Source organism: Pseudomonas sp. ITEM 17296, assembly GCF_028895205.1.
In the GTDB taxonomy this organism is placed as follows: Bacteria; Pseudomonadota; Gammaproteobacteria; order Pseudomonadales; family Pseudomonadaceae; genus Aquipseudomonas; species Aquipseudomonas kermanshahensis.
Genome location: NZ_WJRS01000034.1, coordinates 1 through 56,222, shown reverse-complemented (window position 1 = coordinate 56,222; position 56,222 = coordinate 1). Strand labels below are relative to the sequence as shown.

The following is a 56,222-nucleotide window of genomic DNA, read 5'->3' as shown; positions in this document are numbered from 1 at the left end:
CGATGTGCAGGGGTACTACTACAGTGCCGAGCAGTCGAAGGCGGATCATCTGGTGTTTTTGCGGGATCAGCCGGACGTCTAGAGACACATTTGATGCAAGGAGCAGAACCCCTAGCTGCTCCTTTTGTCACAATCTCGGACATTTCTGTCAATACGCTCACTCTGTTCCATTACCACAAAACCTACGCACACTCACCCCAACCTCTAATAACTACGTACCGCTGTAGCTATTCGCTGAAGCTCTGCAGCACCGATATTCCAGCCTCTCTTATTTAGCAGCTTCTTATGCAGTGCTTCTTCAGCATGACCCGCGTATCGGGCCTTCGCCTTTTTATATCTATAGTGTTTTTCTTGCTCTTGATAGTAGTCCAGCTCTCCCTGAGCCTTGTCACGCTTATCTTCTGTTTTCGTTAACCTTCTGTGGTTTTCCGTAGTCGACTCTTTGTCGAAACGCTCCAATCGCTTGGCATACTTTTTATTTTCATCCTCCAGCCTCCGCTTTACCATTTTCAGATGACTACGTATACTCGCCAGCTTCTTCCTGTAAAGCAAAAATGCGACCCAACCTCTCATGCGCCCGCTAGGGTCACTATAATTAACAGGGTCGCCTGTACAGTAACCATAGGCATTCAGCCCGCCTGCGCCAAAAGGGCTTATTCGGTCAGGCGAAAGAAATCGCATTAACCGTGAATCGTATTTCCGATAGCCCTGGCCTAACCAATAGCGATCGGTGCTCTGCTCCAACTGCTCGCCATTGAACCCCAGGGCCAGGTGCGTTCTGGGCAGCGGGGCGTACCCATATACTGAATAGGCACAATTTTCCCCGTCGCTTCTCTGCATGTGTTGAATTACAGACCCTGCCCTATCAACCGCCAGCAAACCTACAAAGCTATCGCTGGAGCGACACTCTGCTAACGGCTGTTTCGCGACGCGGACAATTGTACAATCCTGTGTAGCCTTTTTTACGCTAGCCAACTTATTTCCTTGATAGAAATACCGTGCCGTGCGTTTATCACACTCCATCGTTAACTCCTTCTTTTACAGTGCACACCCCCGAATTGCCTGCCAGTGTTTATAAGTTTTACCCGTGAAACTACTAACAGATCTGATAGCTTGTAAGAGCCTTTAGCAAACGACCTCAAGCATTTGGCGCTTTAGCGAGCAAGTATCGCGATGGCGTAAAAGACAGGATTACTCTGTACGGAGAAATAACTTACAGCGCTCAGCGAAACCTGACTGTACTAACAGTATTATTTTGATACGGGGGTACATATCTGAAATTGGGGCAGAGGCAGCCAGTTGCCCGACATGACATCTGCGGCTTCAAGACCGAGCGCCGCCCCGCGGCGCTTCGCAGCACAAGGCTGCTCCTACAGTTGTTTCGGGCCAATTAACCTTGTGGGAGGCGGTCGCGCGCCGCCTTCACAGGTGTGACTGGCCCGAAACAAACGTAGCGAGCGTTGCTCGCGATGCGCCGCGCGGGCGGCGCTCGATCTCGAAACCCCAGAAAATCCCCCGCCAGGCACCAACCCCCACACAATCCATCACGGCAAATAGCCACCAACCGCCCCCCACACAGGCCCGAATCAATCCGCCACCACGCCACAATCCCGACGCCAAAAAACCACCAGCCCACCCTTTATCGCCAAACGCCATAAGACCGTTCGTACCTTTTTTGACGTTTTCTGAAAAATATTTTTCGATACTGGCATTAAAACATCCCCCCTCAATCTCGCCCTTTATATACCGGGACGAAACGCCCCAGTGCTATCAGATTGAAACTATTTATCACTGAAGAATTATTTAGAAATCTTTCATCCGGGCAAAACCCAGCCAGGAACTTCTGTCATACCGGATCGCTCATAGTGCCGTAACGATTTTCCTGCCCCTGGGCTGTGAGAGATGACTTACAGATGACAACGGCAGGTATCCACTGCCTGCCACAGCAACTTCGACAGGTATAACGGGCACCCCCCAAGAGCCCTGTCCACGCAGGAGAGACGCGCCCTTACAAATCGTCCTAGTGGTTGATTTCAAAGGATTTATCCACTTGAAAAAACAAGCACAGCAGCGCGCCACGTAGCGCATTGCAATAAAGACGGCTGCACGCCAAGGCACGTTTTTTAATAATGGCTTTTTACTGCCAAGTTTGAGCGCACAACTTTTCGCGCTCCGGAATAATTTTGCCTGCGCTCGGCGAAGTGTGCATTCGCCATGGACCCGTGCGCCCAAAAACTGTTGTTAATCAACCTGGCCCGGCTCTTTCCGAAGGAGCCGGCGTGATAAACACACATGAGGTGATAGCGATGCGTATCAGCATCTTTGGTTTGGGTTATGTAGGGGCGGTCTGTGCAGGCTGCCTGACGGCGCGAGGCCATGAAGTGATTGGTGTGGACGTGTCCAGCACCAAGATCGACCTGATCAACCAGGGCAAGTCGCCCATCGTCGAACCTGGCCTGGAAGCACTGCTGCAACAGGGCATCGCCAATGGCCGCCTGCGCGGCACCACCGACTTCGCCGAGGCCATCCGCGCCAGCGATGTGTCGATGATCTGCGTCGGTACGCCCAGCAAGAAGAACGGCGACCTGGGCCTTGAGTACATCGAGTCGGTGTGCCGCGAAATCGGCTACGTGCTGCGTGACACCACCCGTCGTCACACCATCGTGGTCCGCAGCACCGTGCTGCCGGGCACCGTGAAGAACGTGGTGATCCCGATCCTCGAAGACTGCTCGGGCAAAAAGGCCGGGGTCGACTTCGGTGTTGCGGTCAACCCTGAGTTCCTGCGCGAAAGCACCGCGATCAAGGACTACGACCAGCCACCGATGACGGTCATCGGTGAACTGGACAGTGCCAGCGGCGACGTGCTGCAAAGCCTGTACGAAGAACTCGACGCACCGATCATCCGCAAGCCGATCGAAGTGGCCGAGATGATCAAGTACACCTGCAACGTGTGGCACGCCACCAAGGTCACCTTCGCCAACGAAATCGGCAACATCGCCAAGGCAGTCGGTGTCGATGGTCGCGACGTAATGGACGTGGTCTGCCAGGACAAGGTACTGAACCTGTCGCAGTACTACATGCGCCCAGGCTTCGCCTTCGGCGGCTCGTGCCTGCCGAAGGACGTGCGCGCCCTCACCTACCGCGCCGCCAGCCTCGACGTGCGAGCGCCACTGCTCGATTCGCTGATGGCCAGCAACGAGTCGCAGGTGCAGAACGCCTTCGAGCTGATCGAAGCCCACGACAAGCGCAAGGTCGCCCTGCTCGGCCTGAGCTTCAAGGCCGGCACCGACGACCTGCGTGAAAGCCCGCTGGTGGAACTGGCCGAGCGCCTGATCGGCAAGGGCTACCAGCTGGGCATCTACGACGAGAACGTCCAGTACGCCCGTGTTCACGGCGCCAACAAGGACTACATCGAATCGAAGATCCCGCACGTTTCCTCGCTGCTCAACGCCGACTTCCAGCAGGTCATCGACAACGCCGACATCATCGTCCTGGGCAACCGTGACGAGCAGTTCCGCGCCCTTGCCCAGCAAGCGCCGGAAGGCAAACAGGTGATCGACCTGGTGGGCTTCATGAGCAAAGCCACCTGCGGCACCAGCCGTACCGAAGGCATCTGCTGGTAACTCCCTTGGCCGGGCAGCGCAGGTGCTCCCCAGGGAACACGCGCTGCCCTTCCTTCCCTGATTTCGCGACGGATGCTGAACATGCAAAGGCTCCAGACAGTGCTGTTGCAGTGCGCCGGGTGGCTGCTCTACATGAGCCTGCTCATGTTGATCGCCCTGGCCCTGCCGGCCGATATCTTCGACTCGCAGTCGAAGCACTTCATCTTCCTGGTCGGCGCAGTCGGCATCTGGCGCTACTCGATGGGCGCCACCCATTTCATCCGCGGCATGATCTTCCTGTACGCCGTCTACCCGTACCTGCGCCGCAAGGTGCAGAAGCTGGGCAAGGCTGCGGACCCGTCCCACGTGTACCTGATGGTCACCAGCTTTCGTATCGATGCGCTGACCACCGCGCAGGTGTACAGCTCGGTGATCCGCGAAGCCATCAACTGCGGCTTCCCCACCACCGTGGTCTGCTCGCTGGTGGAGATGTCGGACGAACTGCTGGTGAAAAGCCTGTGGGCCAAATACAACCCGCCGGCACACGTCAAGCTGGACATCGTGCGCATCGCCGGCACTGGCAAGCGTGACGGCCTGGCCTATGGTTTTCGCGCCATCTCGCGGATGCTGCCAGACGAAAACGCCGTGGTGGCCGTGATCGACGGCGACACCGTGCTGGCCGATGGCGTGGTCTGCAAGACCGTGCCGTGGTTCAAGCTCTACCCCAATGTCGGTGGCCTGACCACCAACGAATTCTGCGAAGTGCGCGGCGGCTACATCATGAGCGAGTGGCACAAGCTGCGCTTCGCCCAGCGCCACATCAACATGTGTTCGATGGCCCTGTCCAAGCGCGTGCTGACCATGACCGGGCGCATGTCGATGTTCCGCGCCAGTGTGGTGACCAACCCCGAGTTCATCGCCGACGTCGAAAGCGACTCGCTGATGCACTGGCGCCTGGGCCGCTTCAAGTTCCTCACCGGTGACGACAAGTCCAGCTGGTTCAGCCTGATGCGCCTGGGCTACGACACCTTCTACGTGCCGGATGCCGCCATCAACACCGTCGAGCACCCGCCTGAAAAAAGCTTCCTCAAGGCCAGCCGCAAACTGATGTACCGCTGGTACGGCAACAACCTGCGGCAGAACTCCCGCGCGCTGGGCCTGGGCCTGCGGCGCCTGGGGCTGTTCACCAGCATCGTCCTGTTCGACCAGCGCGTGTCGATGTGGACCAGCCTGCTGGGCCTGACCGTGGCGGTGATCGCCAGCCTCAAGTTTGGCCTGGGTTTCCTGCTGGTGTACCTGCTGTGGATCGGCATCACTCGCCTGATCCTGACCGTGATGCTGCTGTGCTCCGGGCACAAGGTCGGGCCGGCCTATCCGCTGATCCTTTATTACAACCAGATCGTCGGCGCGATGATGAAGATCTACGTGTTCTTCCGCCTCGACAAGCAGTCCTGGACCCGCCAGCCCACTGCCCTCAAACGTGACCTCGCCAGCTTTCAACAATGGTTCAACACCTGGTCCTCGCGGACCATGACCTTCTCGGCGGCCAGCATCTTCGTTGCTGTGCTGTTCATGGTCGTGTGAGCCCAACCGGATCGGATCTAACAGGAACAAACCACCATGAATACCGCCGTGAACGTCAACGTCGTGCATGAGTCCGAAGCCCAGCGCCAACACGCCCGGGTGCGCATTCCAGCCAAGCTGCGCTTCCTGGATAACCAGCGCCAAACCCACGAAGTGAAGGTCGATGACCTGTCCGCCGGTGGCCTGAGCTTCCACACCAAACAGCAACTGTCGGTGGGCGATGTGCTGCGCGGGCGGCTGCAGTTCGTGGTCGACAACCTGGGCCTGTCGATCGACATCGAGTTCCAGGTGCGCTCCTTCAACCCCAGCAATGGCCGTACCGGCGCGCAGTTCCAGAACCTGGAGCCGCGCGACATCGCCACCCTGCGGCACATCATCACCAGCCACCTGTCGGGTGAGCTGATCAGCATCGGTGATGTGCTCAGCACGCTGCAGCGCGACAACTTCACCAAGGCGCGCAAGCAGAAGGATGGCGGTGCCGGCCTGACCGCCTTCGGCCGCCTCAAGGCGGTCAGCGTGACCCTCGGCGTGTTCGTAATCGGCGTGGCCGCCTTCGGTTTCGTTGCCAAGTCGCTGTACGGCATGTACTTCGTCAGCCACGCCGAAGCTGGCGTGGTCGCAGTGCCCACCACCAGCGTCACCATGCCCCGCGACGGCACCGTGAACAGCCTGGTCGAAAGCGGCGGCCAAGTGGTCAAGGGCGCGCCCCTGGCGAGTTTCAGCACCAGCATGCTGGACATGCTCAAAGGCCACCTGGACGACTCGCAACTGGAGCCGGCCAAGGTTGAGGAACTGTTCGGCAAGCAGCTTTCCGGCACCCTCACCAGCCCCTGCGATTGCGTGGTCGCCCGCCAGCTGGTGGATGACGGCCAGTACGCCGCCAAGGGCCAACCGATCTTCCAGCTGATCCCACGCACCACCAACCCGATGGTCGAAGCGCGCTTCAGCTACCGCCAGTTCGACGAGGTCACGCCCGGCACCCGGGTCAACTTTCAGGTGGCCGGCGAAGACGAAGTGCGCACCGGCCAGATCGTCAGCAGCGCCAGCCTCAACAGCGAAGACCTGGCCTCTGACATCCGTGTGCAGATCAAGCCTGACAGCGGCCTGCCAGCAGAACTTGCCGGGCGCCCTGCTTCGGTCAGCAGCGACCGCGGGCCGTCGTTCAACTGGCTGATCGACAAAGCCGTGGCCCGTGGGCTGTAAGAGGACAAGCCGATGACTGAGCCCGATCGCGTCATGCCTATTGCATTAATGTTGCCTGTTTTGCGAGCGCTGCGCGCTCGTTCGCGGCACAAGGCCGCTCCTACAGGGCCCGAGTCGCTCCCCCATCTGTCGCCTGGCGCAAAACCTGTAGGAGCGGCCTTGTGCCGCGAACGGGCGCGCAGCGCTCGCCCATTCACATGGGGCACGCTTGCCTTGGCCATCACGCTCGCCGGCTGTGCCGGCCTGCCTGACCAGCGCCTGGCCAACGAAGCCCTCAAGCGCGGCGACACCGCTTTGGCCGAGCGCAACTACAAGGCCCTGGCCGACCTCGGCTACAGCGATGCGCAAGTCGGCCTGGCCGACATCAAGGTCGCCACCCGCGACCCCGCGCAGATCAAGCAAGCCGAAGCCACCTACCGCGCCGCCGCCTCCACGTCGCCACGGGCCCAGGCTCGGCTCGGGCGCCTGCTGGTGGCCAAGCCCGACAGCACCCAGGCTGAACGTGAAGAGGCCGAAACGCTGCTCAAACGCGCCGCCCAGCAAGGCGAAAGCAATACCTTGATCCCGCTGGCGATGCTCTACCTGCAATACCCGCAGAGCTTCCCCAACGTCAACGCGCAGCAAGCGATCGACCAGTGGCGCGCCGCCGGCAACCCGGAAGCGGGCCTGGCCCAGGTGCTGCTGTATCGCACCCAGGGCACCTACGATCAGCACCTGGGCGAGGTCGAGAGCATCTGCAAGGCCGCGCTCAATACCACCGACATCTGCTACGTCGAACTGGCCACCGTGTACCAGAAGCGCGGCCAGCCCGACCAGCAAGCCGCCCTGCTCGGCCAGCTCAAGGCAGCCTATGCCCGCGGCGCCGTACCGGCCACCCGGGTCGACAGCGTCGCCCGTGTGCTGGCTGACCGCAGCCTCGGCCAGACCGACGATAAAACCGCCAAGGACCTGCTCGAACAGGTGGCGCCGGCCAACCCGGCGTCGTGGGTCAGCCTTGCGCAACTGGTCTACGACTTCCCCGAGCTGGGCGACACCGACCAGCTACTGGCCTACATCGACAAAGGCCGCGCCGCCGAACAGCCACGCGCCGAACTGCTGCTGGGCCGCCTCTACTACGAAGGCAAGACGCTGCCCGCCGATGCGGCAAAAGCCGAACAGCACCTGCAGGCCGCCGCCGACGCTGGCGAGGTCAGCGCCCATTACTACCTGGGCCAGCTGTACCGCCGCGGTTACCTGGGCAATGTCGAGCCACAGAAGGCCGTCGACCACCTGCTCGCTGCCGCCCGTGGCGGCCAGAACAGCGCCGACTATGCCTTGGCCCAGCTGTTCAGCGAAGGCCATGGCATCCGCCCGCAACCTGGCAACGCCTGGGTGTTCGCGCAACTGTCGCAGGCCAACCCGACGCCACAGTCGGCCGAACTGCTGCAGCAACTCGATCAGCAACTCACGCCAGACCAGCGCAGCCAGGCGCAAACCCTGCTGACGCAGGAAAAACAGGCGCGCGGCAGCATGGCCCAAGGCGCCAACAGCACCCTGGCCCTCGAGGCCCTGCAAGACGACGAACAAGAAGTAGACGGTGAGGACTCGCTATGACGCTCAATCCCTTCGTGAAAGCCGGCATCGGCCTGAGCTTCGCCCTGCTGTGGTCCTGCCCGACCCTGGCCGACATGACCGCGCAGAAAAACGTCGGCCTGGACGTGAAAATCACCGGCCAGTCGGAAGACGATCGCGACCTCGGCACCCGGCCCGGCGGTGACGTCAACGGCCTCGGTCTCGACCTGCGCCCCTGGGTGTACGGCGAGCGCGGCAACTGGAGCGCCTACGCCATGGGCCAGGCCGTCGCGGCCACCGACACCATCGAAACCGACACCCTGCGCCAGAACGACGACGGCACCACCACCGACACCGGTGACGACAGCCGCAAGCCGGACAAAAGCTACCTGGCGATGCGCGAGTTCTGGGTCGGCTACAGCGGCCTCACCCAGTACCCTGGCGAGCAACTACGCTTAGGCCGCCAGCGCCTGCGCAGCGACGACGGCATGTGGCGCGACACCAACATCGAAGCCCTCAACTGGACCTTCGACACCACCCTGCTCAAGGCCGACCTGGGCGTGGCCCAGCGCTTCAGCGAGTACCGCACCGACCTCACCGAACTGGCCCCGGAAGACAAAGACCGCACGCACCTCTACGGTAACGTCGCCACGCAATGGACCCCCGGCCACTGGGTCGGCCTGCGTGCCCACCACACCCATGACAGCGGCAGCCTGAAAAGCCCCGGCGAGACGATCGACGCGCTTGACAAGACCCGCACCGGCGACCTCACCTGGCTGGGCCTGGAAGCCAACAGTGACGCCTACAACTGGCGCAACGACCACACCGTCAACTACTGGGGCAGCCTGACCTGGCTGACCGGTGACCGCGACAAGCTCAGCAGCCAGCAGGTGGGCGACGATCAAGTGGCCACCGGCAAGCAGAGCGGCGACGTCAACGCCTGGGCCACCGACCTCGGCATCCGCCTGCGCCTTGACCCCAACTGGCAAGTCGGTGCGGCCTACGCCCGTGGCAGCGGCGGCGGTGGCGATGACGGCTCGAACAACTTCGAGCAGACCGGCCTTGAGAGCAACCGCTCCAACTTCACCGGTACCCGCTCGCGCGTGCACCGCTTCGGCGAAGCCTTCCGTGGCGAGTTGGGCAACCTGCAGGCGGCCACCCTGTTTGCCTCGTGGCAACTGCGCGACGACTACGACGCCAGCCTGATCTACCACAAGTTCTGGCGCGTCGATGGCGAGCAGAACATTGGCTCCAGCGGCATCAACGCTGCGGTCAACGACAACGGCGTGAACCGCCCGCTGATCAATGGCGAAAAAGACCTCGGCCAGGAGATGGACGTGGTCGTCACCAAGTACTTCAAGCAGGGCCTGTTGCCCGCTTCGATGAGCCAGGCAATCGACGAACCGTCCGCGCTGGTGCGCCTGCGCGCCGGTGTGTTCAAGCCAGGTGACGCCTATGGCAAGGAAGCGGACTCGTACATGCACCGTGCCTTTGTCGACGTGATCTGGCGCTTCTGAGGCCGGTAGAGGATTTCTTGTCATGCCCCTTCACCCGCACCTACGTCACAGCCTCCTGGCCAGCGCCTTGCTGCTGGCCTCAGGCCTTGCCGTCGCCGCAGAACCCACGGTGATCGCCAAGGAACTGCAGCAGGCCAAGACCTACACCGTGTCCAGCGCGCCCACCGAGCCGCTGCACATGGACCCACCGAAACTGCCCGACCTCAGCGGCTTCACTGCCGAGGCGGTGCAGAACAAGATCGACCGCCGCCACAAAGGCAAAGTCAGCGTGCGCCGCATGCTGCAGGAAGAGTCGCTGAAGGAGTTCATCGGTGGCGACAACAAGGCCGCCGAATGGGTGCAGCGCCAGCACGGCATCCCCCAGGCGATCTTCGTCGATGACGGCCATGTCGACTTGGTCGAGCTGAGCAAAAAGGTACCCAAGCAGTACCTCAGCGAAGTCGAGCCGGGGGTGTACCTGGCGCGCCTGCCAATCGTGGTCGGGCAGAAGGGCATCCTCGAAATCAACGGCAAGGTCAAGCAACTGCGCCTGTCCCAGGAGGGCGGCGCGTTTCTGGTCAACGACGGCAAGCTGTTCGTCAGCGACACCCAGGTCACCGGCTGGCGCGAAAAGGACAACGGCCCGGCGACCTTCCGCTCGCCCAAGGAATTCCGCCCGTTCCTGCTGTCGTGGGGCGGCACCGAGACCTACATCGTCAACACCAAGATGGCCAGCTTCGGCTACGCCAAGTCCAAGTCGTACGGTGTGAGCATCTCGCAGTACACGCCGAACATGGCCAAGCGCATGGGCCGCCCGGAGCCGACCGGCTGGATCATCGGCTCGGAGTTCAGCGACATGTGGTACGGCTTCTACTGCTACGAGACGCAGGACTTCGTGGTCAAGGACAACACCTACCGCGACAACATCGTCTACGGCATTGACCCGCACGACCGTTCGCACCGCCTGATCATCGCCGGCAACACGGTGTACGGCACCAAGAAAAAGCACGGGATCATCGTCTCGCGTGAGGTCAACGACAGCTGGATCATCAACAACAAGAGCTACGACAACAAGCTCTCGGGCGTGGTGATCGACCGTAACAGCGTCAACAACCTGATCGCCTACAACGAGATCTACCGCAACCACACCGACGGCATCACCTTGTATGAAAGCGGCGACAACCTGATCTGGGGCAACAAGCTGATCAACAACCGCCGCCACGGCATCCGCGTGCGCAATAGCGTGAACATCCGCCTGTACGAAAACGTCGCCATGGCCAATGGCCTGGTGGGTGTCTACGGGCACATCAAAGACTTGTCCGACACCGACCGCGACATCGCCCTCGACCCGTTCGACACCAAAGTCTCGCTGATCGTGGTGGGCGGTGAGCTGGCGGCCAACGGCTCCGGGCCGCTGTCGATCGACTCGCCGCTGTCGGTCGAGTTGTACAAGGTGTCGATGCTCGCACCGCGCAAGGCCAACGGCATCAGCCTCAACGGCATCCTCGGCGAGCGCCAGGACGAAATCCTCGACCTGCTGGTGCGCCAGCAAAAGGCTGTGCTGATCGACCCGGTCGAACGCCAGACCGAAATGATCGACTAAGGAAGCCCAGACCATGACTCCACACCTGATGAAACTGCTGGGCCTGTCCGCCGCCCTTCTGGCGATCAGCCAGGGCGTGCGCGCCGACGAGGTGAAAGCCCCGACGTTCAGCGCCGAACCCTGCTGCCAACTGTGCCCCGAGGCGCACGACGCCAGCCGCTACACCACCCGCTACCAGCAGAACTTCACCACGCTGGTACAGGCCCAGGGCGACTGGCTGTTCCGTACCCGCGAGGACCTGCGCACCGAGTTCAACACCACCCCCGCCGGCTACAAACGCCTGCAGCAGGTGCACGACGCGTTCAAGAAACGCGGCGTGGAACTGGTCGTGGTCTACCAGCCGACCCGTGGCCTGGTGAACCGCAACATGCTCAAGCCGGAAGAAAAAGCCGCCTTCGACTACCAGAAGGCCCTGGGCAACTACCAGGCCATGCTCCAGCGCTTCAGCAAGATGGGCTACAACGTGCCCGACCTGTCGCCGCTGACCAACGAGCAACTGGCCGCCGCCGACCAGGGCAAAGACTTCTACTTCCGCGGTGACCAGCACTGGACGCCGTATGGCGCCGAGCGCGCCGCCAAGATCGTGGCCGACACCGTGCACCACATGCCGGCCTTCGAAGGCATCCCACGCAAGGAATTCGAAACCAAGAAGTCCGGGCGCATGGGCAAGACCGGCACCCTGCACAACGTCGCCGGCCAGCTCTGCGGCACCAGTTACGCCGTGCAGTACATGGACCAGTTCGCCACCGAGCCAAAAGGCGCGAGCGGCGGCGACGACCTGTTCGGCGATGGCGGCAACGCGCAGATCACCTTGGTCGGTACCAGCCACAGCGGCAAGAACTACAACTTCTCGGGCTTCCTCGAACAGTACATCGGCGCCGACGTGCTCAACGTCGCCTTCCCTGGCGGTGGCCTGGAAGGCTCGATGATCCAGTACCTGGGCAGCGAAGAGTTCCAGAAAAACCCGCCGAAGATTCTGATCTGGGAGTTCTCCCCGCTGTATCGCCTGGACCAGGAAACCATCTGGCGGCAGATCCTCGGCCTGCTCGACGATGGCTGTGACGCACGCCCGGCGCTGATGAGCGCCAGCACCACGCTCAAGCCCGGCAAGAACGAGCTGATGGTCAACGGCAAGGGCGGTGTGATCAAAGACCTGATCAACCGCAACCTGCAGATGGACGTCAAGTTCGAAGACCCTTCGGTGAAGGTGCTGCAGGCCACCCTCTGGTACCTCAACGGCCGCCACGAGGACATCAAGCTGGAGAAACCGGAAACCTCCGACACCGACGGCCGCTTCGTCTTCCAGATGCGCGAAGACGAAGACTGGGCCAGCCAGAACCTGTTGGCCTTCGAGGTCCAGGGGCCGGAGAACGGCACCCAGAAGGTCGAGGCCAAACTCTGCAAACGCAACAACTTCGCCGTGCCTGCGCAAACCGCGCAAGCCGGCCAGTGAGGCGACCATGACCCCATTCAAGCGACTCATCAGCCCCGCCCTGCTCAGCCTGGCCCTGTTCGGCGGCGCCGCGCACGCCGCGCTGGTACCGCCCCTGGGTTACTACGAGGGGATCGAAAAGCTCAAGACCAGCGATGGCAAGTTCCGCTGCGAACCTGCCCCCAAGCCGTACACCGGCGCGCTGCAGTTTCGCAGCAAGTACGAAGGCTCCGACAAGGCCCGGGCGACCCTCAATGTGGCCTCGGAAAAAGCCTTCCGCGACTCCACGGCCGACATCACCACGCTGGAGAAAGGCGTCAGCAAGATGGTCGGCCAGTACATGCGTGACGGCCGCCCGGCGCAGCTCGACTGCACGCTTGCCTGGCTCGAAACCTGGGCGCGGGCCGACGCCCTGCTGTCCACCGACTACAACCACACCGGCAAGTCGATGCGCAAATGGGCATTGGGCAGCATGAGCGGATCGTGGCTACGCCTGAAGTTCTCCAACGCGCAGCCCCTGGCCGCGCACCAGGCCGAGGCCGAGCAGATCGAGCGTTGGTTTGCCCGCCTGGCCGAGCAGACCGTGCGCGACTGGAGCGACCTGCCGCTGGAGAAGATCAATAACCACAGCTACTGGGCGGCCTGGTCGGTGATGGCCACCGCCGTGGCCACCGACCGTCGCGACCTGTTCGACTGGGCCGTGAAGGAATACAAGGTCGGCGCCAACCAGATCGACGACCAAGGCTTCCTGCCCAACGAAATCAAACGCAAGCAGCGCGCCCTGGCTTACCACAACTATGCCCTGCCACCGCTGGCGATGATCGCCAGCTTCGCCAAGGTCAATGGCGTGGACCTGCGCAGCGAGAACAACTTCGCCCTGCAGCGCCTGGGTGAAGGCGTATTGGCCGGCGCCCGTGACCCGCGCCATTTCGCTGAACGCGCCGGTGCAAAACAGGACATGAAAGACCTCAAGGTCGACAGCAAGTACGCCTGGCTCGAGCCCTGGTGCGCGCTGTACCAGTGCGTCGGCGACACCCTTGATCGCAAGCACGGTATGCAGCCGTTCGACAGCTTCAGGCTCGGCGGCAACCTGACCCGGGTCTATGACCCGAGCGCACAGAGCAAGAAATAACAGCCCACTGTGGGCTGATCTCTGTGGGAGCGGGCTTGTCCCGCGAATGGCCCGAAAGGGAAAAAGCGTCGCCTGTGCTGACGCCTTCGCGGGGCAAGCCCGCTCCCACAGGAAATGAATTGCTCTTCAGTCATGGACTGGGGGGTTCGGGGGGCGTTTTGCCCTGGATGCTGTGAACAAATTAGGAGAACCGGGATGGTCTTCTCGTCCAACGTGTTCCTGTTCCTGTTCTTGCCGATCTTTCTCGGCCTGTACTACCTGAGCGGGCAACGCTATCGCAACCTGCTGCTGCTGATCGCCAGCTACATCTTCTATGCCTGGTGGCGGGTGGACTTCCTCGCCCTGTTTGCCGGCGTGACCCTGTGGAACTACTGGATCGGCCTGAAAGTCGGCGCCGCCGGCGTGCGTACCAAACCGGCCCAGCGCTGGCTGCTGCTGGGCGTGGGCGTCGACCTGGCCATCCTCGGCTACTTCAAATACGCCAACTTCGGCGTCGACAGCCTCAATGCGATCATCACCTCGTTCGGCCTGGAGCCGTTCATCCTCACCCACGTGCTGTTGCCGATCGGTATCTCGTTCTACATCTTCGAGTCGATCAGTTACATCATCGACGTGTACCGCGGCGACACCCCGGCCACCCGCAACCTGATCGACTTCGCGGCGTTCGTGGCGATCTTCCCGCACCTGATCGCCGGCCCCGTGCTGCGCTTCAAAGACCTGGTCGACCAGTTCAACAACCGCACCCACACCCTGGACAAGTTCTCCGAAGGCTGCACCCGCTTCATGCAGGGCTTCATCAAGAAAGTGTTCATCGCCGACACCTTGGCGGTGGTGGCCGACCACTGTTTCGCCCTGCAGAACCCGACCACCGGCGACGCCTGGCTGGGCGCCCTGGCCTACACCGCGCAGCTGTACTTCGACTTCAGCGGCTACAGCGACATGGCCATCGGCCTGGGCCTGATGATGGGCTTCCGCTTCATGGAGAACTTCAAGCAGCCCTACATCAGCCAGTCGATCACCGAGTTCTGGCGCCGCTGGCACATCAGCCTGTCGACCTGGCTGCGTGACTACCTGTACATCACCCTGGGCGGCAACCGCAAAGGCACCTTCAACACCTACCGCAACCTGTTCCTCACCATGCTGCTGGGCGGGCTGTGGCACGGCGCCAACTTCACCTACATCCTCTGGGGCGCCTGGCACGGCATGTGGCTGGCGATCGAGCGGGCGCTGGGTATCGACACCAACCCGCAGCGTTTCAACCCGGTCAAGTGGGCCTTCACCTTCCTGCTGGTCGTGGTCGGCTGGGTGATCTTCCGCGCCGAGAACCTGCACGTGGCCGGGCGCATGTACGCCGCCATGTTCAGCTTTGGTGAATGGCAGCTGTCGGAGCTCAACCGCGCCCAGCTGACCGGCTTGCAGGTGGCCACCCTGGTGATCGCCTACCTCACCCTGGCGTTCTTCGGCCTGCGCGACTTCTACCGCAATGCCAAGCCGACTCCCAAGGCAACCCCGGTGCAGGTCAACGCCGACGGCTCGATCGGCCTGGACTGGACTCGGGTGATGACCCGCGCCCTGGTCCTGCTGCTGTTCGTGGCCTCGATCCTCAAGCTTTCGGCGCAGAGCTATTCGCCGTTCCTTTACTTCCAGTTCTGAGGTTGATGACCATGACCCGGACATTACGCATTACCTATTCGCTGTCGTTCCTCGGCCTGCTGGTCGGCATGGGCGCCTGGTCCACCGGCGGCCTGGAAAGCTTCCAGCGCACCGCGCAGATGACCCTGCTCAACGGCAAGCTGGCCAAGGCTGCCGAGACCCACTACGACGAACAGTTCCCGATCAAGCGCCTGGGCACCAACCTCTGGGCGGCGCTGGACTTCAAGCTGTTCAACGAAGGCCGCCCGGGCGTGGTGCTGGGCCGCGACCAGTGGCTGTTCAGCGATGAAGAGTTCAAACCCACCGCCGGTGCCGAGCAACTGATGCAGGAAAACCTGGCGCTGATCCGTGGCGTGCGCGACACCCTGCAACAACACGGCAGCCAGCTGGTGCTGGCAATCGTGCCGGCCAAGGCGCGGGTCTATTCCGAGTACGTCGGCAAGGAGCTGCCCGCCAGCCTGCACGACGACCTGTACAACCGCTTCCATGCCCAAGCCCGCCAGGCCAACGTGTTCGCCCCAGACCTGATGGCGCCCATGGAACAGGCCAAGGCCCGCGGCCAGGTGTTCCTGCGCACCGACACACACTGGACGCCGATGGGCGCCGAAGTCGCCGCACAAGCCCTGGCCGAAGCGGTCAGCCGCCAGAGCCTGCTCAATGGCGACCCGCAAACCTTCATCACCGAAGCCGGCAACACGGCGCCCTACAAAGGCGACCTGACCAACTTCCTGCCACTGGACCCGCTGTTCAGCAACCTGCTGCCGAGCCCTGACAACCTGCAGCAACGCACCACGCGCCCAGCCCAAGCCGCTGGCGATGCGGGCGACGCGCTGTTCGCCGACAGCCAGATCCCGGTCGCACTGGTCGGCACCAGCTACAGCGCCAACCCGCACTGGAACTTCCTCGGCGCCTTGCAGCAAGCCTTGCGCAGCGACGTCGCCAACTACGCCGAAGACGGCCACGGCCCGCTGCTGCCGATGCTCAAGTACCTGCAAAGCGATGCCTTCAAAAATGCCGCCCCACAAGTCGTGGTGTGGGAATTCCCCGAACGTTATCTGCCCATGAAAAACGACCTCAGCAGCTTCGATCCGCAGTGGATCGCCCAGCTGAAGAACTCCCGTAAATCCGAAGAAAACCTGGCCCTGTCGTCCACCCGGACGAACCACTGATCGAAAGAGAGGAAATGCACATGACTACCAAGACTTCCATTGCCAAAGCCCTCACCCTCGCAGCAGGCCTGTCCCTTGCCTCGATGCAGGCCTTCGCCGGTGCCGACGCCGCGTTGTACGGCCCCACCGCACCGAAAGGTTCGACCTTCGTGCGCCTGTACAACGCCGCCAGCGCGCCTGCCGCCGCCTCGGTCGGCAACACCCAGATCAAGCAGGTCGGCGCCCAGGCCAGCAGCGATTTCAGCTTCCTCCCAGGCGGTGACTACACCGCCCAGGTGGGCGGCAAGAGCGTGCCGGTCAAGCTGGCCTCGGACAAGTACTACACCCTGGTCAACAGCGGCAGCGGCAACCCGCAACTGATCGAAGAGCCGCCGTTCAAGAACAAGCAGAAAGCCCTGGTACGCGTACAGAACCTCAGCGACCAGTCGCTGACCCTGAAGACCGCCGATGGCAAGACCGAAGTGGTCACGCCAGTCGCCGCCAAAGGCCGTGGCGAGCGTGAGATCAACCCGGTCAAGGTCAACCTCGCCTTGTATGCCGGCGACAAGAAAGTCAGCGACGTCAAACCCGTCGCCCTGGAGCGCGGCGAAGCCGCCGTGCTGTACGTCACCGGTTCCGGCAGCAGCCTGTCGCCGGTCTGGGTTACCCGCCCAGTGTCCACTAACTGATCCCCTGCCTCATTAACGACCTTATTGGAGAAACATCATGATCCCGGTAATTCTTTCTGGTGGTAGCGGTTCGCGTCTGTGGCCTCTGTCGCGCAAGCAGTTCCCCAAGCAGTTCCTGGCCCTGACCGGTGAGCACACGCTGTTCCAACAAACTATCCAACGCCTGGTGTTCGAAGGCATGGACGCGCCGATCGTGGTCTGCAACAAGGACCACACGTTCATCGTTCAGGAACAGCTCTCGGCACTGAAGCTGAAAACCCAAGGCATCCTGATGGAACCGTTCGGCCGCAACACCGCCCCAGCCGTGGCGATGACCGCGATGAAGCTGGTCAGCGAAGGCCGCGACGACCTGATGCTGGTGCTGCCCGCCGACCACGTGATCGACGATCAGAAAGCCCTGCAGCGCGCCCTGGCCTTGGCTACCGTGGCCGCCGAGCGTGGCGAGATGGTGCTGTTCGGCGTGCCGGCGACCAAACCCGAGACCGGCTATGGCTACATCCGCTCCAGCCAGGACGCACTGCTGCCTGAAGGTGTGGCGCGGGTGGCGCAGTTCGTTGAAAAGCCCGACGAGAAACGCGCCGCCGAGTTCGTCAAGGCCGGGGGCTACTTCTGGAACAGCGGCATGTTCCTGTTCCGCGCCAGCCGCTTCCTCGAAGAGCTGAAAAAGCACGACGCCGACATCTACGACACCTGCGTGCTGGCCCTGGAGCGCAGCCAGGCAGACGGCGATGTGCTGAACATCGACGAAGCCACCTTCGCCTGCTGCCCGGACAATTCCATCGACTACGCAGTGATGGAAAAGACCCAGCGCGCCTGCGTGGTGCCGATGTCGGCCGGCTGGAGCGACGTGGGCTGCTGGTCATCGCTGTGGGATGTGCACGAGAAGGACGACAACGGCAACGTCACCAAGGGTGATGTGGTAGTGCAGGACAGCCGCAACTGCATGATCCACGGCAACGGCAAGCTGGTGTCGGTGATCGGCCTTGAAAACATCGTCGTGGTCGAGACCAAGGACGCCATGATGATTGCCCACAAGGACAAGGTCCAAGGCGTCAAGCAGATGGTCAAGACCCTCGACGAGCAAGGCCGCAGCGAGACCCAGAACCACCTGGAAGTGTACCGCCCATGGGGCTCGTACGATTCGGTGGACATGGGCGGCCGCTTCCAGGTCAAGCACATCACCGTCAAGCCAGGCGCCAGCCTGTCGCTGCAGATGCACCACCACCGCGCCGAGCACTGGATCGTGGTGTCCGGCACCGCCGAGGTGACCTGCGACGAGAACGTGTTCCTGCTCACCGAGAACCAGTCGACCTACATCCCGATCGCTTCGGTGCACCGCCTGCGCAACCCGGGCAAGATCCCGCTGGAGATCATCGAAGTGCAGTCCGGCAGCTACCTGGGCGAGGATGACATCGAGCGTTTCGAAGATGTGTATGGGCGCACCTCGACGCCGGTCGAGCGTGGGGTTTCGGTGAAGACCATCGCGCAATAAGTACAGTGCTCAGAAAAACCGCTCCCCTTTTAAAAGGGAGCGGTTTTTTTGCGCATGGTGAAATTACACCTTAAGTTCGATGCGCCCATTGGCCGTTCAGCTTCTTCAGCTAGCAGATCAATTACTGTGTTCATCGTGAGTACCTTGTCGTTTTCGATTCATTGAGTGAACGCGTCGACGACAGACTAATTTGCTACTCGCCATGCCGGTACTCGCAGGACTACGAGGTAGTTGGCCTTCAAGGCCGTCCTTCAAGCGAGGTCGGTTTACCGCTACGATGGTCTGAATTGCGTACCTGAGGTCACCGACTCATGCTTATCGGCGCCGTTCTCATCCTCACCTGGCTGGTACTGCTGCTGCGTTACCCAGCGAAGGCGTTGCCGATATCCCTGGCCGCCGTGTGCGGCATCGGCCTGGTCGCCCTGTTCGTGGCCTGGCAAGACAACCGCGAAGCCACACAACTGGCGCGCCTGGACTTGCGCCTGAGCTATGCCCCGGACCAATGCCCCGCCGACCGTGCGCTGCAGGTTCACATGAAGAACGGCAACAAGGCCCCGCTGACCGAACTGCGTTGGCGGGTGGGGGCGTATGCGCCGGGCGATACCGTCAACCTGGCCGAGAACACCTACAGCGCGCCGCGTTACCGGGGGCCGGGTGAGCTGCAGCCGGGTGCCGAGTGGAAGGATTGCCTGCCTTTGCCGCCACTGCGCTCTGGCTATCGGCCGCAGACGCTGGAGTTTCGGGCTGAGCATCTGCAGGGTACATTTGCCAATTGATCTGTCGCCTGGTCGGGCCCTTTCGCGGGCAAGCCCGCTCCCACAGGTTACCGCACAGATTTTGAGCGCTGTGCAGTACCTGTGGGAGCGGTCTTGCCCGCGAAGAGGCCACTACAGGCAACACAAACTTACCCGACTCAAGGCCATCTCCCATGCCCACCGTCCTGATCACCGGTTGTTCCAGCGGCATCGGCCGCGCCCTGGCCGACGCCTTCCGCGATGCTGGCCATGAAGTCTGGGCCACCGCCCGCAAACCTGAAGATGTCGCGCATTTAGCCGCCGCCGGTTTCACCGCCCGGCAACTGGACGTCAATGATGGCCAAGCCCTGATCCAACTGGCCGATGAGCTGGAAGCAAGCCACGGCCGCCTCGACATGCTGATCAACAACGCTGGCTACGGTGCCATGGGCCCATTGCTCGACGGGGGTGTGGACGCCATGCGCCAGCAATTCGAAACCAACGTTTTCGCCGTGGTCGGCGTGACCCGCGCGTTGTTCCCGCTGCTGCGCCGCGCGCGTGGGCTGGTGGTGAATATCGGCAGCGTTTCTGGGGTGCTGGTCACGCCGTTCGCTGGGGCCTACTGCGCCTCGAAGGCTGCCGTCAACGCCCTGAGCGATGCACTACGCCTGGAGCTGGCGCCGTTTGGCATTCGGCTGATGGAAGTGCAGCCGGGGGCGATCGCTTCGCAGTTCGCCAGCAATGCCCAGCGCCAGGCCGATCAGGTGTTGGCTGCGGATTCGCCGTGGTGGCCACTGCGCGAATATGTGCAGGCACGGGCGCGGGCATCGCAGGACCGGCCGACGCCTGCGGCGGTGTTTGCCCAAGGGGTGTTGGCGGCTACGCGCAAAACGGCGGTGCCTGCGGTGGTCAGGCTGGGTAATGGCAGCACGGCGTTGCCGCTGATTGCCAGGCTGTTGCCGCGGCGGTTGCTGGACTGGGTGTTGCGCAAGCGGTTTGGGTTGCTGCGGCCGCTTTGATTGATGCTTGGCAGTACTGGCCTCTTCGCGGGTAAACCCGCTCCTACAGGTACTGCACAGTGCTCAAAATCTGTACGGTACCTGTGGGAGCGGGTTTACCCGCGAAGAGGCCGGTACAGCCACAACACCTATCAAACTTTGTTCGCAGGCTGTGTATCAAACGCCTGCCAACCCCCACCCAGCGCCTTGTACAGCCCCACCAGCGCCTGGGAAACCGCCGCCGAGCTGTCGATCCACTGCTCTTCGCTAGCCAGCAACGCCCCTTGCACGGTCAGCACATTGAGAAAGTCCACCGCCCCTTCCACATACTGGCGCTGGGCAGTCTCCAAGGCGATGCGGTTCTGCCGCACCGCCTCGGCCAAATGGTCGCGACGCAATTGGCTGGCGTTATACAGGCGCAGCACATCGTCGATTTCATGCCAGGCACCGAGCACCACCTTGCGGTAGTTGAGCGCGGCTTCCTGCTGCTGCGCCTCACGCAGTTCCAGCGTGCCTTTGAGCCGCCCACCTTCAAAAATCGGCAGTGACAGTTGCGGGCCAAAAGCGAAGCGGCGCGAGTCCCAGCCGCCGAAGTCAGACAGCTGCATGGCCTGGAAGCCCAGGCTGCCCGACAGCCGAATGCTCGGGTAGAAGTCGGCCTTGGCCACGCCGATACTGGCGGTGGCCGCATGCAGGCGCGCCTCGGCCTGGCGAATGTCCGGCCGGCGCTCGGCCAACTCCGACGGCAGGCCAATGGCGAACTGCTGCTGGGGCGCGGGCAGTTCACCCCCTTCGAGCAACTGTGCCTGAAGGCTGCGGGGCGGCTCGGCCGCGAGCAGGCTGAGGGCGTTGATCAAGTCGTCGCGCTTGGCCTCAAGGCTGGGCAGGCGGGCTTCGATGGAGGCGACCTGGGCACTGGCCTGGGCCACGTCGAGGCGGGTGGCGACCCCTTCGGCCTGGCGATTCTCGGACAACTTCAGGCTGTGCTGCGCCACCTTCAGGTTGTCACGGGTGACGTCCAGGGTGTGCTGCACCGCACGCAGCTGAATGTAGTTGCCGGCGGTTTCCGACAACAGCGCCAGCAACACGCCACGGCGGTCATTCTCGGCCACTTCGACCGTCGCATCGGCAGCCTCCACTTGCCGGCGTACTCGGCCCCAGAGGTCCAGCTCCCACCCCGCGACCAGGTCACCCTGCCACAGGTTGAATGCCGATTTGCCCGCGTGGCCCGAGGGGTCACTCAGCCCTTCGGCGCTGTTGCGAGCACGGCTGTAGCCCGCGTTCACATCGACCGACGGCGCTTGATCCGCTGCTACCGTACTGCGCAAGGCACGGCTTTGCAGCAGCCGCGCACTGGCCATCTGCAAGTCCAGGTTGCGTTCGGCGACCCGCTGGATCAGCGCGCTGAGCCGGGCATCGTGGAAGCTCTCCCACCAGCGCAGTTCCAGGGGTTCGGCCTGCGGCTGACTGGCCGCAGCCTCGCCTTGCAAGCCTGCCCACTGTTGTGGGGCCTGGCTGTCCGGGCGTTTGAAATCTGGCCCGAGGGTACAGCCGGCCATCAGCAACGCCAGCAACACCGGGCTCAAGCGAAAGGCCGGTTTCATCGTGCGCTCACCTCTTTGCCTTCGAGTTTGTCGCCGCGGGTATCGATGGTGGCTTCCACCGACATGCCCACACGCAGCCGCGCAAGCAGCGGCTGGCCATCATCGAACACGATCTTCACGGGGATGCGCTGCACCACCTTGGTGAAGTTGCCGGTGGCATTGTCCGGCTTGACCGCCGCGAACGTCACACCGGTGGCCGGTGCGATGCTCTCGACATGGCCATGCAGTTGCTCGCCCGAGAAGGTATCGACACTGATGCTGACCGGTTGGCCGGGCTGCACATGGGTCAGCTGGGTTTCCTGGAAGTTGCCGACCACATAGGCCAGCTGCAACGGCACCACCGACAACAGCCGAGCCCCCGGATTGACATAGGCGCCGACACGCAAGGCGCGCTCGCCGACCATGCCGTCCACCGGTGCGATGATGCGCGTGTAGGACAGGTCGAGCTGGGCTTTCTCCAGCCCCGCTTCGGCCCGTTTGAGCTGGCCATCGGCGCTGGCCACCTGGGCGCTGAGGATGTCCACTTGCTTGCGTGCAGCCACCAACGCCGCCTGAGTATTGGCCAGGCGCGCACGGGCCTGATCGACTCCGCTGCGCGCCTGCTGGGCGTTCTGCACGGTGCCGGCACCTTGCTCGGCCAGGCGGCTGTAGCGGTTGACTTCATGATCGGCAAACGCCGCTTCGGCCTGGGCGGCTTTCACGGCGGCTTCGGCCTGGGCGATCAAGGCGGCCTGGCGCTCCAGCGTGGCGCGGGCATCGGCGCTCTGCGCCTTGGCCACCAGCAATTGCGCCTGGGCTGCGTCGAGCGCGGCCTGGTAGTCGCGGGCATCGAGGGTCGCGAGCAACTGGCCTGCCGTGACTTGCTGGTTGTCCTCGACCAGCACCTCTTTGATAAAGCCTGCGACTTTGGGCGCGACCACGGTGTAATCGGCGATCACATAGGCGTCGTTGGTGCGCTGGCGGTGATCGCTGCCCAGCATCCAAGGCCCGACGATGCCGGCCAGCACGGCAACGGCGAGCACCGAGCCGATGAAAAGTGTTTTACGGTTGTTGGTCATTTCTAAGTCTCGAATTCAGTCACGGGCTCAAGCCACCGCACGCGGCGGGAAGATCCGGGTAGGCACAAAGGGAATCAGGCAGATCAACGCGACGGCAATGCACGCCATCACCAGGTACTGGTCGGCCGAGGTCAGTACCTGGGCCTGTTCATGAATGCGCCGGGCAAGGCCGGCGGCGCTGTCATCGATCAGCGGCGCATTGCCCAGGCTGTCGACCAAGTGGTTGGAATGGAAATGCCGGCGCACGGTGCCCAAGACATCCAGCAAGCCGCCGGCAATCACCGCCGACAGCCCCTTGACCGTGTTGAACCAGGCCGAGGCGAACGGGCCCTCCTGCGGGGTCATGCCGTTGGTGGAGAGCATCAGCAGCGGCAGCACGGCCATCGGCTGGCCAAACACCTGCAACAGATAAAACGGGTAGAAGTCGCCGCGTATCCACTCGGAGGTCAACAGGCTGCTGCCCACGCACGACAGCGCCAGCATGGCGAGCCCCATTGCCAGTACCCAGCGGCAGTCCACCGCGCGGATGTTGCACAGCGCTGCGGTCAGCGGCAGGGCGATGAGTTGCGGCATGGCCACCAGCATCATCAGCGGGCTGGTCTGCGCCGGCCGGTAGCCCTGGATCTGCGCCAGGTACGCCGACGGAATGCTGCTCACCCCGGAGAGCACGATCAGCACACCGGCCAAGGTCACCAGGGCGAAGCTCAGGTTGCGCCGTGAGAGCATGCGCAACTGGAAGAACGGCAGCGGTTCGGACCACTCGTTGTACAGGAACAGCACCAGCAACAGCAGGCCGCCGCCCAGCAGCCAGCAGATCAGCGGCGAGTCGAACCAGCCCCAGCGGTCACCCAGCGACAGGCCGAGAACGATGCAACTGATGGCCGGCAGGCCCAGCAGCACGCCACGCCAGTCGAACTGTTTGAAGCGCTCCAGGCGCAACGGGTCCTGGGGCAGGCCCCAGCCGACACAGAACATCGCCAGCAGCGACGGCAGGATGATCTGCCAGAAGGCCCACTGCCAGCCGACGTACTCGGTCCACAGGCCCGCCAGCGGTGTGCCGAGGTTCGGCCCGAAGGTGGCGGTCAGGGCATAGCAGGCCAGGCCATAGACCTTGATGCCCGGAGGCAGAAAACGTAGCGCGACGCTCATCAGCATCGGCGGCAAGGCGCCCGAGGCAAAGCCTTGCAGCACCCGCAGCAGCATCAGGCTGTGCAGGTTGGGGGCGAACGGTTGCAGCAGGCCCAGCACGGCGAACACGCCAATGGCAGACAACGTGAAGCGGCGCAGGGAAAAGGTCGTGGCAAGCCAGGGTGCAAAGGCCATCGCCGACACCGAAGCCGCGCTGTACGCAGCCAGCAGCCAGGCGCCTTCGTCGGCACCGATGCCCATGGCGCCGCGGATATCGGCCAACGAGATCTTGGTCACCGCCTCGTTGAGGCCGGCACAGAGTACGGCCAGCAACACCCCAAACAACCCCACCACCACCTGCAGGCCGAATGCCGTCTGCACGGGGGCGGCCGGCGCGGGGGCGGCAGCCAGCGCAGCAGAAGGCGCGGTCAGGGAACTCATGGGAATACATCTCCAGCAACAATTTCAGGGCTGGAGCAAGTCTAAGAAGGTCGAATGCTTACGAAAACTGACTTGTTGGCAGGTTTATATTGCGCCAAACGCAATCGACCTCTGTTACGGGTCGAAGCTGCCACATGCCTTCAACGTCTGGCGCAGCCAGCGGTGTGCCGGGTCATTGTCGAACCGCGGGTGCCAGGCCTGCTTGACGTTGACCTTCTCCAACGGCACCGGGATCTCGAACGAGCGCAGGGGCAGTTTCAAGCGCTGCACACTGTTGAGGATGTTGGCCGGGATCGGCAGGATCAGGTCCGAATCCGGCAGCGAAAACATCGCCGAGTGGAAGCTCGTGGTGATCAGCGCCACCCGCCGTTCGACCTTGTGGTTGGCCAATGCGACATCGATCGGCCCATTGGCCCGGCCACGGCGCGACACGCTGATCTGCGGGTAGGCGGCGAACCGCTCAGGGGTAATCTCGGCATCGAAGATTGGGTGGCCCTCGCGCGCCAAGCCTACGAAGTAGGTGTTGAACAGGCTCTGCACCTTGATTTCCGGGCCCAGCTCGACGGCCGAGCTGATGATCAGGTCGATATGCCCGTTGCGCAGCACCGCATCATCGTCGCCACTGCCCTCGGGCACGAAACGCAGCACCGTACGCGGTGCCTGGGCCAGCATCATGCGCAACAGCTGGGCGCCGTACAGGGCGATGAACAAATCGTTGGTGCGGATATTGAAAGCCCGGTCCAGGTTGACCAGGTCGACATCGTCACGGCTGCGGAACACCTGCCCGGCCTGCTCCACCAGCCCATGCACCTGCTCGCGCAGCGCCAGCGCACGGGGTGTCGGCACCAAGCCACGGCCGGCGCGCACCAGGATCGGGTCGCCCAAGGCATCGCGAATGCGCCCCAGGGTCCGGCTCATGGCGGCCGGGCTCAGGTTCATGCGCTGCGCGGCGCCCACCACACTGCCTTCGTCAAGCAAGGCGTCGAGGGCGACGAGCAGGTTCATGTCCGGGAGTTGCATGGCCGTTTTCCGTGGCGATTGTGGGAACGGCGATGGTAGCAGGTTGGTGGATTGCGTCAGACGCAATAAGGTCGTGCGTGGTGGGGCATTTATTCCGGGCTTTGGATGGGCCATAAGTGATGCAGTGGCTGTACCGGCCTCTTCGCGGGGCAAGCCCGCTCCCACAGGTACCCCGCAATGCCCGAGGTTTGTGCGGCCAACCTGTGGGAGCGGGCTTGCCCCGCGAAGAGGCCGGTACAGCCAGCACATCATTTAGCTTCGACAAGGATTCCCATGCCCACCCCGGTCCTCATCGCCATCGACGCCTCCCCCGCATCCTTCGCCCTGCTCACCCTCGCCCGCCGCTACTGCCGCCCCGATGAACACGAGCTGCATGTGCTGCTGGCCATCGACAGCACTTTCGCCGTGCACGAGCAACCCGCGCCCTACACCACCGAAGAACTGGAGGAATACCCCGCCGCCTGCGAGGAGCAGCAACATGCCGACCACGCCGTAGCCAAGGCCGTGCGCGAGTTGCAGGACGCCGGCTTCACCAGCCAGGGCTGCATGGTGGCCGGGCAGCCGGTCGAGGCCATCGTCAGCAAGGCGCAAAATCTGCGTTGCGAACTGATCATCATGGGTCATCGCCACCTGTCACGATTGGGGCGGTTGCTGGATCCTTCGATCAGCGCGAAGGTGATTGATCGTGTTGAGGTTCCAGTAATGGTGGGCATGGCAAACCAACATTGATGTGCCGGTGCTACAGCTACTCAGTACCTGACAAAACAGCCAGTAGTCAGCATTGGCCTATTGAATCAGCATACAAGCATCAGCCACCCAACCAACCAAGGTGAATGCTCGTGGCAAACCATTACCAGGAAACAGCGCAGGGATCCGAACCTCCACACCGCCAGCACTTTACCTATTCCGCCTATGGTCTAAGGAGCCCTCACAAGCATCTGGTCAGCTTACTCGGTTTCAACGGAGAGCTCGCAGATTCAATAGCGGGCTATTATTTATTGGGTAACGGGTATAGAGCATTCAATTCGAAGCTAATGCGTTTCAATAGCCCGGACAGTTGGAGCCCATTCGGTGAAAGTGGTCCAAATGCCTATGTTTATTGTGGTGGTGACCCAGTAAACAATAGCGATCCGACCGGACACATCGGCTTTTGGACGAAGATACTTAACGCGATTAGAGGCCAGAAAAAACGCCGAGTCGTTTCAAGCGCCAATCCGGCCTACGGCATAATGGCCCCACGATCAGCCCCCCAATCACCACAATCAGACCGCGCAACGCCCACATCTGACATAAGCGATCCAGAAAATCTATATATGTCTATTCAATCTAACTTACACCACCCCAGCAACAGCGTACGTGTACGTAACCGCACTGAAGAACCTATCTATGCTTCTCTGAACTTCGAGGTGCAACAACCCAACAGCAACGTACGTTTGATCAGGGCTATCCAGTTCCCCCACTACAAGATTGTTACCAGCATGGATAGATTAGGCATTATAACGACCCGACATCAAGACAACGTATCGAACGTTGAGTTGCAGGGCCGCATAAGAGGAGGGTAACTGCAATAATCACCCTTCACTCGGCTTCACCACCACCGTACACGTCGTCCCCGCCGCCAGCAAAAACCCTTCCGGCACTTCATCGATGTGGATCCGCACCGGCACGCGCTGCGCCAACCGCACCCAGTTGAAGGTCGGGTTCACATCGGCGATCAGCTCGCGGCTCTGGGGGTTGTCGCGGTCATAAATACCGCGGGCAATGCTCTCTACGTGGCCTTTGATGCGCTCGCCGCTCATCATCTGCAGCTCAGCCTGGTCCCCCACTTTCACGTGCGGCAGCTTGGTCTCTTCGAAGAAGCCATAAACCCAGAACGAGTTCTCGTCGACTACCGCCATCACCGGCTCACCGGTGCGGGCATAGTCGCCCTTGTGGATGTTCAGGTTGGTCACGTAACCGTCCACCGTGGCCACGATATGCGTGCGCTTGAGGTTCAGCTCGGCGGCCGCCAGTTCGGCCAGGGCCTGTTGATAATCCGCCTGGGCCGAGTTGGCGATGTTGCTGGCGTCGTCGCGGTTTTCCTTGGAGATCACCAGGTTGTCCATGTCGGCGCGGCGCTTGGCGTTGACCTTGCGCATTTCCCAGGTGGCCTTGCGCGAGGCAACCAGCGCCTTGGCCTGGTCGACGGCCATCTGGTAGTGCTCAGGGTCGATCTGGATCAACAGGTCGCCCTTCTTCACCCGCTGGTTGTCCTTGACCGGTACACCCACCACGTAGCCGGGCACGTCGGCAGCGACGTTGATGATGTCGGCACGCACACGCCCGTCGCGGGTCCAGGGCGTGGTCATGTAGTGCAGCCACAACTGGCGGCCGATCGCCACGGCGGCCACCAGCACCAGCAGGGTGGCGATCAGGCTGAAGAACTTTTTCATCGAAGGTTTCTCACCAGTAGACAGACAGCGCGAGGGCGCCGAAAAGGCAGACGAACAGGCTCAGGCGCAGCAGCGCCGGGTGCCAGAAAAAGCGGTAGCCGTCATGGCTGGCGATGAAGCGGTCCAGGCCCCAGGCCAGGCCCAGGGCGAACAGGAACATCAAGGTCATAGTGGGCATGTACACGCCATGGAAGGCGATTTCACGGGGCATGATTTCACGGGGCATGGTGCAGTCCTTTCGCCGGTGCCAGCGGCGACTGTGGGTCCAGCAGGGAAGAACGGATGAAGTGCAGGTAGCTTTGCGCGCGGCGTAGCACCGAGGTGTCGAAGTGCCGGGCGAAGGGCTCGTCGGTAGCCTGCACGCGGCTGATGGCATGGTCCACCGCCACCAGTGCGCGCTCGTGGTTGCTGGCGCTGGGCTGCAGGAACAAACGCGCCAGGGCGCGGCCCATGACGCGGATGGCCTGGCGCCATGGCTGCGACTCGGCGTAGGCCGGGTGGATCGGGGCGCGGGCCTGTTCCTTGCGCAGCTCGATGATGGCGTGGCCGATTTCCAGCACGGTGAACATCCAGCCCATCAGCTCGCTCTGCACCTTCGGCTTGCCGGCAGCCAGGCCATAGGCTTGGTGCAGCAGGTCGCGGGTGCGGCTCTCGAAGGCTGAACCCAGGCCACGCAAGCGGCCACTGATGGCGAACAGCACCTGTTCACGCAGTTCCTGCTCCAGCCGGCTCCACAGCCAGCGGCTGTTGGGTGGCAGGATGATCGCCCCGGCCGCCGCGCAGACGAACATACCGATGACCATGCCGATGTAGTCGTTGATGAAGGTGTAAGGGTCGTAGACGGTCAGGTTGTTGGGCACCGAACCGATGGCGAAAAACACCAGCAAACCGATGCCGTAACCGGCGTAAGCCGGCCGCGAAGACAGGAACGCCCCCAGCACGAAGACCGGTGCCAGGACCATGCACAGCAGCGGGAATCCGTCGATCCAGGGGAACACGAAGAAGGTTTCGAAGAACCCGACGAAGGCCCCGATCGCCGTGCCACAGGCCATCTGGAATGACATGCGCTTAGGGTTGGGCGAGGCCGCCGACAGGCCCACGGTGACCGTGGCGATCAGCGTCATCATGGCGCCGCTGGGCCAGTCGCTGAGCAACCAGTAACTGCCCAGCAGCAACAGCACCGCCGAGGCGCGCACGCCAGCAGCCAACGACACCAGCCAGCTGGTCTGCGCCACATAGGGCTCGTCCCACTGCTCGCGCTCGTGCTTGTGCACGGCCAGCGAGGCATGGGTCTCGGCATAGCTGAACATTTCGTCGACAAAGCGATACAGCAGCTCGAAGGCAGTGTGGAAGTCGAGCAGGTCGGACTCGCTGGGGTTGGTTTGCTGGTACTCGGCGCGCAAGCCACGCACCTGGGCTTGCAGGCCCTCTTTGTAGGCGGCCAGCTCAAGCGTCAGGCGCAGCGCGTCGGAGTCGGTCAAGGCGCGGCCCACGTAGGGCTGAAGCAGTTCGACCAAGGTGTCCAGGCCCGGCTCGATGGCGCTGACGATCTGCAGCGGGCCACGGGCGCGCAGGCGTTCAAGCAGCCGATGCAGGGCATTGAAGCGCGTGGTGATGGCCATGAACTCGCTGTTCATGCGCACCAACCGGCCACTGCGCCTGCGCATGTGCGGGTCTTCGAAGGCGGTGACGTTACGCAGGCTTTCCAGGCCCACAGCCTCGGCGATGAAGCGCACGTTGCTGCTTTCAAAACGGTCGCGCTGGCTATCACCGCGCAGGGCTTCGACCACCACGCCGGCGAACACACCAAAGCGCTGGTAGAGGGCGTTACGCATGGCGGCGCTGGCCGACTGCGGCAGGATCGCGGCGCTGACGAACGTTGAAACCAAAATCCCCAGGGCGATTTCCAGCACCCGCCACACGGCCGCCATAAAGGCTTGGTCGGGGTGCTCCAGCACCGGCAAGCCGATCATCGCCGCGGTGTAGCCGGCCAGCACGAAGCCATAGGCGCGGAAGGTGCGGTAGCGCATCGCGCCTGCCGAACACAGGCCGACCCACAGGGCCAGGCTGGGCAGGAACAGCTCGGTGTTCTGCGGGAAAATGGCGATCAGCGCGACCATCATCGCCGAGCCTGCCAGGGTGCCGAGCACCCGGTAGAAACTCTTGGCGAACACGTGGCCGCTTTGCGGCTGCATGACGATGAACACGGTGATCATCGCCGTGCGCGGCTGCGGCAGTTCCAGGCGCATGGCCAGCCACAGGGTGATGAAGGCGGCGGCCAGCACCTTGAAGATGTAGACCCAGGTCACGCCATCGGTGCGCGCCCAGGCAAAGAAGCCCCGGCGCCACTCCAGGCTCTGCAGCCAGCGCACGGGCAGGCTTGAGGTGCTCATTCGGCGTTATCCGGCTGCTTGTCGAAAATGGCCAGGGTGGCCGGGGTTTTCGGTGCGGCCTGGCGCTCTTGCTCCGGCACGTCCTTGCCCGCTTGCAGGCCACCCCCAAGGGCGGTGACCAGCTCGGCATGGGCGATCAGGCGGGCGGCCTGCACCTGCTGCTGTACCTGCTGCTGACGGAACAGCAAGGTCTGCGCGTTGAGCACGTTGAGGTAGTCGGTCAGGCCACGCTGGAAGGCGACCATGGCGATGTCGTAGGTCTTCTGCGCGGCGGCGACCGATTCGGCGGCAAAGTGCGATTGCTCTTTCATCGACTCGCGGCGGATCAACTGATCGGAGATGTTCTTCAACGCACCGACCACGGCCTGGTTGTAGCGCGCGACGGCCATGTCATAGCCCGCTGAAGCGACGCCCAGTTGCGAGCGCAGGCGGCCGCCGTCGAAGACCGGCAGGCTGATTGCCGGGCCGACGTTGTAGTTGAACTTGCGCCCGGTGAGAAACTCCAGCGGGCCGCCGCCCGTGGCCATGAAACCGAGGCTGCCGACCAAGTCGACATTGGGGAAGAAGCCGGCATGCGCGACGTCGATGCCACGGGCTTGCGCGGCCACCTGCCAACGGCTGGCGACCACGTCCGGGCGCTGGCCGACCAGCTCGGCGGGCAGCGCCGACGGCAGCGTGAGCGGGGCGCCGAGGGTCAGGGTCGGGCGCTGGATCTGCGCGCCCTCCCCTGGCCCCTTGCCGGCCAACGCAGCAAGCTGGTTGCGGGTCAGGGCGATCTCTTCGTCAAGGCTGTCGAGCTGACGATGGGTTTCGGGCAGCGGCGCTTCGGCCTGGCTGACTTCGAAATGGGTGCCGATGCCAGCGTCCAGCCGACGCTTGGCCAGGGCCAGGATCTGCTCCTGCTGCTCCAGTTCAGCCTTGACGATATCGCGCTGGGCGAAGTGCAGGCTTAGCTGGATATAGGCACGCACCACGTTGTTCTGCAGCTCGAGCTGCGCCTGGCGGGCCTCGGCCACACTCATGTGCGCTTGGTCCACAGCCTGCTCGCTGGCATTGCGCTCGCGGCCCCAGAGGTCTAGGGCATAGCTGAAACCGATGGCGGCGTTGTTGTCCCAGGTATTGGCGCCCGACAGCGCACCAGGCCCGTAGAACTGATCCTCGGGCCAGTTGTGGCGCTTGAGTGTGGCCTGGCCATTGGCTTGCAGCTTTTCTGCCGACTCGACCACACCGGCCATGGCCTTGGCCTCGCGCACCCGCGCCAGGGCCATGGCCAGGTTCGGGCTGCCCTCGACGGCCAATGCGACCCAGCGGTTCAGCTGGGGGTCGCGATAGGCCTGCCACCACTGCTGGTCGGGCCAGTGCGCGTCGGTGGCCGCTTCGCGTATCGCCGCGTCGGTGGTCAGGGTATTGGCGTGTAATGTCTTGCTTTGCGGGGCAATGCCCCAGGTTCCGATACAGCCGCTCAAGGTGAGGGTAAGGGCACAGGCACTGAACACTTGAAGCGTTCTGATGATGCGACGCGGCACAGCTGCGATTTCCCGAGGAAGAGGTGGAGGGGCCGGGCAATTCTAGGGGGCGGCAGGACTGGCGATAAGCGCATATTCCTGCGAATCTTTGTTACCAAACGCGCGATAATCAGCCTTTGGTCGAAGGCATCTTTTAATAACTTCGTCGTTACTTCGTGACACAATTTTGTCCTCTACCTTGAGAGTGACCCATGGACACCCTGCAAAATATGCGTGCTTTCAGTTGCGTAGCCCAGCTTGGCAGCTTCACGGCTGCCGCGGCGCAACTGGATACGACCACCGCGAACGTGTCGCGGGCGGTCTCCAATCTGGAAGCCCATCTGCAAACTCGGCTGCTCAACCGTACTACCCGCCGCATCGCGCTGACCGAGGCCGGCAAGCGCTACCTGATGCGCTGCGAACAGATTCTTACCTACGTTGAAGAAGCCGAGGCCGAGGCCAGCGACGCCCATGCCCGCCCGGCCGGGCAATTGAAGGTTCACTCCATGACCGGGGTGGGCCAACACTTCGTGGTCGATGCCATCGCCCGCTACCGCGAATCGCACCCGGACGTGACCTTCGACCTGACCATGGCCAACCGGGTGCCGGACCTGCTCGACGAGGGCTACGACGTGTCCATCGTGCTGGCCACCGAGCTGCCGGACTCGGGCTTCGTGTCGCAGCGCTTGGGGATCACCTACAGCATCGTCTGCGCCTCGCCCGACTACATCGTGCGCAACGGCATCGCACACAAGCCTGCCGACCTGCTCAAGCACGCCTGCCTGCGCATGGTCAGCCCGGTGATCCCGCTGGAGAAGTGGCTGTTCGACGGCCCGGAAGGCCAGGAAATGGTCAACATCACCAGCTCGCCGTTCCAGGTGAACACCGCCGACGCCATGAAAACCGCGATCCGCAGTGGCATGGGCGTGGGCGTGCTGCCGATCTATTCGGCCATCGACGGGCTGCGTGACGGCAGCCTGGTGCGGGTGCTGCCCGAGTATCGGCTGCAAGAGCTGAACCTGTACGCCATCTACCCGTCGCGCCAGTACCTGGATGCCAAGATCAAGACCTGGGTCGAGTACCTGCGCAACTCGCTGCCGGAAATTCTGGCAGCGCATGAGGCAGACCTGAAAACCCATCAGGTGCAGATCGCCAACTGAGAAACATGCTGCATTGAGGGGAGGAGCAATGGTAGGTTGCTAACCATTGCTTCCAGCGCCAGGACCATGGGAGGGCGATGCCCTCCATTCGCAGCACAAGGCTGCTCCTACACCGACTTTTGTAGGAGCAGCCTTGTGCTGCGAATGACCGCAACGCGGTCAACTGCCTGGCAGTCCACCCTAGCCTTGCAGAGAGTTGCCGATGAAAAAGACCGTCCTGGCCTTCAGCCGCATCACCCCGGCCATGGCCGAGCGCCTGCAACAAGACTTCAACGTGATCCTGCCGAACCCCAAGCTCGGCGACATCAACGCCCAGTTCAACGAAGCCCTGCCCGAGGCCCACGGCCTGATTGGCGTCGGCCGCAAGCTTGGCCGTGCGCAACTCGAAGGCGCGGCCAAGCTTGAAGTGGTGTCCAGCGTCTCGGTCGGCTACGACAACTATGACGTCGACTACTTCAATGAACGCGGCATCGCCCTGACCAACACTCCCGACGTACTCACCGAAAGCACCGCAGACCTGGGCTTCTCGCTGATCATGGGCTGCGCCCGGCGCACGGCCGAGCTGGATGCCTGGACCAAGGCCGGCCAGTGGCAAGCCACCGTCGGCCCGGCGCACTTCGGCAGCGATGTGCACGGCAAGACCTTGGGCATCGTCGGCATGGGCAACATCGGCGCCGCCGTTGCCCGCCGCGGCCGGTTCGGGTTCAACATGCCAGTCATCTATACCGGCAACAGCCGCAAGACCGCACTGGAGCAAGAGCTGGGGGCGCAGTTCCGCAGCCTGGAGCAACTGCTGGCCGAAGCCGATTTCGTCTGCATCGTGGTGCCGTTGTTGGACGCCACCCGCAAGCTGATCGGTGCACCGGAGCTGAAGCGGATGAAGCCAAGCGCCTTCCTCATCAACATCGCCCGCGGCCCGGTGGTCGACGAAGCAGCGCTGATCGAAGCCTTGCAGGCCGGCACTATTCGCGGTGCCGGCCTGGATGTGTACGAGAAGGAACCGCTGAGCGATTCTCCACTGTTCAAACTGCCCAACGCCCTGACCCTGCCGCACATCGGCTCGGCCACCGCAGAAACCCGCGAGGCCATGGCCAACCGGGCGATGGACAACCTGCGTGCGGCGCTGCTGGGCGAGCGGCCGCAGGATTTGGTGAACCCGCAGGTGTGGAAGCATTGAGCGTTTTCAACTGACTTTATCGCGCCATTCGCAAAGCTGCTGGCGAATGGCGCACTCCCTCTGCACACACCCCTTGCAATAAGCGAGCAATCTGAAACAACTCGCTTATTGGCCCATTGCCAACGCTACGTACCTATCATTTTTGCTAGGTGACACCCGCTACACCTCAGATTAACAATGCAGAAGAACACTACCTTCATTGCTATTCTGAGGACTACCAAAATGGAAAAGACCGACCCGATTCTTCAAGACATCCAATTTGATGACGTTGTAGATATCCCGGGACCTGAAGAAAACCTCATCAAGACCGCCAAAATGGCAGAGTTTTTAAATATAACCATCCCCGAAACAAGCGAATGGCCTGTACCCTCCGTTTTTTACATTACGCACAGCAGCGAGTCCCCGGAACTGCCAATCCTTACACGAGACTTCCATACACCGCTTCCAGAGGAACTAAACTTCCAACTTCCTTCGAATCGATTCAAAAAGAGCCAGAAACAATCCCTTCGTTACATATTAAAATCAAAAAGAGACGATAATGAATGGGATGTCACAACCTCTTTCACCGTCGACTTAAAAAAACCCATCCAAGCGCCCCCCTTGGTAATGGATACCACAGCATTCAACCTCACCTACTTCGACAACCATGACAGCTTAGATTTTACAGCCCCACCTTTCACCTATAACAGAGTTGGAGACCACTGCATTGTTACTATAATCGGACCCAAGAAGACTAGCGTGACGTTGCCGACACCTCCACGCGCGGAAGAGGGTGACCCCATCACAGGTAAAATACCTAAAGATACATTCTTCATTGATGGCAAACCCATTTATGGCGAGTATACGGTTATGTATACGGCCCTCTCACGCGCAGGTAACGATTCCAGCGATACAAAGGCCGTCACTGTCACATTCAGCGCATCGTGAAATGCGTACCGGGTGGTATTTCACCCACCGATACTTCAGCATCACGGCCTGAGTAAGGGGACTGTAGAAATGCGTGTGGCTTTGAGTTTGCGAAATACCAGTACATTCCCCCCCATTACCAGCATCACCCCCAACAGCGCCGGCGCCGTCCATTGATAGCCTTCGACAAACGCCGACACGTTTAAGGCCACCAGCGGGAACAGCACCGTACAGTAGGCTGCCCGCTCCGGCCCCATGCGCCCAACCAGGGTTAGGTAGGCGGTGAAACCAATCACCGAGCCCGGGATGACCAGGTACATCAGCGAGCCGATGTACCTGGTGTTCCATTCCATGGCGAAGGGAATTCCGCTGAACAGGCAATAAACCGTCAGCATCGCCGCGCCATAGACCATGCCCCAGGCATTGGTGGTCATGGGCTTGAGCCCTGCTTTCTGCTGCATGCTCGACAGCATGTTGCCGGCCGAGAAGCACAGCGTGCCGAGCAAAGCCAGGCCAAGGCCGTACAGGGTTTCGCGGCTGGCGGCATGGTGGGACAGTTCGGGCCAGAACAGCAGGCCCAGGCCCAGCAGCCCCAGTGCTCCGCCACCCAGCACGTTGGCAGCGATCTTCTGGCCAAAGAACACCCGGGCGTTGAGTGCGTTCCACAGGGTCGCGGTGGAGAACACCACGGCGATCAGGCCGCTGGCGATCCACTGGCTGGCGGTGAGGAAGCACATGAAGTTGACGCAGAACAGGCACAGGCCTTGGGCCAGGCAAATCAGGTGGCCGCGGCGGTTCATGGGTTGCAGGCGGCGGGTGAGCAACAGGATGGCGAACAGGATCAGGCCGGCCAAAGCGAAGCGGTAGACGATGGACACCGGGATGGCGACCACGCCCAGTTGCAGTTTCAGGGCGATCCAGGTGGTGCCCCAGATCAGGACGGTGAGCAGGTACAGGGACAGGTTCACAGGTGGGGCCTCCTCAGGCGTTCGACCATACAACCTGGGGCCGCCTTGCGGCCCATCGCAGGCAAGCCAGCTCCTACAGGAAAACGGCGCCGTACCTGTAGCGAACGAGGGCGCAGCCCTCGCCAGGGCCCCCAGTGTTCCCCCTGGCCACTGCCCTGCGCTTGCACAAACTTGCGCTTTTCCAACCCAGGTAGCTGTCAGCGCAACGCAAGCGCAGTACGATGGCCCCAGAGGAATCGCCCATGACCCCACTCTCCCAGCTGCACGTCTTCAACGCCATGCACGCCTCGCCCCACGCCCGCCTGGAGCTGAGCGCGCACCTGGGCGACGGCTTGGCTGCGGCGCTGTGGCGCAACCGCGACGATGCCCGCGATTACCAGGCGCCCAGCCATCACACGCTGTCGTGCTACATCGCCGATGGCACTGGCACCTTCCGTCGCCAGCGCCCGGCCGACAAGGGCGCGCCGAACAAGCTGTGCATCATGCCGGCCGGCCATGAGTCGAACTGGGTGGTCAACGGCGCGATCCGCCTGGCGCACCTGTACGTCAGCGAGGCGCAGTTCGCCTTGGGTTGCGTGCGCCTGCTGGACCGTGAGCCGCGGGAATTGCAGCTGCAGGAGGCGACGTTCCTCGATGACCCGCTACAGTCGGCGCGCTTTCGCCAGTTGATCAACCTGGCCTGGGACGAGCCCGGCGAGCGCCTGTTGGCCAGCAGCCTGGCGCATGAAATCGTCGACCACGCAGTGCTCAGCCAGGTTGGGCTACGTCAGGGGCTGCGCCTGAAAGGCGGCTTGGCGCCGAACCTGCGTCGGCAGTTGGTGGAGTACATCGAGGCGCACCTGGACCAGCCCATCACCCTCGGTGAACTGGCCCTGCGCTGCAACCTTTCCGAGTACCACTTCGCGCGCATGTTCCGCACCAGTTTCGGCTTGCCGCCACACCAGTACCTGCTGGCACGACGGCTGCACCGTGCTTGCCAGTTGCTGCGCTTGGGTCACCTGCCGCTGGGAGAGGTGGCGTTGCTGTGCGGGTTTGCCAGTGCCAGCCATTTCAGCAACCGCTTCCGCCAGGCACTCGGAGCGACGCCTGGCGACTATCGCACAGCCTTCAGCCCTTAGAACTCGAAGGTGCTGGACAGGCTCACCTGCCGCGCATCGCCAACTGCGACAAAGTACTGGTTCACCGCCGAGCTGTAGTAAACCTTGTCGAACAGGTTCTTCACGTTCAACTGCAGGCGCACGTTGTGTTCGTCGAGCTGGGTCTCGTACGTGGCAAACGCATCAGCAACGGTATAGCTGGGCAGGTCGAAAGTGTTGGTCGAGTTGCCCGAACGCTCGCCCACATAACGGGCCCCAGCACCAAAGCGCAGCCGGTCGCCACCGAACACGCGGCCAAAGTCATACACCGCCGAAAGCGAGCCACTGTGCTTGGCCACGTTCTGCAGGCGGTTGCCTTCAAGGTCCGGGTCTTTGGTGACCTTGGCATCGGTAAAGGCATAACTGCCGATCAGGCTCCAGCGCTCGCTGAGCTGCCCAGTCAGGTCAAGCTCCACACCGCGTGAATTGACCTCGCCAGCATTGCTGTAGACCGTCTCGCCGGTACCCGTGTCGAAGTTGGCGACCAGCACATTGCGCTTGGTGATGTCGAACAGCGCCAAGGTGCCGGTCAGGCTGCCTGGCATGTCGAGCTTGGCCCCCAGCTCCCACGATTTACCCTCTTCGGGCGCTACCGACGCATCCAGCACCACCCCGCCGGTCAACGGCGCAATGCTGGAGTTGGGCTTGAACGACTCGCTGTAGCTGCCATAGAACGACAGCTGGTCATCGACCTTGTAGACGATGCCGGCATGCGGCACCCAGGCCTGGCCGCTAGTGTCGGTATTGGCTTTGAACGGGCGACCGCGGCCGGCGTATTGGTCGAACTGCTGGAAGCGCGCACCGGCCACCAGTATCCAGTGCTCGTCCAGGTGCAGGGCGTCCTGCACGAACAGCGCGTCGGTGCGCAGTTTGTCGGTCTGGTCGCTGTCGCTGGCGCGCACGCTGCTGCCCTCCACTTCCTGGCCGTAGACCGGGTTTTCATAGCTGAAGGTAGACTGCGCCGTCTGGCGGATCAGGTCGCCACGAAACACCTTGCGGTCTTCGTGATCGAGGCCGAACAACAGGTCATGCTGCAGGCCGCCCAGCTCGACATTGCCCGCAAGGCTCAGGGTGGCGAACTGGTCGCGGCTCATGGCGTTGTGCGTACCGTCGATGCTGCGCGTCAGCGTGCCCGTGGCTTCGTTGACGCCCGTCACGCGGACCTGGCTGGCGTCGTAGGTCTCGCGGTTGAAGCTGTAGCCGAAGTGCAGCTTCCAATCGTCGGCCAATTGGTGGTCGACCTCCAGGCGATACAGGTCAGAGCGCCCTTCCATGTCGTTGAATGGCTCATCCAGGCGACGCGTGGCCGGAATGTCCAAGGGGTGGCCGTTGCTGCCAAAGGCCGTGCCGCGGTCGAACGGGTAAAGAAACTCACGGTGCTCGTACGCCACCACCACCTGGGTGTCCTCGCCCCGCCAGGCCAGCGACGGCGCTACCAGCGATTCGCGGTGCACACCGAAGTTGCGCCAGTAGTCCTCATCTTCGTGGTCGACGATCAGGCGGTAGGCGAAGTTGCTGTCGCCGAGTGCGCCGGTGCTGTCGAAACCACCACCGCTGCCATTTTTGCCGCTGCCGTAGGTCGAGCCACGCACCGTCAGGGCGTTGTACTGCTGCAGTTGCGGGCGCTTGCTGACCACGTTGATGACCCCGCCTGGGTCCTGGATGCCATACAGCAGCGAGGCCGGGCCCTTGAGCACTTCGACCCGCTCGGTGCTGGCATTGAGGCTGCGGCCCTGCACGATGGGCATGCCGTCACGCATGATCGAACCGTCGCGGTTGTCGCCAAAGCCGCGCTTCATCACGGTGTCGGAGGTGCCGCCAAAGTTGTTGCCCTGGGTAATGCCGCTGACGTTGGTCAAGGCATCATCGAGGTTGCGCGGGGCCTGGTCGCGAATGACCTGGGCCGGGACCACGTTGATGGCCTGGGGGATGTCCTGGGTCGGGCCCTGGCCACGCATGATCGAGGCCGTGGCCGGGGGCTGATAGCTGTAGGCGTCCATCTGCGAGGTCACGGTGGTGGCCTGCAGGTTGAGTGCACCGTCGCTGCTCAAGGCTTCGAGGGTGAAGGTGCGGGCATCGACGCGGCGCCAGGCCAGGCCGGAAGTGCCCAGCAATTGCTGCAGCGCCTGCTCTGCGCTGAAGGTGCCGTTGAGGGCAGGTGCCTGCAGGCCAGCAAGCTCGAGGGTGTACACCACGCTCTGGCCGGTGGCTCGGCTGAAGGCATTGAGCGCCTGGGCCAAAGGTTGGCTCGGCTGGGCAAACGTGTACGCCTGTACTTGCTCGGCTGCCCCGGCCAACGGTGCGATGGCGATGACCGGGCACACCGAAAGGCCGAGCCAGAGGGGGACGCAACGCGGGGTGAACTTCATGGACGCTGACCTGTAAGTGGGTGTTGATTGCGAATGAATCGCACTTCCACTCATTACACGGATGCCACGTCCTGTTACCTCATCCGTTAATTGAATTTTTTTCCTGGGCCGGCCTCTTCGCGGGCAAGTCGGACCGCCGCACCGCCGCTCCCACAGGTTCTGGTACAGGTGCCTAACGGATAATCGTCAAACGCCCCAAGACGGTCTGGCGCGAAAAGCCCATCACATTGCCAAGTGAATCGAGCGCTGCTAAAGGCGCTTGCACCGGGAAACTGCCACTGACCTTGCGCTGCCCCAACTCACCCCCCAGCAGCAGGATGCGCCCCGGGTAGTAGCGCCCGAGGTCTTCGACCACCTGCGCCAGCGGCACTTGGTAGTAATTCAGCCAGCCCTGGCGCCAAGCCAGGCGGCTCTCGCTGTCTACGCTCACGGTGCTGGCCGCATGGCCGTGTACGTAAGCCAGCTGCTGATTGGCCGTCAGTTCACGGGCGACCGCGCCTTGCCCCGGCGTCACCGCGACCCGCCCACTGCGCACCGTCACCTGCGCGCCATCCCCCTGCTCACGCACCTCGAACTGGGTGCCCAGCACCCGCACCTCACCGCCTGCGGCAGCGACCAGAAACGGCTCACCGGTGTGGGTGACCTGGAAGAACGCCGCCCCGCGCAGCAGCCGCACACGGCGCTCGCCCTGGGCGAAGTCGACCGTGATTGCGCTGCCTGCATCTAGTGTCACCTGCGATTGATCGGCCAGGGTCACCTGGCGGACGTTGCCGGCGCTGCTGTAGTCGGCCTGCAGGTCCTGCAGCCAGTAGTCAGGGTGCCAACCCCCCACGGTGCCAACCGCCAGCACCAGGCAGGCTGCAACCGCCAAGGCGGCGACGCGTTGGCGCCAACGGCCTCGGGCAGGCGCCTTGGCCATGGCATCCAGGTACTTTTGCAGGCCCTCGCGCTCTTCATCGGCCAACCGCGCCGCTGGCGCCGCGCTCATCTGCCACAGCGCCTGAGCCTGTGCGTACGCCTCTCGATGCCCAGGGTCGGCCAGCAACCAACGCTTGAACGCCGCACCTTGGGCTTGCTCAGGCTGTTCGTTGATGCGGCTCAGCCACTGCAGCGCGGCCTGTGACTGCGCGGCAGTGATCGGATTCGGACGGCTCATCGACGGGCGCTCCCTGGCCTGCGTAGGGTGGAAACGGGCTCGGCGACGCTCGCCTTGCACGCTTCGAGGGCGCGCATCATATGCTTTTCAACGGCGCTCTGGGACAGTTGCATGGCCGTGGCGATCTCGCTGTACGTGCAGCCGTGGATACGATTGAGCAGGAAGATCTGCCGCGTGCGATCGGGCAAGGCGCGCAACGCAGCCTCGATGCGTTGCAGGTCGTGATCGACCTCCAGGGCTTGCTCAGGTTCTGCAGCGCTGGACTGCTCATCCACGGCTTGCGTGGCTTCGGCCACACGCTCGCGGCTGCCTTCGCTGCGCAAGTGGTCGATGGCAAGGTTGCCGGCGCAGCGCAAAAGGTAGGTGTCCAGTGCTTCGACCTTGACCTCGGGGCGGCGCCAGAAGCGCAGGAACAACTCCTGGACCAGGTCCGATGCCGTGGCCCGGCAACCGACCCGGCGGCTGACCAATGCCTCCATGCGCGCACGCTGCGCCAGAAACACCTGCACGAAGCGCGCACGCCCGCCGGTGTTGTCAGCGTCTGGCTCGATCATGTCACCCGGCTCGCTCAAGGCGTCACACAGCAAGCACGGCCAACAGCGGGCCGAGCACCACGCTGACGGCGGCCAGGCCCAGCAACAGGCGGGGCTGGTACGGCAGGGCGAACACCCACAGGGTCACCCCCGCCATCAACACCGCTATCCATTCCACCAAGCCATGCGCCCACCCCCGAATGTGCACGCTGAGTACCAGCGACAGCACCAGCAGCAGCCAGCCACCGACGCGCAGCACACGCAACTGTTGCGCCTGTGGTTTGCGCCCAAGCAGCTCCTTGAAGTGTTTTTCCATGGCCAGGCACAGGGCGACGAAGCCCGCGAAGCCGATCAGCGCACTACCTAGCATCCGCTCACCTCGCCGCCCTCGACCGTCGGTTTTTGGGCCGCGCGTGAGGCGCGCTTGGTAACAGGCTTTGCCGGGCGCAGCATCTTACTGGCCGTCCAGGCGAGGAACACGCCGGTGGCCAGCGCCGTGAGGTCGAACCCGGCCATGGCCCAGTCGCCAGACCGCAATGACTGATCGAGGCCCTGGCCTGTGGTCAGGCCATTGAGCAGCGGCAGCAAGGCGAAGGCCAGCGCTCCCAGCGCCAGTTGCTCGCCCCAGGCGCGGCGCCCGGAACGCAGCACGGCATGCACCAGCGACAGTGCCCAGACCAGGAAGAACGTGTTGACCTCCCAATCGGCGCGGCCCTCGGCAGCCACAGGGATCAGCCGATTGGCCCAGAAGAACCCGGCCACCGCCAGCAGCAGGCCACTCATGCTGGCAATGTTGAGCACCTCGACCAAGCGCAATTCGCCGGGCATGTGCGCGCTCTTGGCATGCTTGAGCTGACGCTTGCCCAGCCACATCACCAACCCTGTGCCGATGACTGCTGTGCCGGCCACGCCGAAGACAAAGTACAACCAGCGCAGCCAGGGCCCGGCGAAATTGCCCATGTGCAGGCCGGCAAAACTGAAGGCCGTCATCATCGCCCCGCTCTCCGGTGCACCTTGGGTCAGCAGCGCGCCGCTGGCGCCATCGAAGGTCCAGTGGGTGCTGCGCCGGTAGGCGACGTTATCAGCCGAGGACTGGGTGAAGGTGACCCGGGCATTACGGTCACCGGGGTTTTGCAGCTGGATGAAACCGATGCGTGCACCCGGCGCCAATTCCTCGACTTTGGCGTACAGCGTCGGCAACGGCACCAGGGGCGTCGCGACGTTGGCAGCCTTGGGCGCATCGTCGCGGCCGAACAGCTCGTTGAAGTACTCGCCGGTATTGCCGCCATAGCTGGCCAGAATGCCGGCAGGCATCACCATGTACATGAACAGCACCAGGCTGCTGTAGCTGATCATCAGGTGGAACGGCAGCACCAGCACGCCGATTGCGTTGTGCCCATCCAGCCAGGAGCGCTGGCCTTTGCCAGGGCGGAAGGTGAAGAACTCCTTGAAGATCTTCTTGTGGGTGATGATCCCGGTAACCAAGCCCAGCAGCATGATGAAGGCACAGAACGTCGACAGCCAACGGCCGAACGGGTACGGCATCTCCAGCTGGAAGTGGAAGCGGTAGAAGAATTCGCCGCCACGGCTATCGCGCGCCTCGACCGGCTGGCCAGTCTGCGCATCGAGGCTTTTGCTGACAAAGCCGCGGCGCCCCGCCTCGGGGTCGCGCCAGCCCACGTTCAGCGCCGCCTCGCGCGCGTTGGGCAAGCGGATCATCCAGTTGCTGGCGTGCGCGGCGTTGGCCTCCAGGTAGCGCTGGGCCAAGCCCAGGCTGTTTACCGGGTCGAGCGCATGGCTGCGCACCTCGGGCTGGGTCCAGTGGTTGATCTCGTCCTTGAAGTACGAAAGCGTGCCAGTGAGGAAGATGGCGAACAGCAACCAGCCGAAGATCAGGCCGGTCCAGGTGTGCAACCAGGCCATGGCCTGGCGAAAGCCTTCTTTCATGGGTTTTTCATCCAGTAGGCAAAACCGCTGACCACGCCCAGCAGCACGCTTGGCAACAGCACGCCCCACCAGGCACGCCAGGCGCTACGGCAAGCGAAGCACCAGATGAACGCCAGCACGTAGAAGACGAACGACAACAGCAAGCCCGTGAGGGTCGCGTCGACCCGTGGCAAGGGCGCCAGCAGGGCGATGCTGACACTGGCCATGGATGCCAGCAGATAACCGCCCAGCGTTGCAGCCAGGCAGCGTGAGGCCACGGCCAGGCGGTAGCTGAGCGGGAGACCGGCGGCGTTGCGCTTCATGGCGGAGGTCCGGGCATTTTCGGGGCTGCAATAATAATGATTTCAATTCGCATAAGCAAAATATTGCCGCTGCTTAGCCGCCCATCGCTGACGGGCCGGCGATCCGCCCCTGAAGGATTGCCGAGCACCAGGTCGCCCACTACAATGCGAACAATTATTACTTCCAATCGCGCATCTTGGCGCCGGAGTATCCACGGTGTCCAGCGCCCTTTCCTCCACGGTCGAAGGCCTCTATCACGCCCATCACAACTGGCTGACCGGCTGGTTGCGCCGCCGCCTTGGCTGCCCGCAGAGTGCCGCCGACCTGGCGCAGGATACTTACGTACGCCTGCTTCAAGCACGCGAGACACCGCAATTGATCGAACCCCGGGCGTTCCTGGCCACGGTCGCCAAGCGGGTGCTGTGCAATCACTTTCGGCGCCAGGAACTGGAACGCGCCTACCTCCTAGCCTTGGCCCAAGTGCCGGAAGACGTGGCACCGAGCGAAGAACAGAAAGCGATCATCTTCGAGACGCTGCTGGAGCTCGACCGCCTGCTGGATGGCCTGCCAGCGCTGGTCAAGCGTGCCTTCCTGCTGGCGCAGGTCGACGGCCTGGGCCAAGGCGAAATCGCGCGTGAGCTGAACGTGTCACTGGCCACGGTCAAACGCTACCTGAACAAGGCGGCCATGCGCTGTTACTTCGCCCTGTGAATACCCAGTTTTCTCCGCAGGTAGCCGAGCAGGCCGTGCATTGGTTGATCGAGTCCCAGGGGGATGATTTTGACCGGGCCCAGCAGTTGGCGCTGGAGCACTGGTTACAAGCCGACCACGAACACCAGCGCGCCTGGGCGCATATTCAGCAGGTCAATCAGCGGCTACGCGGGGTGGCTTCGCCCGTGGTGCATGCGACGCTGCAAGCGCCGCCATCGGCCGCTCGACGGCGTGCGCTCAAGGCCTTGCTGCTGCTCGGCGTGGCCAGTGCCACAGGGTTGGGGCTGCAGCAGCACAACCCGTTGCCAGGGCTAATGGCCGACTACCGCAGCCCGGTCGGCCAGCGTCGGCGGCTGAACCTGGAAGACGGCAGCCTGCTGCAACTCAATACCCGTAGCGCCGCCGATGTGCGCTTTGATGGGCACCAGCGGGTGGTGCGCCTGCTCGAAGGCGAACTGGCGCTGGAGGTGGCCAAGGATGCCCGGCCCTTGCTGCTGCGCACCGGCGAAGCTGCGCTGCAGTTGGACAGCGGCCGTTTCAACGTGCGCCAGTACGACGGGTTCAGCCTGGTGTCGGTGTTCAGTGGCGTCGCCACTGTGTCGGGTGAGGCCTTGCTGGCAGGGCAACAGGCCCGATTGGGGGGCAACGGCTGGCGGGCGGTCACAGCGCTGGACCGCAATGCCGGGGCCTGGGTCGACGGCATGCTGGTAGCGTCGCAGATGCGCCTGGGGGATTTCCTGGCCGAGCTCGGCCGCTACCTGCAGGGGCAACTGGGGTGCAGCGAGCGGGTTGCCGACCTGCGGATTTCCGGGTCTTACCCGCTGGATGACAGTGAGCGAATTCTGCAGATGCTGGAGGTGGCATTGCCGGTGCGGGTGCGACGGTTTACCCGGTACTGGGTGACGGTCGATAGCCTGACGTGAGGTCGCCGGGCCTACACGTACAGCGCCACCCTCGCAATCACTACAGCCGTGGGAGCGGGCTTGCCCCGCGAACACCGGCGAAGCCGGTGCCATGCACCGCGTATCCCCATTCGCGGGACAAGCCCGCTCCCACAGGGTCCTCACCAGGTCTGAGCCTGCGCAGTTACCTGTGGACGCTGGCTTGCCGGCCATAGGCTGCACAGCAGCCGCAGATTTTTTGCATTCACCTGAGCCATTTCCCAACGTTCGCGTGACAGACAAGGCAAACCCCTTCTCTCAGGACCTCACCCATGCCGTTGCGCCCCAGCCCCCTCGTCCACGCCCTGCTGCTCGCCACCACCCTCGGCCTCGCCAGCCCCGCGGCCCACGCCGAAGCGCGCACCTACCACATCGCCGCCGGCTCCCTTGAAGACGCCCTCAACCAGTTCGGTCGCGAGAGCGGCGCATTGATCTCGTTCGGCTCGCAACTGACCCAAGGCATGAACACCCCGGGCCTGGACGGCCAGTACGACGTGCGCCAGGGCCTCGACGCGCTGCTGCGCGGCAGTGGCCTGCAAGCCCGGCAAGAAACCGACAACGCCTTCAGCCTGCAGCCGCTGAGTGCCGCCAGCACCAGCGCCGCCGTCGAGCTGGGGGCTTCAACGGTGGTCGGCGACTGGTTGGCCGAAGCCCAGCAAGACAACGTCTTCGAACACCCCGGCGCCCGCGACGTCGTGCGCCGTGAAGCCTTCGAACGCAGCGGCGCCACCACCGCGCGCGAAGTGCTCAACCGCATCCCTGGGGTGAATGCGCCAGACAACAACGGCACCGGCAGCCACGACCTGGCACTGAACTTTGGTATCCGCGGCCTCAACCCACGCCTGGCGTCGCGCTCCACCGTGCTGATGGACGGCATCCCGGTGCCGTTCGCGCCGTATGGGCAGCCTCAGTTGTCCCTGGCGCCGATCAGCATGGGCAACATGGATGCCGTGGACGTGGTGCGCGGCGGCGGCGCGGTGCGCTATGGCCCGCAGAACGTCGGCGGCATCGTCAACTTCGTGACCCGTGCAATCCCTGAGGAGGCCACCTTCAAGGCCGCCATGCAAAACCAGATCAGCCCGTCCTCGAGCCACGACGGTTTCAAGAACAGCGCCAACCTGCTGGTCGGCGGCACCAATGCCAACGGCCTGGGCGGCGCCCTGCTCTACTCTGGCACCCGTGGCGGCGACTGGCGCGAGCACAGCGACACGCAGATCGATGACCTGATCCTCAAGGGCAAGCTGCAACTGGATGAGGCCAACAGCCTGCACGCCATGGCCCAATACTACGAAGGCGAAGCCGACATGCCCGGCGGCCTGAGCACCGCCGATTTCGATGCCGACCCGTACCAGTCGACGCGCCTGAAGGACAAGTTCTGGGGCCGTCGCACGCTGGTCAACGTCGGCTACGACTACAAGCAAGACGACCGCCAGTTCAGCGTCAACAGCTTCTTCACCAAAACCCTGCGCAGTGGCTACCTCGACCAGGGCAGCTTCGTTTCGCTGTCGCCGCGCGAATACTGGGTGCGCGGTATCGAAACCCGATTCTCCCAAGGCGTTGCGCTGGGTGACAGCTGGCACGAACTGGGCATCGGCTACCGCTATGTCAACGAAGCCGGCCACGAATTGCGCTTCCGCGAACCGGTCAACGGCGACCTTCCGACCACTGCCAGCCGCAACGACCGCGATACCCGCGGCAGCACCGAAGCCCACGCCATCTACCTGGACGACCGTATCGACATCGGCCGCTGGACCATCACCCCGGGCGTACGCTACGAGATGATCGACTCCGAACAGAGCAACACGCTCAATGGCCAGCGTTACCAGGGCAGCTACAACACCGCGTTGCCGGCGTTGAACGTGATGTACCACCTCACCGACAGCTGGAACCTGTATGCCAACACCGAGGGTTCGTTCGGCAGCGTGCAGTACAGCCAGATGCCCAACCGCGTCAGCAGCGGTGAAGTAAAACCCGAAAAAGCACGCACCTGGGAAGTCGGCACCCGCTACGACAATGGCGACGTGCAAGCGGAGATCGGCGCGTTTCTGATCAACTTCGACAACCAGTATGAAAGCAACCAGACCAACGATTCGGTGATTGCGCGCGGTGAGACCCGTCACCAAGGCATCGAGACCAGCATCCGCTATGCCCTCGACGGCCTGAGCCCGGCACTGGCCGGCTTCGACGTGCATGCCAGCTACGCATTCGTCGATGCCACCATTCGCGAAGACGGCCCGAACAAGGGCAATCAGGTGCCGTTCTCTTCACGGCACAAGGGCACCTTGGGCGTCGGCTACACCGAAGGCCCATGGCAGGTGGACCTGGATAGCAGCTTCCAGAGCAGCCAGTATGCCGACAACGCCAATACCGGCCAGGAAAGTGCCGATGGCAGCACCGGGCGTATCCCCGGCTACATGCTGGTCAGCACCCGCGCCGGGTATGACTTTGGCCCGCAGCTGTCGAACCTGAAGGTGGCGGTAGGCGTGAAGAACCTGTTCAACCGCGAGTACTACACGCGTTCGTTCGACGACAACAACAAGGGTAAGTATGTGGGTGAACCAAGGACCCTCTACGTGCAGACCTCGGTAGCCTTCTGACGAAACCCGGGGGTCGCTGCGCGGCCCTCGCCTTGCAGTTGCAACAAGAAATTTATTTTCAAAAAGGGCTTGAAATCATTCCGCCGTTGCCTGACCTTAGAGTCAAGAGGCGCAGAAATTCCAAGGGTCTCAAGGGCCTAGGCACGCCTCCATGCGAGCAAGCTGAATAAGGATTGAATCATGCAAATCCAGGTCAACAGCAGCAACCATATCGAAGGTAACGCCCGGCTCGACGAGTGGGTCCGCAGTACGCTGGAAAGCTCACTGGAACGTTACGAGGACGACCTCACCCGCATCGAGGTGCACCTGCGCGACGAGAACGGCGCCAAACCCGGACCGCATGACAAACGTTGCCAAATGGAGGCTCGCCCGAAAGGCCACCAACCGATTTCCGTGACCCACACCGCCACCTCGCTGGACCAGGCGGTCGATGGCGCCGCTACCAAGCTCAACCACGCGCTTGAACACTTCTACGGCAAGTTGCGCAGCAAGCGCGGCGTGCTGGAGCTAAGTGACCCCGACGCCTGAGGGTGGTAACAAAACGCCCGGCCTAGTGCCGGGCGTTTTCGTTTCTGTCGATCAACGGCGCTGAACCAACGCGCGCTCATGCCGGTCAACCCCTGCACTCAATCGCTGCAGAACGCATGACCATGAACAACCCCTTCGCACAGATCAGCGCCGCCTTCGCCCCCGAGTACCGGGTCAACCTGAGCATCGTCGACCTGGATGGCAGCATCATGCTCACCCTTGCCGACGACGCTGGCGTGGTCGCCAAGCGCCTGATCAGCCAGGCTCAGCGTAACGACCCGGTGCGCTTGCAGCGGGTCATCGACAGCATCCGCCTGGGCCTGGCCATCGAACTGAGCCAGAACCCGATGCAAGTGCTCGCCGCACTCACCCGCGATGCGCAGCATGCGCCGCGTCATTTCGTGGCCAACTGAGGGCTACTTGCCCTCGTCCACTTCCTTGCCATTGGCATCCAGCACCTTGGTCGAGGGGTAGCGGTACGACGCGTAGCGCACCACCAGGATCGAGAACGCCAGCAACAGGATGCCACCGCACAGGTACAACAGCCCCTCGTCCGGCGCCTTGTGGTGCGAGACATCGCCGATCAGCAAGCGCGTCAGCGCGGTGATCGCCACGTACAGCAAAAAGCGGATGGGCATGTGGTTGGTCTTGAAGTAGATCCCAACCATGGCCCCCAGCTCTAGGTAGATGAACAGCAGCAGGATGTCATCGACACTGACCCCGCCTTTGCCGAGCATGTCCAGGAAGGTCATCACCGCCGCGTAGGCGGTGATGGCGCCAATGCCGAATAGCGCCAGATAATGGAATGCCTCGACGCACAGGTTGCCCAGCGAGTCGGCCGAGCCGTGCAGGCCCTTGCGCAGCTTTTCAGCCCATTTGATGTTCACGATTGTCCCATTCCCCGATACGCCATGAAGGATGATGCGTCACCTGTGTGACGCTTGTGCCATGCAGTTAAAGGGCCAGGCCCTCGCCTTGGAAGGCGACCGATTGCCGCAAGGCACCTGTGGGCTACGCTTTTGCGGGAAGATTCTGGTTGCGCAACGATGCCCAATGCCATTACTGTATAAAGATACAGTAAAACGCAACCCAACCAGCAAAAAGGCATAGAGGTGATGAATGGCCGTCGAAGTGGTGTACCGCAGCAGCCGCGACCCGGAGCGCTTGTTCATGGATAAGGCCGAAGCAGATCGTCACGACAAGATGCTCGAACTGGCCGAGCGCCTGGCAGAAGTGCTGCACAAGGCGGTGCCATCGCTGACCGAGCAACAGGTCGAGGAAGCCGGTATCTACATGGCCAAGAACCGCGACGTGTTCGCCCGGGCGTTCAAGAGCCAGCCAGATGCGTTGGCAGAGTTGCTCGAAGGCCAAGCCCAGTAAGAGCAGCCTTGGGCTGCGATGAGGCCCTTGAAGTCGAACAATTAATGCTAGCCATACCGGCCCTTTCGCAGCACAAGGCTGCTCCTACAGGGGGAGCGTCAGGCTTAGCCGTAGAGCAGCCGCTCTGCCAGCATCTGCGCCACCCGCGCCGGCGAGCGCTTCTCTGCCTGGGCATGGCCAAACACTTCGGTGAGCCGCGTAGGAATGCGCGCCAGGTGCGCGGTGATGGTCCCCAGGTCTTCGCCCCGATGGGTCAACGCTACGTAGATCAGCCCACCGGCATTGATCACATAGTCGGGCGCATACAGTATCCCGCGCGATTCCAACTGGTCGGCAACCTGCAGGGTGGTCAGCTGGTTGTTCGCCGCCCCCGCCACCGCCGCACAGCGCAGCTGCATCACGCTCTGCCCGTTCAGCACAGGCCCTACGCCACACGGGGCGAAGATGTCGCAGGGGGTGCTGATCAAGGCATCGTTGGTCACCGGGTGGGCATTGAACTGCTCGACCGCCAACCGCACCCGCCCGGGGTCCAGGTCGCTCACCAACAGCTCTGCACCCGCCGCGTGCAGTTGCTCGGCCAAGGCATAGCCAACGTTGCCCAGCCCTTGTACGGCCACCCGCAAGCCTTCCAGGTTGTTACTGCCCAGCCGTGCTTTCGACGTGGCGCGGATGCCGGCGAACACGCCCATGGCGGCATGGGGCGAAGGGTCCCCCGAGGCTGTTGTGCTGGTCACATGCGGCGTGCTCTGCGCGATGCAGTCCATATCCACCGTGGAGGTACCGCTGTCCACAGCCGTGATGAAGCGCCCCTGCAAGGTATCGACGAAACGGCCGAATGCCTCGAACAGCGCAGCGCGGTTTTCCACATGGGGGTTGCGCATGATCACTGCCTTGCCGCCGCCCAAGGCCAAACCGGCCAGCGCGGCCTTGTAGCTCATGCCCTGGGCCAAGCGGATCGCGTCGACCATGGCGCTCTCGTCATCGGCGTAAGGCAGGTAGCGACAACCGCCCATGGCGGGGCCCAGCTGCTCGCTGTGGATCGCCACCACCGCTTTCAGCCCCGTTGGCGGGTCGATGAACAGGTGCAGCGATTGGGTACGGGTGCTTTGCATTAGCGCGAACATCGACGGGCTCCCCAGCGAGGTGCTCCTATCAGTATAGGCAGGCCCAAGTACGGGAAGCCTCGGTCAGACCACTGGACGAAACCGCGCGCCACAGCTAATAGTTAAACGTGTGTGGAGAAGCCCCATGAAGCCACGTCAAGCCTGCCTGGCCTGCCTGGAACGCGAGCCTGTCGCCCTGCTGGAAGCCGCATTGTGGATGGCCGCCGAGCACGACCGAAATGTCGAGCCCGCGAACAGCCTTGCCCTGCTGCACGACCTGCACCGCGAGATCAGCGCCAACCTGCCGATGCTGCCCCTGTGCGAACTGGCCCAGCCGCTGCTGCGCCAACTCAATGCACTGGGCTTTCAACAAGATGAATATCACCCATTGCGGCCGCACGCGGCGATGATGGACAAAGTGCTGCAGCGCCGCCGTGGCCAGCCATTGACCTTGGCCATCCTGGCCTTGGAGCTGGCTGGGCGCCTGTCGATCCCGCTAGAAGGCGTTGCATTTCCCGGCCACTTCCTGCTGCGCGTGCCCGGTGCCGACCACCTGCTCGACCCTTGCGGCGGCAGGCGCTTGTACCCCAGCGATTGCCGCGACCTGCTCGCCCGCCAGTTCGGCCCACACGTGCCGCTGAGTGCAGAGCACATGCGCACGGCCAGCCCACGGCAGATGCTGCAACGCCTGTCACGCAACCTGCGCCAATTGCACATCAGCAACGACAACCACCTGGCGGCGTTGATCGACGCCGAACGGGTGATGCAGCTGGGCCCGGTGCAGGTCAGCGACTACACCACCCGCGCATCGCTCTACCAGTTTCTGGATTGCCCGCAGGCCGAACGTTTCGACCTGGAGCATGCCCTGCTACTCACAGAAGACCCGGTCCAGCGCCTGAAGCTTTCCGAGCGGATCGGCAAACTCCCGACGGTGAACCGTTCGATTCACTGAGCCGGGGTATCCGGCTGCTGCGAAGGATGCGCCTGAATGAACGCCGGGTGCTGGGCCGCCAGGGCGGCGACCCGACGAATGCGCGGGTAACCGCCCAGGTCGATGTTGAACCGCTCGGCAGCGTACACCTGCGGCAGCAAGTAGACATCCGCCAAGCCCGGCGTGTCGCCAAAGCAGAAGCCCTGGTCGCCGATCAGTTGCTCGACCGCCGACAGCCCTTGGCCGATCCAGTGCGCGATCCACTGGTTGACCTGAGGCTCGTCCTGCCCTGCCTGGCGCAGCAGGTTAAGTACGCTGACGTTGTGCAATGGGTGGATATCGCAGCCGATGATCGCTGCCACACCGCGCACCTTGGCCCGCGCCTCGGCCGTGCCCGGCAGCAGCGCAGGGTGTGGATAAACCTCTTCCAGGTACTCGATGATCGCCGGTGACTGCACCAACAGCGCACCGCTGTCGGTGCGCAGGGCCGGTACACGGCCCTGCGGGTTCACGGCGACATAGTCCGCACCGCGCTGCTCGCCCTTGAGCAGGTTGACCGGCAAGGACTGGTAACCCAGCCCCTTCAGCGCCAGCGCGATGCGCACCCGGTAGGACGAGGTGGAACGGTAGTAGGTGTACAGCTCCATACCCCTGCCCCTCAGTTGGCTGCGATGACTTTGCCGCGGCATTCGCCGAAGCCGATGCTGGCCACACCATCACGCGTGCAACGGGCACGCAGGATGATTTCGTCGCCGTCTTCGAGGAACTTGCGCACCTCGCCGCTGGCCAGTTCCACCGGCTGCTTGCCACCCTCGGTGATCTCTAGCAGGCTGCCAAAAGAGCCTGGCGTTGCCCCCGACAGTGTGCCCGAACCGAACAGGTCGCCCGGTTGCAGCTGGCAACCGTTGACGCTGTGGTGGGCAACCATCTGCGCCACGGTCCAGTACATGCTGCGGGTGTTGCTCAGGGTCAGCCGGTGAGCCGCAATGCCTTGCTCGCGCATGCGCTCGGTCAGCAGCAGCACTTCCAGTTCGATATCGAACGCACCCTTGGCCTGGTCACGTGCATCCATCAGGTAGGACAGCGGCTGCGGATCGCCTTGCGGGCGCGCCGGCTGCGCAGTGCGGAACGGCTCCAGGGCCTCGGCGGTCACCACCCAGGGCGAAATGCTGGTAATGAAACTCTTGGACAAAAACGGCCCCAGTGGCTGGTATTCCCAGGCCTGGATATCACGCGCCGACCAGTCGTTGAGCAGGCAGAAGCCGGCGACGTGCTCGGCGGCATCACCCACCGGGATCGACTCGCCCATGTCGTTGCCCTGGCCAATCCAGATACCCAGCTCCAGCTCGTAGTCCAGGCGCGCGCAGGGCCCGAAGCTTGGCTCGGTGTGCCCGGCCGGCAGGGTTTGGCCTTTGGGTCGGCGCACATCGGTACCGGAGGGGCGAATGGTCGAAGCGCGACCGTGGTAACCGATCGGCACATGCTTGTAGTTGGGCAGCAGCGGGTTGTCCGGGCGGAACAGCTTGCCGACGTTCTTGGCGTGTTCGATGCCGACATAGAAGTCGGTGTAGTCCCCGATCTTCGCCGGCACATGCAGTTGGCAATCACTGGCTGGGTAAAGCGCGGTTTTCAGCGCCGACTGGTGTTCGCTGTGTTCGCCGAGCAGCGCTAGCAGGCGCTCACGCAGGGCGACACGGGCGCCACGACCGAGGGCGAAGAAGGCGTTCAGTGCACCACCGCGGGTAGCCTCCACCGCAGCCTTGGCCTCGCCGTCGAACAAACCCGCAGCGAGCACCGCTTCCAGGTCAAGGATGGCATCGCCGATGGCCACGCCGCAGCGCAGCGCTTCACCCGGCCGGCTGAAGATGCCCAACGGCAGGTTTTGCAGCGGGAAATCGCTGTGCCCGTTGGCATGCTCGACCCAGCTACGGGTAATGGCGGTCTGGTTCATGGGTTATCTCCGGTTCGGGTTGAATGTGCTCGGCAAGGTGGCCCAGCAACTATCGTAGTCGGCCTGCAATTGCGGGCATTCGAGCGCATGGCGGCTCGGGCGCAGCACTTGGCTGGTCTCGAACATGAAGGCCATGGTGTTGTCGATCTTGTGCGGCGCGAGGTCGGCGGCGATGGCCTTGTCGCAAGTCTCGGCGTCGGGGCCATGGGCGCTCATCACCCCGTGCAGCGAAGCGCCGCCCGGCAGGAAACCCTCGGCCTTGGCATCGTAGGCACCCTGGATCAGGCCCATGAATTCGTTCATCAGGTTGCGGTGGAACCATGGCGGACGGAAGGTGTTCTCGGCCACCATCCAGCGCGGCGGGAAGATCACGAAGTCCATGTTGGCCAGGCCATGCACGCTGGTGGGTGACGTCAGCACGGTGAAGATGGACGGGTCTGGGTGGTCGAAGCTCACCGTACCGATGGTGTTGAAGCGGCGCAGGTCGTATTTGTAGGGCACGTTGCTGCCATGCCAGGCGACCACGTCCAGCGGCGAATGCTGCAGCTCGCAGGCCCAGTGTTCGCCGAGGAACTTCTGCACCAGTTGCACCGGGCCCTCGGCTTCTTCGTAATGCGCCACCGGCGTGAGGAAGTCACGCGGGTTGGCCAGGCCGTTGCTGCCGATGGGCCCGAGGTCCGGAATGCGCAGCGGCGCGCCGTGGTTTTCAGCCAGGTAGCCACGCGCCTGGCCATCGAGCAGCTCGACGCGAAACTTCATGCCCCGTGGGATCACTGCGATTTCCAGCGGCTCGACGTCCATGACCCCAAGCTCGGTAGCGATGCGCAGGCGGCCCTGTTCCGGCACCAGCAGCAGTTCACCGTCGGCATTGAAGAACACCCGCTCCATGGAGCGGTTGGCACTGTAGATGTAGATGCTCACGCCCGCCGGTTTATCTGCGGGCGCGTTGGCCACCATCGGCACCCAGCCTTCGATGAAATCGGTGGGCTCGGCAGGGATGGGCTGCGGGTTCCAGCGCAGGCGGTTTGGGGTGACGGTGCCCAGCGGCCCACTCAGCGGCTGACGTGCCAGGCGCTCGAAGCGTGGGTGCAGTGCAGACGGGCGGATGCGGTACAGCCAGGTGCGGCGCAACTCACTGCGGGTCATGGTGAACGCCGTGCCCGAAAGCAGTTCGGCATACAAGCCGTAGGGGGCTTTCTGCGGCGAATTCTGCCCGACCGGCAATGCACCTGGCAGTGCTTCGCTGGCGAACTCGTTGCCGAAGCCGCTCAGGTAGTGAAGGTCGGGGGACGTGTCGCGGTTCATCGATGCCTCCGGGCTCTGGCAGAGCCGTTGCTGGCAGCTGGCTGCTGGGGTGGCAGCACGTCTGCATTGTTTTTATCGTAATCAGATTACGAATAACGTAATTTGCTACGGGCAAGGCGTCAAGCTATAAAGGCGCGACTCGACGAATCCGGATACCTATGCCCATGGCCAAAGCCAGCTCACCCACCGATAACGGCAAGCAGAAGGTCCGCTCGGCGGAAGTCGGCACCGATATCCTCAAGGCACTCGCCGAACTCTCCCCCTCCACGTCCCTGTCACGCCTGGCGGAGCATGTGCAGATGCCGGCCAGCAAGGTGCACCGCTACCTGCAGGCGCTCATTGCCAGCGGCTTTGCCGAACAGGATGCGGCCACCAACCACTATGGCCTGGGGCGTGAGGCGTTGCGCGTGGGGTTGGCGGCATTGGGCAGCATCGATGTGCTGAAGATTGCGGCGCTGCCGTTGTCGCAGCTGCGCGATGAACTGAACGAGAGCTGCTTCATTGCCGTTTGGGGCAATCAGGGCGCGACCGTGGTCAGCATCGAGCCTGCGGTGCGTGCGGTTACGGTGGTGACCCAGATCGGGTCGGTGCTGCCGCTGCTCAGTTCGTCCACCGGCCTGGTGTTCGCCGCCTACCTGCCGGCGCGCGAAACTGACGAGCTGCGCGACCGGGAGCTGGCAGCGCTGCAGCACAGCGCCAGCGATTATGCGGCCGTGCTGGAGGGCATCCGTGAACGTGGCCTGCACCATGTGCATGGCCTGTTGATGCCCGGTGTGGATGCGCTGTCAGCACCGGTATTCAACGCTCTGGGGCAGATCGCTGCGGTGATGACCGTGGTCGGCCCGACGTCGATTTTCCATGCCGACGAGCACGGGCCTGCGGCGCAGCGGTTGCTGGCTGCAGCGCGCGATACAAGCTGGCGGATGGGGTACGCGGCTGAAGGGTGAGCGGGATGGGCACTGTTGCCCGAAACGTAAAGGTGAATGTCGTAAGCGGCTATTTTTCCTACAGGATCAAGCGCTTATTCTTAACTCACTGGCCGGCATGAAGGGCACTACCCCCCCGCCCTTCAGGCCTGCGAGGTTCACCGACGTAGATTTTGAAGCTCCTTGATCTAACGTCTCGATTGGCCGCTGCGATTGCAGCGGCTTTTTTTTTGCCTGGTGTTTGTTAGGTGATAGCGTTAGGGCCGCCGGGGTATGGCGATAGATTTTTAGCGCCGATGAGATAGAGCGTCGCCCGC

49 protein-coding genes and 1 pseudogene are annotated in these 56,222 nt (G+C 63.0%); 28 read left to right on the top strand and 22 right to left on the bottom strand.

Annotation, left to right across the window (positions count from 1 at the left end; all coding sequences use genetic code 11):
- Positions 1–204 precede the first annotated feature (204 nt).
- Positions 205–1,023, bottom strand: coding sequence for an RHS repeat-associated core domain-containing protein (locus GIB19_RS25360; RefSeq protein ID WP_274888473.1), 819 nt, complete (start codon positions 1,021–1,023; stop codon positions 205–207).
- 1,283 nt (positions 1,024–2,306) lie between these two features.
- Between GIB19_RS25360 and GIB19_RS25355 the strand changes: the two genes are divergently transcribed.
- The 14 genes from GIB19_RS25355 to GIB19_RS25290 all read left to right on the top strand — a co-directional run bounded on the left by GIB19_RS25355 (position 2,307) and on the right by GIB19_RS25290 (position 20,338).
- Positions 2,307–3,623 carry a nucleotide sugar dehydrogenase gene (locus GIB19_RS25355; RefSeq protein WP_027595311.1) on the top strand — a complete coding sequence of 439 codons (1,317 nt, stop codon included), beginning with the start codon at positions 2,307–2,309 and terminating at the stop codon, positions 3,621–3,623.
- 81 nt (positions 3,624–3,704) lie between these two features.
- Positions 3,705–5,186 carry a glycosyltransferase family 2 protein gene (locus GIB19_RS25350; RefSeq protein WP_172960386.1) on the top strand — a complete coding sequence of 494 codons (1,482 nt, stop codon included), beginning with the start codon at positions 3,705–3,707 and terminating at the stop codon, positions 5,184–5,186.
- Between the two features lie 36 nt (positions 5,187–5,222).
- Positions 5,223–6,389: an alginate biosynthesis protein Alg44 gene (locus tag GIB19_RS25345; RefSeq protein WP_027595309.1), complete on the top strand. Its 1,167-nt coding sequence runs from the start codon at positions 5,223–5,225 to the stop codon at positions 6,387–6,389.
- Positions 6,390–6,422: 33 nt separating this feature from the next.
- Positions 6,423–7,982, top strand: coding sequence for an alginate biosynthesis TPR repeat lipoprotein AlgK (gene algK / locus GIB19_RS25340; protein ID WP_274888477.1), 1,560 nt, complete (start codon positions 6,423–6,425; stop codon positions 7,980–7,982).
- Positions 7,979–9,457 carry an alginate export family protein gene (locus tag GIB19_RS25335; protein WP_027595307.1) on the top strand — a complete coding sequence of 493 codons (1,479 nt, stop codon included), beginning with the start codon at positions 7,979–7,981 and terminating at the stop codon, positions 9,455–9,457. The genes algK and GIB19_RS25335 overlap by 4 nt, the downstream gene beginning before the upstream one ends.
- 22 nt (positions 9,458–9,479) lie before the next feature.
- Entirely contained in the window at positions 9,480–11,039 is a 1,560-nt protein-coding gene (algG, locus tag GIB19_RS25330; RefSeq protein WP_027595306.1) for a mannuronan 5-epimerase AlgG, read from the top strand.
- 13 nt (positions 11,040–11,052) lie between these two features.
- A complete protein-coding gene (locus GIB19_RS25325) occupies positions 11,053–12,492 on the top strand; it encodes an alginate O-acetyltransferase (protein ID WP_274888469.1) in 1,440 nt (479 codons plus the stop codon).
- A 7-nt stretch (positions 12,493–12,499) separates the two neighbouring features.
- Positions 12,500–13,603, top strand: a complete 1,104-nt coding sequence (locus GIB19_RS25320; RefSeq protein WP_274888467.1) for a mannuronate-specific alginate lyase — start codon at positions 12,500–12,502, stop codon at positions 13,601–13,603.
- Positions 13,604–13,798: 195 nt separating this feature from the next.
- The gene (locus tag GIB19_RS25315; protein WP_085273969.1) at positions 13,799–15,256 is read left to right on the top strand and encodes an MBOAT family O-acyltransferase; all 1,458 of its coding nucleotides are present in this window, start codon (positions 13,799–13,801) and stop codon (positions 15,254–15,256) included.
- Between the two features lie 11 nt (positions 15,257–15,267).
- Positions 15,268–16,425, top strand: coding sequence for an alginate O-acetyltransferase (locus GIB19_RS25310; protein ID WP_027595302.1), 1,158 nt, complete (start codon positions 15,268–15,270; stop codon positions 16,423–16,425).
- A 20-nt stretch (positions 16,426–16,445) separates the two neighbouring features.
- Positions 16,446–17,093 (top strand): alginate O-acetyltransferase AlgF, encoded by a 648-nt coding sequence (locus GIB19_RS25305; protein WP_027595301.1) that lies wholly within the window; start codon positions 16,446–16,448, stop codon positions 17,091–17,093.
- 37 nt (positions 17,094–17,130) lie between these two features.
- Positions 17,131–18,585 (top strand): mannose-1-phosphate guanylyltransferase/mannose-6-phosphate isomerase, encoded by a 1,455-nt coding sequence (locus tag GIB19_RS25300; RefSeq protein WP_274888465.1) that lies wholly within the window; start codon positions 17,131–17,133, stop codon positions 18,583–18,585.
- Between the two features lie 311 nt (positions 18,586–18,896).
- Entirely contained in the window at positions 18,897–19,361 is a 465-nt protein-coding gene (locus tag GIB19_RS25295; RefSeq protein ID WP_099430393.1) for a multidrug transporter, read from the top strand.
- Between the two features lie 152 nt (positions 19,362–19,513).
- On the top strand, positions 19,514–20,338 hold the full coding sequence (locus tag GIB19_RS25290) for an SDR family oxidoreductase (protein ID WP_099430394.1): 825 nt from the start codon (positions 19,514–19,516) through the stop codon (positions 20,336–20,338).
- A gap of 131 nt (positions 20,339–20,469) precedes the next feature.
- On the opposite strand, the gene GIB19_RS25285 is transcribed toward GIB19_RS25290, so the two are convergent.
- From GIB19_RS25285 to GIB19_RS25270, 4 genes are all read right to left on the bottom strand, one after another.
- Positions 20,470–21,921: an efflux transporter outer membrane subunit gene (locus tag GIB19_RS25285; RefSeq protein WP_274888464.1), complete on the bottom strand. Its 1,452-nt coding sequence runs from the start codon at positions 21,919–21,921 to the stop codon at positions 20,470–20,472.
- Positions 21,918–22,979 carry an HlyD family secretion protein gene (locus GIB19_RS25280; protein ID WP_274888463.1) on the bottom strand — a complete coding sequence of 354 codons (1,062 nt, stop codon included), beginning with the start codon at positions 22,977–22,979 and terminating at the stop codon, positions 21,918–21,920. The genes GIB19_RS25285 and GIB19_RS25280 overlap by 4 nt, the downstream gene beginning before the upstream one ends.
- A gap of 27 nt (positions 22,980–23,006) precedes the next feature.
- Positions 23,007–24,548, bottom strand: coding sequence for an MFS transporter (locus tag GIB19_RS25275; RefSeq protein WP_238209595.1), 1,542 nt, complete (start codon positions 24,546–24,548; stop codon positions 23,007–23,009).
- A gap of 114 nt (positions 24,549–24,662) precedes the next feature.
- Positions 24,663–25,568 carry a LysR family transcriptional regulator gene (locus tag GIB19_RS25270; RefSeq protein WP_099430398.1) on the bottom strand — a complete coding sequence of 302 codons (906 nt, stop codon included), beginning with the start codon at positions 25,566–25,568 and terminating at the stop codon, positions 24,663–24,665.
- A gap of 273 nt (positions 25,569–25,841) precedes the next feature.
- Here GIB19_RS25270 and GIB19_RS25265 point away from each other — a divergent pair, with 273 nt between their 5' ends.
- Positions 25,842–26,297, top strand: a complete 456-nt coding sequence (locus GIB19_RS25265; protein ID WP_099430399.1) for a universal stress protein — start codon at positions 25,842–25,844, stop codon at positions 26,295–26,297.
- 218 nt (positions 26,298–26,515) lie between these two features.
- A pseudogene (locus tag GIB19_RS25260) lies at positions 26,516–26,720 on the top strand (RHS repeat-associated core domain-containing protein); the annotation flags it as partial.
- 419 nt (positions 26,721–27,139) lie between these two features.
- Here GIB19_RS25260 and GIB19_RS25255 read toward each other — a convergent pair.
- From GIB19_RS25255 to GIB19_RS25240, 4 genes are read right to left on the bottom strand one after another with little or no spacing between them, the layout of a single operon-like run.
- Complete coding sequence (locus tag GIB19_RS25255) at positions 27,140–28,000, bottom strand: efflux RND transporter periplasmic adaptor subunit (protein WP_099430401.1); 861 nt, start codon at positions 27,998–28,000, stop codon at positions 27,140–27,142.
- 10 nt (positions 28,001–28,010) lie between these two features.
- Entirely contained in the window at positions 28,011–28,211 is a 201-nt protein-coding gene (locus GIB19_RS25250) for a DUF1656 domain-containing protein (RefSeq protein ID WP_027595286.1), read from the bottom strand.
- Positions 28,212–28,215: 4 nt separating this feature from the next.
- Positions 28,216–30,393, bottom strand: a complete 2,178-nt coding sequence (locus tag GIB19_RS25245; RefSeq protein ID WP_027595285.1) for an FUSC family protein — start codon at positions 30,391–30,393, stop codon at positions 28,216–28,218.
- On the bottom strand, positions 30,390–31,919 hold the full coding sequence (locus GIB19_RS25240) for an efflux transporter outer membrane subunit (RefSeq protein ID WP_085273963.1): 1,530 nt from the start codon (positions 31,917–31,919) through the stop codon (positions 30,390–30,392). The genes GIB19_RS25245 and GIB19_RS25240 overlap by 4 nt, the downstream gene beginning before the upstream one ends.
- Before the next feature lie 191 nt (positions 31,920–32,110).
- Between GIB19_RS25240 and GIB19_RS25235 the strand changes: the two genes are divergently transcribed.
- The 3 genes from GIB19_RS25235 (at position 32,111) to GIB19_RS25225 (ending at position 35,162) form a co-directional block, all read left to right on the top strand.
- Positions 32,111–33,058, top strand: coding sequence for a LysR family transcriptional regulator (locus GIB19_RS25235; protein WP_027595283.1), 948 nt, complete (start codon positions 32,111–32,113; stop codon positions 33,056–33,058).
- A 202-nt stretch (positions 33,059–33,260) separates the two neighbouring features.
- A complete protein-coding gene (locus GIB19_RS25230) occupies positions 33,261–34,235 on the top strand; it encodes a 2-hydroxyacid dehydrogenase (RefSeq protein ID WP_274888460.1) in 975 nt (324 codons plus the stop codon).
- Positions 34,236–34,457: 222 nt separating this feature from the next.
- On the top strand, positions 34,458–35,162 hold the full coding sequence (locus tag GIB19_RS25225) for a hypothetical protein (protein ID WP_274888458.1): 705 nt from the start codon (positions 34,458–34,460) through the stop codon (positions 35,160–35,162).
- A 41-nt stretch (positions 35,163–35,203) separates the two neighbouring features.
- On the opposite strand, the gene GIB19_RS25220 is transcribed toward GIB19_RS25225, so the two are convergent.
- Positions 35,204–36,109, bottom strand: coding sequence for a DMT family transporter (locus GIB19_RS25220; RefSeq protein ID WP_274888457.1), 906 nt, complete (start codon positions 36,107–36,109; stop codon positions 35,204–35,206).
- A 242-nt stretch (positions 36,110–36,351) separates the two neighbouring features.
- On the opposite strand from GIB19_RS25220, the gene GIB19_RS25215 reads away from it, so the two are divergent.
- Entirely contained in the window at positions 36,352–37,227 is an 876-nt protein-coding gene (locus tag GIB19_RS25215; RefSeq protein WP_099430405.1) for a helix-turn-helix domain-containing protein, read from the top strand.
- Here GIB19_RS25215 and GIB19_RS25210 read toward each other — a convergent pair.
- The 6 genes from GIB19_RS25210 to GIB19_RS25185 form a co-directional block, all read right to left on the bottom strand.
- Positions 37,224–39,614: a TonB-dependent siderophore receptor gene (locus GIB19_RS25210; RefSeq protein ID WP_274888456.1), complete on the bottom strand. Its 2,391-nt coding sequence runs from the start codon at positions 39,612–39,614 to the stop codon at positions 37,224–37,226. The two genes, GIB19_RS25215 and GIB19_RS25210, sit on opposite strands and share 4 nt — an antisense overlap.
- 172 nt (positions 39,615–39,786) lie before the next feature.
- Positions 39,787–40,770: a FecR family protein gene (locus GIB19_RS25205; RefSeq protein ID WP_274888455.1), complete on the bottom strand. Its 984-nt coding sequence runs from the start codon at positions 40,768–40,770 to the stop codon at positions 39,787–39,789.
- Positions 40,767–41,324 (bottom strand): RNA polymerase sigma factor, encoded by a 558-nt coding sequence (locus GIB19_RS25200; protein ID WP_085273957.1) that lies wholly within the window; start codon positions 41,322–41,324, stop codon positions 40,767–40,769. The genes GIB19_RS25205 and GIB19_RS25200 overlap by 4 nt, the downstream gene beginning before the upstream one ends.
- A gap of 22 nt (positions 41,325–41,346) precedes the next feature.
- Entirely contained in the window at positions 41,347–41,673 is a 327-nt protein-coding gene (locus tag GIB19_RS25195; protein ID WP_274888454.1) for a DUF3325 domain-containing protein, read from the bottom strand.
- On the bottom strand, positions 41,667–43,250 hold the full coding sequence (locus GIB19_RS25190; RefSeq protein WP_027595274.1) for a PepSY-associated TM helix domain-containing protein: 1,584 nt from the start codon (positions 43,248–43,250) through the stop codon (positions 41,667–41,669). The genes GIB19_RS25195 and GIB19_RS25190 overlap by 7 nt, the downstream gene beginning before the upstream one ends.
- Complete coding sequence (locus GIB19_RS25185) at positions 43,247–43,552, bottom strand: DUF3649 domain-containing protein (protein WP_027595273.1); 306 nt, start codon at positions 43,550–43,552, stop codon at positions 43,247–43,249. Before GIB19_RS25185 ends, GIB19_RS25190 begins: the two co-directional genes overlap by 4 nt.
- A 196-nt stretch (positions 43,553–43,748) precedes the next feature.
- Here GIB19_RS25185 and GIB19_RS25180 point away from each other — a divergent pair, with 196 nt between their 5' ends.
- The 5 genes from GIB19_RS25180 to GIB19_RS25160 all read left to right on the top strand — a co-directional run bounded on the left by GIB19_RS25180 (position 43,749) and on the right by GIB19_RS25160 (position 48,722).
- Entirely contained in the window at positions 43,749–44,243 is a 495-nt protein-coding gene (locus GIB19_RS25180) for a sigma-70 family RNA polymerase sigma factor (protein ID WP_099430410.1), read from the top strand.
- Positions 44,240–45,166, top strand: coding sequence for a FecR domain-containing protein (locus GIB19_RS25175; RefSeq protein ID WP_274888452.1), 927 nt, complete (start codon positions 44,240–44,242; stop codon positions 45,164–45,166). The genes GIB19_RS25180 and GIB19_RS25175 overlap by 4 nt, the downstream gene beginning before the upstream one ends.
- Before the next feature lie 290 nt (positions 45,167–45,456).
- Positions 45,457–47,781, top strand: coding sequence for a TonB-dependent Fe(3+) dicitrate receptor FecA (fecA, locus tag GIB19_RS25170; protein ID WP_274888451.1), 2,325 nt, complete (start codon positions 45,457–45,459; stop codon positions 47,779–47,781).
- 180 nt (positions 47,782–47,961) lie between these two features.
- On the top strand, positions 47,962–48,309 hold the full coding sequence (locus GIB19_RS25165) for an HPF/RaiA family ribosome-associated protein (protein ID WP_027595269.1): 348 nt from the start codon (positions 47,962–47,964) through the stop codon (positions 48,307–48,309).
- Between the two features lie 122 nt (positions 48,310–48,431).
- The gene (locus GIB19_RS25160; protein ID WP_027595268.1) at positions 48,432–48,722 is read left to right on the top strand and encodes a DUF3509 domain-containing protein; all 291 of its coding nucleotides are present in this window, start codon (positions 48,432–48,434) and stop codon (positions 48,720–48,722) included.
- Positions 48,723–48,725: 3 nt separating this feature from the next.
- Here GIB19_RS25160 and GIB19_RS25155 read toward each other — a convergent pair whose 3' ends face one another.
- Positions 48,726–49,196 carry a phosphate-starvation-inducible protein PsiE gene (locus GIB19_RS25155; RefSeq protein ID WP_027595267.1) on the bottom strand — a complete coding sequence of 157 codons (471 nt, stop codon included), beginning with the start codon at positions 49,194–49,196 and terminating at the stop codon, positions 48,726–48,728.
- Between the two features lie 232 nt (positions 49,197–49,428).
- Here GIB19_RS25155 and GIB19_RS25150 point away from each other — a divergent pair, with 232 nt between their 5' ends.
- Positions 49,429–49,689: a YebG family protein gene (locus GIB19_RS25150; protein ID WP_027595266.1), complete on the top strand. Its 261-nt coding sequence runs from the start codon at positions 49,429–49,431 to the stop codon at positions 49,687–49,689.
- Between the two features lie 104 nt (positions 49,690–49,793).
- On the opposite strand, the gene GIB19_RS25145 is transcribed toward GIB19_RS25150, so the two are convergent.
- Positions 49,794–50,813, bottom strand: a complete 1,020-nt coding sequence (locus tag GIB19_RS25145) for a Glu/Leu/Phe/Val dehydrogenase family protein (RefSeq protein ID WP_027595265.1) — start codon at positions 50,811–50,813, stop codon at positions 49,794–49,796.
- A 124-nt stretch (positions 50,814–50,937) separates the two neighbouring features.
- Between GIB19_RS25145 and GIB19_RS25140 the strand changes: the two genes are divergently transcribed.
- The gene (locus tag GIB19_RS25140; protein WP_099430414.1) at positions 50,938–51,744 is read left to right on the top strand and encodes a SirB1 family protein; all 807 of its coding nucleotides are present in this window, start codon (positions 50,938–50,940) and stop codon (positions 51,742–51,744) included.
- Here GIB19_RS25140 and maiA read toward each other — a convergent pair.
- From maiA to hmgA, 3 genes are read right to left on the bottom strand one after another with little or no spacing between them, the layout of a single operon-like run.
- Entirely contained in the window at positions 51,738–52,370 is a 633-nt protein-coding gene (gene maiA / locus GIB19_RS25135; protein WP_274888443.1) for a maleylacetoacetate isomerase, read from the bottom strand. The two genes, GIB19_RS25140 and maiA, sit on opposite strands and share 7 nt — an antisense overlap.
- Before the next feature lie 11 nt (positions 52,371–52,381).
- Positions 52,382–53,674 (bottom strand): fumarylacetoacetase, encoded by a 1,293-nt coding sequence (gene fahA, locus GIB19_RS25130; protein WP_265968523.1) that lies wholly within the window; start codon positions 53,672–53,674, stop codon positions 52,382–52,384.
- A gap of 3 nt (positions 53,675–53,677) precedes the next feature.
- Positions 53,678–54,979, bottom strand: coding sequence for a homogentisate 1,2-dioxygenase (gene hmgA, locus GIB19_RS25125; RefSeq protein ID WP_099430416.1), 1,302 nt, complete (start codon positions 54,977–54,979; stop codon positions 53,678–53,680).
- A gap of 164 nt (positions 54,980–55,143) precedes the next feature.
- Here hmgA and GIB19_RS25120 point away from each other — a divergent pair, with 164 nt between their 5' ends.
- Positions 55,144–55,926, top strand: coding sequence for an IclR family transcriptional regulator (locus GIB19_RS25120; RefSeq protein WP_027595260.1), 783 nt, complete (start codon positions 55,144–55,146; stop codon positions 55,924–55,926).
- A gap of 66 nt (positions 55,927–55,992) precedes the next feature.
- Here the strand turns inward: GIB19_RS25120 and GIB19_RS25115 are convergent.
- Positions 55,993–56,222 (bottom strand): hypothetical protein (locus GIB19_RS25115; RefSeq protein ID WP_274888441.1); only part of this gene is annotated, 230 nt, incomplete at its 5' end.

Excerpts from the sequence above, each read along its gene's own strand:
- GIB19_RS25360 (WP_274888473.1), bottom strand. The coding sequence starts at position 1,023 with ATGGAGTGTGATAAACGCACGGCACGGTATTTCTATCAAGGAAATAAG.
- GIB19_RS25355 (WP_027595311.1), top strand. The coding sequence starts at position 2,307 with ATGCGTATCAGCATCTTTGGTTTGGGTTATGTAGGGGCGGTCTGTGCA.
- GIB19_RS25350 (WP_172960386.1), top strand. The coding sequence starts at position 3,705 with ATGCAAAGGCTCCAGACAGTGCTGTTGCAGTGCGCCGGGTGGCTGCTC.
- GIB19_RS25345 (WP_027595309.1), top strand. The coding sequence starts at position 5,223 with ATGAATACCGCCGTGAACGTCAACGTCGTGCATGAGTCCGAAGCCCAG.
- algK (WP_274888477.1), top strand. The coding sequence starts at position 6,423 with ATGCCTATTGCATTAATGTTGCCTGTTTTGCGAGCGCTGCGCGCTCGT.
- GIB19_RS25335 (WP_027595307.1), top strand. The coding sequence starts at position 7,979 with ATGACGCTCAATCCCTTCGTGAAAGCCGGCATCGGCCTGAGCTTCGCC.
- algG (WP_027595306.1), top strand. The coding sequence starts at position 9,480 with ATGCCCCTTCACCCGCACCTACGTCACAGCCTCCTGGCCAGCGCCTTG.
- GIB19_RS25325 (WP_274888469.1), top strand. The coding sequence starts at position 11,053 with ATGACTCCACACCTGATGAAACTGCTGGGCCTGTCCGCCGCCCTTCTG.
- GIB19_RS25320 (WP_274888467.1), top strand. The coding sequence starts at position 12,500 with ATGACCCCATTCAAGCGACTCATCAGCCCCGCCCTGCTCAGCCTGGCC.
- GIB19_RS25315 (WP_085273969.1), top strand. The coding sequence starts at position 13,799 with ATGGTCTTCTCGTCCAACGTGTTCCTGTTCCTGTTCTTGCCGATCTTT.
- GIB19_RS25310 (WP_027595302.1), top strand. The coding sequence starts at position 15,268 with ATGACCCGGACATTACGCATTACCTATTCGCTGTCGTTCCTCGGCCTG.
- GIB19_RS25305 (WP_027595301.1), top strand. The coding sequence starts at position 16,446 with ATGACTACCAAGACTTCCATTGCCAAAGCCCTCACCCTCGCAGCAGGC.
- GIB19_RS25300 (WP_274888465.1), top strand. The coding sequence starts at position 17,131 with ATGATCCCGGTAATTCTTTCTGGTGGTAGCGGTTCGCGTCTGTGGCCT.
- GIB19_RS25295 (WP_099430393.1), top strand. The coding sequence starts at position 18,897 with ATGCTTATCGGCGCCGTTCTCATCCTCACCTGGCTGGTACTGCTGCTG.
- GIB19_RS25290 (WP_099430394.1), top strand. The coding sequence starts at position 19,514 with ATGCCCACCGTCCTGATCACCGGTTGTTCCAGCGGCATCGGCCGCGCC.
- GIB19_RS25285 (WP_274888464.1), bottom strand. The coding sequence starts at position 21,921 with ATGAAACCGGCCTTTCGCTTGAGCCCGGTGTTGCTGGCGTTGCTGATG.
- GIB19_RS25280 (WP_274888463.1), bottom strand. The coding sequence starts at position 22,979 with ATGACCAACAACCGTAAAACACTTTTCATCGGCTCGGTGCTCGCCGTT.
- GIB19_RS25275 (WP_238209595.1), bottom strand. The coding sequence starts at position 24,548 with ATGAGTTCCCTGACCGCGCCTTCTGCTGCGCTGGCTGCCGCCCCCGCG.
- GIB19_RS25270 (WP_099430398.1), bottom strand. The coding sequence starts at position 25,568 with ATGCAACTCCCGGACATGAACCTGCTCGTCGCCCTCGACGCCTTGCTT.
- GIB19_RS25265 (WP_099430399.1), top strand. The coding sequence starts at position 25,842 with ATGCCCACCCCGGTCCTCATCGCCATCGACGCCTCCCCCGCATCCTTC.
- GIB19_RS25255 (WP_099430401.1), bottom strand. The coding sequence starts at position 28,000 with ATGAAAAAGTTCTTCAGCCTGATCGCCACCCTGCTGGTGCTGGTGGCC.
- GIB19_RS25250 (WP_027595286.1), bottom strand. The coding sequence starts at position 28,211 with ATGCCCCGTGAAATCGCCTTCCATGGCGTGTACATGCCCACTATGACC.
- GIB19_RS25245 (WP_027595285.1), bottom strand. The coding sequence starts at position 30,393 with ATGAGCACCTCAAGCCTGCCCGTGCGCTGGCTGCAGAGCCTGGAGTGG.
- GIB19_RS25235 (WP_027595283.1), top strand. The coding sequence starts at position 32,111 with ATGGACACCCTGCAAAATATGCGTGCTTTCAGTTGCGTAGCCCAGCTT.
- GIB19_RS25230 (WP_274888460.1), top strand. The coding sequence starts at position 33,261 with ATGAAAAAGACCGTCCTGGCCTTCAGCCGCATCACCCCGGCCATGGCC.
- GIB19_RS25225 (WP_274888458.1), top strand. The coding sequence starts at position 34,458 with ATGGAAAAGACCGACCCGATTCTTCAAGACATCCAATTTGATGACGTT.
- GIB19_RS25215 (WP_099430405.1), top strand. The coding sequence starts at position 36,352 with ATGACCCCACTCTCCCAGCTGCACGTCTTCAACGCCATGCACGCCTCG.
- GIB19_RS25210 (WP_274888456.1), bottom strand. The coding sequence starts at position 39,614 with ATGAAGTTCACCCCGCGTTGCGTCCCCCTCTGGCTCGGCCTTTCGGTG.
- GIB19_RS25205 (WP_274888455.1), bottom strand. The coding sequence starts at position 40,770 with ATGAGCCGTCCGAATCCGATCACTGCCGCGCAGTCACAGGCCGCGCTG.
- GIB19_RS25200 (WP_085273957.1), bottom strand. The coding sequence starts at position 41,324 with ATGATCGAGCCAGACGCTGACAACACCGGCGGGCGTGCGCGCTTCGTG.
- GIB19_RS25195 (WP_274888454.1), bottom strand. The coding sequence starts at position 41,673 with ATGCTAGGTAGTGCGCTGATCGGCTTCGCGGGCTTCGTCGCCCTGTGC.
- GIB19_RS25190 (WP_027595274.1), bottom strand. The coding sequence starts at position 43,250 with ATGAAAGAAGGCTTTCGCCAGGCCATGGCCTGGTTGCACACCTGGACC.
- GIB19_RS25185 (WP_027595273.1), bottom strand. The coding sequence starts at position 43,552 with ATGAAGCGCAACGCCGCCGGTCTCCCGCTCAGCTACCGCCTGGCCGTG.
- fecA (WP_274888451.1), top strand. The coding sequence starts at position 45,457 with ATGCCGTTGCGCCCCAGCCCCCTCGTCCACGCCCTGCTGCTCGCCACC.
- GIB19_RS25165 (WP_027595269.1), top strand. The coding sequence starts at position 47,962 with ATGCAAATCCAGGTCAACAGCAGCAACCATATCGAAGGTAACGCCCGG.
- GIB19_RS25160 (WP_027595268.1), top strand. The coding sequence starts at position 48,432 with ATGAACAACCCCTTCGCACAGATCAGCGCCGCCTTCGCCCCCGAGTAC.
- GIB19_RS25150 (WP_027595266.1), top strand. The coding sequence starts at position 49,429 with ATGGCCGTCGAAGTGGTGTACCGCAGCAGCCGCGACCCGGAGCGCTTG.
- GIB19_RS25145 (WP_027595265.1), bottom strand. The coding sequence starts at position 50,813 with ATGTTCGCGCTAATGCAAAGCACCCGTACCCAATCGCTGCACCTGTTC.
- GIB19_RS25140 (WP_099430414.1), top strand. The coding sequence starts at position 50,938 with ATGAAGCCACGTCAAGCCTGCCTGGCCTGCCTGGAACGCGAGCCTGTC.
- maiA (WP_274888443.1), bottom strand. The coding sequence starts at position 52,370 with ATGGAGCTGTACACCTACTACCGTTCCACCTCGTCCTACCGGGTGCGC.
- fahA (WP_265968523.1), bottom strand. The coding sequence starts at position 53,674 with ATGAACCAGACCGCCATTACCCGTAGCTGGGTCGAGCATGCCAACGGG.
- hmgA (WP_099430416.1), bottom strand. The coding sequence starts at position 54,979 with ATGAACCGCGACACGTCCCCCGACCTTCACTACCTGAGCGGCTTCGGC.
- GIB19_RS25120 (WP_027595260.1), top strand. The coding sequence starts at position 55,144 with ATGGCCAAAGCCAGCTCACCCACCGATAACGGCAAGCAGAAGGTCCGC.